Raw genomic sequence first — 56,733 nt, 5'->3', positions numbered from 1 at the left:
ATCGGTCAGGCTTTTGGCCTGCCAGCGATCAATCTCATCACGTGTGACAACGGTGGTGGGTGCCAGCACACCTGAAACAGGTTCAGCAAAACGGTTGGCGGTGACTATTTGCGTATCATCATTCCCCTGAGCAAAACCGTATTGCGCCCAGAGAGAAATCGCCGTTGCGCTCAGAGCGAACAGCGAAGCAGTTTTTTTTGTCATTTTTATCGCATCCATAAGACGAAGCAGGATGCCGCAGGCCGACAATCAATAGCACGCGATGATTGTACGAGTAGCGACGTTACACCGGCAGGTCTTCGGGCTGGGAACCATAAGTGATGATGACTTCCCATCCCACAGGACAGTGTCTGCAATTGCACTCATCACGACATTCCTTACCGCTGCGCGTCAGCTCCAGATTCACACTGGATTCCCTATTAACTCGGGCTTGAGGCCGGCGTCTGCAGTCTACGGAGTGGAGATACGGAAGTCCAGACTGCCAAACATCTTCTCGCTGCGGGACTGGACATCAGCAAGTGAATGCCTACAATCGCCCGCTGGTAAGCTATTAATCAGGATTGCTCATGACACCCGAACATCTCCCCATTGAAGACTATGACGCACAGCTGGCGGAAAAAGTCAGTCGTTTAGAGACGATGATGACACCGTTTGCTGCGCCCGACGTGGAGGTGTTCCGTTCACCGGTCAGCCACTATCGGATGCGCGCCGAATTCCGCCTGTGGCACGACGGCGATGATATCTATCACATCATCTTTGATCAGCAGACACGCGAGCGGATCCGTGTTGATCAGTTCCCGGCGGCCAGCCAGCTGATCAATCAGCTGATGCCAAAGATGATCGCCGCGATCCGTGATAACCGTACCCTGCGTCATAAACTGTTCCAGATCGACTATCTGTCGACCCTGAGCAATCAGATTGTGATTTCGCTGCTCTATCACCGCAAACTGGATGATGAGTGGCAGCAGGCAGCCGTGGCGCTGCGTGACCAGCTTCGCGCGGAAGGGCTGGATGTGCAGCTGATTGGACGCGCCACCAAAACCAAAATCTGTCTGGATCGCGACTACGTTGATGAGTGTCTGCCGGTAGCGGGTCGCGAGATTATCTATCGTCAGGTCGAAAACAGTTTTACCCAGCCTAACGCGGCGATGAATATTCAGATGCTGGAGTGGGCGCTGGATGTGACGCAGGATTCACAGGGCGACCTGCTGGAACTCTACTGCGGTAATGGCAACTTCTCGCTGGCGCTGGCACGCAATTTCCGCCGCGTTCTGGCAACTGAGATCGCCAAGCCCTCTGTTGCGTCAGCACAATACAATATTGCCGTGAACCAGATTGATAACGTGCAGATCATTCGTATGGCGGCGGAAGAGTTTACCCAGGCGATGAATGGCGTGCGTAGCTTTAATCGTCTGGAAGGAATTGACCTGACCAGCTACGAATGCGAGACGATTTTTGTCGATCCGCCGCGCAGCGGACTGGATGAAGAGACGGTGAAAATGGTGCAGGCGTATCCGCGCATCCTTTATATCTCCTGCAATCCGCAGACCCTCAGCGACAATCTGCAGACGCTGGCGGAAACGCACGATGTGACGCGGCTGGCGCTGTTTGATCAGTTCCCCTATACCCACCATATGGAATGCGGTGTCCTGCTGACACGTAAAGCGTAAACAAAAACGGGAACCCTGAGGTTCCCGTTTTTTTTATCACTACTGATTACGCTTGCGCTTAAAACGCGTCGCAATCCAGAACACCAGCGCTACCATCAGAACGGTGGGAACGAAGTTGGAGCCAATATCCGGGTATTCTGCCCGCACCAGCGCGCTATAAACCAGAATCCCCAGCAGGAAAAACGCCGCTGCCAGTCCTGGCATACCGTCCGGCATATTGGTGTTGAGGTAACGCTGATGCAGACACCAGGCCGCCAGACCCAGCGCAATCAGCGGAAAAATCGAAAATGGAACAAAGGCGCTGAACAGCACAGAAAACGAGCCGTTAATTGCTAAGCCGGTAATAAAAGCCAGTACCAGTGTGCTTTTATCGCGAGTACCTGGGTGGGTCATGGACTGATCCTTACTCATTGCTCTTCGGGTTTTTCCAGGGTGGCCGCCAGTCGCTCTTGCTCCCGGCGGTACCAGTAATAAGCGCCTTTGGCGATCATACGCAGCTGTAACACCAGCCGATCCTCAAGCTTACGTCGCTGCTCAGCATCAACATCCAGTGCTTCTGCACCGGCGCTGAAAACAATGGTCACCATCGCTTCAGCCTGCGCTTCGGTAAAACTGCGCGGCATGCGATTTTCGACCTCAAGATAATCGGCCAGTTCAGCGATAAAGTGCTGAATTTCACGCGCCACGGCGGCACGAAAAGCGGCAGAGGTGCCGGAACGTTCACGCAGTAACAGGCGGAAAGCGTTGGGATTGTTGCCGATAAACTCCATAAAGGTCGACACCGACGTTTTAATGATGCTGCCGCCTTTGGCAATACGCTGGCGCGCCTGGCGCATCAGCTGTCGCAACATCAGCCCGCTTTCATCTACCATCGTCAGGCCAAGCTCATCAACATCCTTGAAATGACGATAAAAGGAGGTAGGTGCAATCCCTGCTTCACGGGCAACCTCCCGCAAACTCAGACTGGCAAAACTGCGCTCGGCGCTGAGCTGACTGAACGCTGCTTCAATCAGTGTACGTCGTGTACGTTCTTTTTGTTGCGCTCTGACGCCCATTCTCTCTGCCTTTAGCGGTGTTAAGCAGGCACTATATCAAAATTTTCAGCGTACAGATTGGCAATCTTTGTCACCGCCTGTGAACCTCACTCTTTGTCAAAATGTGATGAAAATCGCTGATAGAATTCAGAAGTGCGCGACGAGATGTTAGAATCTCGTTGTAAAAATGTATAAATAATAGGACGTATCGGTATGCAAAAGTCTTACGATTACGATGCCATTGTGATTGGCTCAGGGCCCGGCGGTGAAGGGGCGGCGATGGGGCTGGTAAAACAGGGAGCGCGCATCGCCGTGATTGAACGCTACCACAACATCGGCGGCGGTTGTACGCACTGGGGCACCATCCCTTCTAAAGCCCTTCGCCACGCCGTCAGTCGCATTATTGAATTCAACCAAAATCCGCTCTACAGCGATCATACCCGACTGCTTCGCTCCTCTTTTGCCGACATTCTCAATCACACTGAAAACGTGATCAGCCAGCAGACAGCCATGCGTCAGGGCTTCTACGAGCGTAACCGTTGTGAACTTTATCAGGGCGATGCGCATTTTGTTGATGCCAACACCATTGAGATTGAGCAACCGGATGGCACGCGTGAGACGCTGACGGCAGAGAAGTTTGTTATCGCCTGTGGTTCACGACCTTACCATCCTGACAATGTCGACTTTACTCATCCACGCGTTTATGACTCCGACTCTATTCTCAATCTGCACCACGAACCGGGCCACGTTATTATTTATGGCGCGGGCGTGATTGGCTGTGAATATGCGTCGATTTTCCGTGGACTGAATGTCAAAGTTGACCTGATTAACACCCGCGATCGCCTGCTGGCGTTTCTTGATCAGGAGATGTCTGACTCTCTCTCTTACCACTTCTGGAACAGCGGCGTGGTGATTCGTCACAACGAAGAGTTTGAGAAGATCGAAGGGGTGGAAGATGGCGTCATCATGCATCTGAAGTCGGGTAAGAAAGTGAAAGCCGACTGTCTGCTTTACGCTAACGGCCGTACCGGCAACACCGATTCGCTGTCGCTGGAAAATGTGGGTCTGGAAGCGGATGGTCGTGGCCTGCTGAAAGTGAACAGCATGTATCAGACGGCTCAGCCGCACATTTATGCCGTCGGAGACGTGATTGGCTATCCAAGCCTGGCCTCAGCCGCCTACGATCAGGGCCGTATTGCCGCTCAGGCGATTATCAAAGGGGAAGCGTCAGCGCACCTGATTGAAGATATCCCAACCGGGATTTACACCATTCCGGAAATCAGCTCCGTGGGTAAAACCGAGCAGCAGCTGACGGCAATGAAGGTGCCTTACGAAGTGGGCCGCGCGCAGTTCAAACATCTGGCGCGAGCGCAGATCGTTGGCATGAACGTTGGCAGCCTGAAGATTCTGTTCCATCGGGAAACCAAAGAGATTCTGGGAATTCACTGCTTTGGTGAACGGGCCGCCGAGATTATTCACATCGGTCAGGCGATCATGGAGCAGAAAAACGGTGGCAACACGATTGAGTACTTCGTGAATACCACCTTTAACTATCCGACCATGGCCGAAGCCTATCGCGTTGCGGCGTTAAACGGCTTAAACCGCCTGTTTTAACGCAGCGTCGAAATAGTGCTGCATGTGGGTTTTAATCGCCTCTGCCAGCTGTTCATAACGGCTGCGCAGAGGTGAACCCGGACGATAGACCAGCGCAATCGTACGCTGTGGCACCGGTTTGTAGCAGGTGAGATAGCAGACGCCGTCGCGGATACGCTCCGGTGGGACTGCCAGCGCCGGTAGCAGCGTAATCCCGCTGCCTGCCGCCACCATATTGCGCAGCGTCTCAAGACTGGTCGCACGGAAATGGGTATCTTCATCGGCACCCGCCTCAAAGCAGAACCCCATCGCCTGGTCACGCAGACAGTGCCCATCTTCCAGCATCAGCAATTTCTCGCCTGCCAGATCGGACATAGGTACCCGGTCGCGATCGCACCAGGGATGATCGGCATAGACTGCCAGCTTCATCGGCTCATCAAACAACGGCACTTCGATAAAGGCCTGGCTCTCTTTGACCAGCGCGATAATCGCGCAGTCCAGCTTGCCGCTATCGAGCTGTGCCAGCAGTTGCTGCGTCTGCGCTTCGTGCAGATACATCTCCAGTTTCGGGAATGTCTGGTGCAGCGTCGGGATAATCTGTGGCAATAAGTAGGGCGCGGTAGTCGGGATGAGGCCGATATGCAGCGGACCTGACATCGCTTCCCCTTGCTGACTGGCCATCTCTTTCAGCACTTTCACTTCACGCAGCACCGTACGCGCCTGATCCACCAGCAGCAAACCTGCCTGGGTGAACAGCACTTTACGGCTGGTGCGCTCCAGCAGCATCACACCCAGCTCATCTTCCAGCTTACGGATCTGCCCGCTTAACGTCGGCTGACTGACATGACACGCATCCGCAGCACGGCGGAAATGACGGTGTTCAGCAAGCGAAACCAGATATTCAAGATCACGAATATTCATTATTACCCTCCAAGCCACGATAGACCGTGGCGATAGATAGAATAGCAATGAACGATTGGCCCTATCAAGGGTGGTTGGGAATAATGCGCACATCAAATGGAACGCGGTATGTCAGGAGAAAAAAATGTTTGCAAGTCAGGAAGGTAAAGCTATTCCGTCAGTGACTTTTCACACACGTCAGGGCGATCGCTGGGTCGATGTCACCACTGAAGCGCTGTTTAAAGACAAAACGGTCATCGTTTTTTCACTGCCGGGCGCATTCACACCGACCTGCTCCTCCAGCCATCTGCCGCGTTACAACGAATTAGCGGGTCTGTTTGCCCAGCAGGATGTGGACAGCATTCTGTGCGTCTCGGTGAATGACACGTTTGTGATGAACGCCTGGAAAGCAGAACAGCGCGCAGACAACATTACCTTTATCCCTGATGGCAACGGCGAGTTTACCCGCGGCATGGAGATGCTGGTTGAGAAAGCCAATCTCGGCTTTGGCCCACGTTCATGGCGCTACTCGATGCTGGTGCGTAACGGCGTGGTAGAGAAAATGTTTGTTGAGCCAAACAAGCCAGGCGACCCATTTGAGGTCTCTGATGCCGACACCATGCTGCGCTATCTGGCGCCCGAGTGTAAAGCTCAGGAGTCGGTCTCAATCTTCACTAAACCTGGCTGCACCTTCTGCACCCAGGCAAAACAGATGCTGATGGATCATGGTATTCAGTACGAAGAGATCGTGCTGGGACAGGATGCAACAACCGTGAGTCTGCGCGCCGTTTCAGGCCGGGCGACGGTACCGCAGATCTTCATGGGAGGTCGTCACATTGGCGGCAGTGAGGATCTGCAGCAATATTTGCTGTCAGCGTAAGAGAATCTGAGCGTCGGCCGGGAGAGCAGGCGCTTTGATGATGTGCCTATAAAAATGAGTAATTCTGAAGCTAGAGGTTGGCGGGCATTTAATGTGCCCGCTTTTTTTTACCTGTTAATTACGCCAGACGCTGCTTTGCGTCACCGATGGCACGCGCAACCTGCTGTGGCGAGACGCCGCCCTGCGCATTACGCTTATCCAGACAGGATTGCAGCGCCAGAATCGGATAGACATCCTCGCCAATCACCGCACTGAACTGCTGCAGCTGTGCCAGCGACAGCGCTTCCAGAGCCACGCCCTGCCCGATGGCGGCAACCACTACTTCCCCGACGATATGGTGTGCTTCACGGAACGGTACGCCTTTGGCGACCAGATAGTCAGCCAGTTCAGTGGAGTTTGCGTAACCCTGTTCAGCCGCTTCCTGGCAGCGCGGACGTTTAACCTGCAGGCCATCCAGCACCAGAACTGACATATGCAGACAGTCGAGCCAGGTGTCGAGCGCGTCAAACAGCCCCTCTTTGTCTTCCTGCATATCTTTGTTGTAGGCCAGCGGCAGACCTTTCAGCGTCATCATCATGCCGGTCAGCGCGCCCTGCACCCGGCCACACTTGCCGCGAATCAGCTCCAGCGCATCCGGATTTTTCTTCTGCGGCATCAGCGATGAGCCGGAGGTCACTTTATCTGACAGTTCGATAAAGCCCGCTTCACCCGTGTTGAAGAAGATCATATCTTCGGCGAAGCGCGACAGATGCACCATGCCGATGGCAGCGTCAGAAAGCAGCTCCAGCACGTGATCGCGGTCTGATACGGTATCCAGACTGTTGCGCGTGGCAGAAGCAAAGCCCAGCCAGCCTGCCAGCTGCTGACGATCGATCTCATACGCGGTACCGGCCAGTGCGCCACAGCCCAGCGGGCTGACATCGAGCCGCTTCAGCGTATCCTGCAGACGGCTCTCGTCACGCGCCAGCATTTCAACGTAGGCCAGGCACCAGTGCGCAAACGTCACCGGCTGCGCACGCTGCAGATGCGTGTAGCCCGGCATCACCGCATCCTGATTGGCTTCGGCGGTGACCACCAGCGCCTGCTGCAGATCACGGGTGGCACTCAGCAGCGCTTCAATCTGCACCTTGCACCACAGCTTAAGATCGGTCGCGACCTGATCGTTACGGCTACGTCCGGTGTGCAGTTTTTTGCCCAGCGCGCCCACCTTGTCGATCAGCTGGCCTTCAACCCAGCTGTGGATATCTTCGGCGTCACTCTGCAGAATCTGCTCAGGATCCTCACGGACTTCATCCAGTAACGTATTCAGGGCCGCTTCCAGCTGCTGCTGCTCATCCTGAGTCAGGACATTTACCGTCACCAGCGCTTTGGACCAGGCAACAGAGCCAATGATGTCCTGCTCTGCCAGGCGGTAATCGAAGCGCAGCGAGTCATTGAACTGTTTAAAACGTTGATCCGCTGCCTGAGTAAACCGTCCACCCCAAAGTGCCATGTGAAAACTCCTCTGAATCGTTAAACAAGGGGCGGCATAAATGCCGCCCCTGAAATGAAACTATGAGGCGAGGCGCACCTCGCCTGAAAATTACTTCTTCTGCTCGTTCAGGGCGCGGATACGCGAAGAGAGTGAGAACAGACGGATAAAGCCGCCCGCATGACGGTGATCGTACACTTCATCTTCACCGAAGGTGGCGAACTCTTCCGAGTAGAGGCTGTTCGCGGAACGCTTCTGGGTGGCTGTCGCCTGGCCTTTGTAGAGCTGCAGCACCACTTCACCGTTAACCTCTTCCGCCAGCGATTCGGCAGCGGCCTGAATCGACTTACGCAGCGGGGCGAACCAGCGACCGTCATAAACCACATAGGACATCTCGTGGCCGAGCTGCTCACGCCATTTGAAGCTATCGCGATCCAGCACCAGCTGCTCAACCGCACGCAGCGCATTGACCATGATGGTGCCGCCAGGGGTTTCGTAGCAGCCGCGCGATTTAATCCCTACCAGACGGTTTTCAACGATATCGATACGGCCGACGCCATGTTTTGCGCCCAGCACGTTAAGTTTTTCCAGGCACTGGAACGGACTCAGTTTTTCGCCGTTAACCGCCACAACCCGACCTTTTTCCACGGTTACGGTCACTTCTTCAGGCTGGTCAGGCGCTTCCAGCGGATCGACAGTCCAGACCCAGCAATCTTTATTCGGTGCATTGGCCGGGCTTTCCAGCACGCCACCTTCGGTAGAGATGTGCCAGGCGTTTTCGTCGCGGCTGTAGATTTTCTCCAGTGACGCGGTGGTCGGAATGTTGCGCTCTTTCAGGTAGTCCAGCAGCGCTTCACGTGAACGCAGGTTCCATTCACGCCACGGTGCCACCACTTTCAGCTGCGGTGCCAGCGCGGTGTAGGTGGTTTCGAAACGCACCTGGTCATTCCCTTTACCGGTAGCGCCGTGACACAGCGCATCCGCACCCACTTTCAGCGCCAGCTCAACCTGTGCTTTAGCGATGATAGGACGCGCCATTGAAGTGCCCAGCAGATAAGTGCCTTCATAGAGGGCGCCAGTCTGCAGCACCGGATAGACATAGTCGCTGATGAACTCTTCACGCAGGTCAACCACGTGGCATTCAGATGCGCCGGACTGCAGGGCTTTCTTCTCTACACCTTCCAGATCGCCGCGCTCCTGACCGATATCTGCGACAAAAGCGACGACTTCACAGCCGCCGTAGTTCTCTTTCAGCCATGGAATGATGGCCGAAGTATCAAGACCACCGGAGTAAGCCAGAACGATTTTTTTGATGTTTTGCGTTTGCATTTCGTAATCCTTGAATCAGAGTCGTTAAGCGAGAATCCGGGTGCCAATCGACACGCCGTTAAACAGGTCAGGCAGCCGCTCAGCGTGACGCCAGCTGGCAATATCCACCGGGCGGCCCAGGGTACGCGCTGCATCAAGCGCAGCGTGCACTTTCACAATCATGCCGTCGGTAATAATGCCCTGGGTAATCAGCTGCTCAGCTTTGTCGGCGGTCATCTCTTCGATGCGCTGACCTTTGCCGTCGAGAATACCACTGACGTCTGACAACAGGACCAGATCAGCGCCCAGCGTCGAGGCCAGTGCGGTCGCCGCCTGGTCAGCGTTGACGTTCATCAGGTCTCCGCTGTCAGTTATACCAATTGAGCTCACCACCGGCATATAGCCGGCCGCCAGCAGGGTGTTCAGCAATGCCGGATCGCCCGGCATTGCGTGGCCAACGTGGCCGAGTTCTTCATCAAACGGTGTGACATTCACGATGCCCGCATCGCCCAGGCAGAGGCCTACCGCGTTGATGCCCGATTTTTTTGCCCAGGCCAGCAGCGTTTTATTCGCGGTTCCCGCCAGCGCACCGGTAATAATGTCGATCTGATCGGCTGGCGTGACACGCAGGCCATTTTTCTTCTTCACCGGCAGCGCCAGCTTTTTCATCAGTTCATCCACCAGGCAACCGCCGCCGTGGACAATAATCAGCGGACGCTGATGGGCGCTGCGGTAGGTCAGCAGCGCTTCAAACAGGCGGGCCAGCGCTTCTTCGCTGTCTAACAACACACCGCCCAGCTTGATAATCAATGGATTGGTCATGGTATATTTGTCCGTTAAATCAGTGACTGCGTTTCAGGGAAGCCGAACCGGATGTTCAGGCACTGTACCGCCTGCGATGCCGCGCCTTTCAGCAGATTATCTTCGGCTGCCACGACAATCAGATGCTCGCCCTGCACTTCAAAACCGATATCGCAGTAAGGCAGACCCACAACGGCTTTCAGCGCCGGTACGCCCTGCTCGTAGAGCCGCACCAGTGGCTTGTTGTCATAGGCGCGATGGAAAACTGCGGCGATATCTTCACGGCTGACACCTGCTTTCAGACGGCAGGTAATCGTCGCCAGGATACCGCGCGGGAAGTTACCCAGATGCGGAGTGAAGATCACCGGCGTACCGAGGTGCGCGACGATTTCCGGGTGATGACGATGATTGAACAGGCCGTAAGGCTGCAGGCTCACTTCGCAGAAGCTGGTGCCGACATTGGCTTTACGTCCGGCACCGCTCACGCCGCTGGTGGCGTTGATTACCGGCCACTGCGCCTCGTTTAACAGTCCGGCATCCACCAGGGGCTTCAGCGCCAGCTGCGCAGCGGTCGGATAGCAACCTGGCACAGCCACCAGCTGCGCCTGCTGGATTTTCTCATGCTGATATTCGGCAAGGCCGTAAACGGCTTTGTCCAGCCAGTCGCCATGCTGATGGGTGAAGCCATAAAAGCGGGTATAAAAATCAGCGTCATTCACGCGGAACGCACCCGACAGGTCGAACACCACACAGCCAGCCTTGAGAAATTCCGGCGCCAGATCGTGGCTGACTTCGTGGGCCGTCGCCAGGAACACCACATCCACCTTGTCTGCCCACTCGGCCGCGCTGCTCAGCGGCTGCAGCGGCAAATCCACCACACCTTTCAGCTGCGGATGGAGATCGGAGAGGCGCTTGCCGGCATCAGGGCTTTGCGCCGAAACCGCCAAAGCGGTTATGTTGATATGTGGATGGCGATTCAGGAAGGTGGCAAGCTCTGTACCAGCATAACCACTGGCACCAACGATCAGCGTATTCAACATCAGGCTGTAACCCTTTTTACAGTCGCACGTTCCGGGTCGCGGCCTTGCCCCGTTACCCGCCCTGTCATCTGCAGTGATTTAAGGTTCCCTTGCAGAGGACGTTAATGTATTTTTATTCACTATTACTGCATGAATATGGATACATCCTAACCCAAGGACCGCCAACAGTGAAGACAAAATTACCGCCTTTTATTGAACTGTACCGCCAGTTAATCGCCACACCGTCGATCAGCGCAACCGATGCCGCACTGGATCAGAGTAATGAAACTTTAATCAATTTGCTGGCCGGCTGGTTCCGCGACCTCGGCTTCAGCGTTGAAGTGCAGCCGGTGCCCGGCACCCGCAATAAATTTAATATGCTGGCGCGTACCGGAAGCGGTGCGGGCGGCCTGCTGCTAGCAGGTCATACCGATACCGTTCCTTTTGACGATGGCCGCTGGACACGCGATCCCTTTACCCTGACCGAGCACGACAATAAGCTCTATGGCCTGGGCACGGCAGACATGAAAGGCTTCTTCGCCTTTATTCTCGATACACTGCGCGATGTGGATGTCAGCACGCTGAGCAAGCCGCTCTATATCCTCGCTACGGCCGATGAAGAGACCACCATGGCTGGCGCCAAATATTTTTCTGAGTCGACGCAGCTGCGTCCTGACTGCGCCATCATCGGTGAACCAACCTCGCTTAAACCGGTGCGTGCGCACAAAGGTCACCTGTCGAATGTGATCCGTATTGAGGGGAAATCGGGCCATTCCAGCGATCCCGCGCGAGGCGTTAACGCCATTGAACTGATGCATGAGTCGATCACCCATCTGATGCAACTGCGCAATACGCTGCAGGAGCGTTATCATCATGACGGCTTTGCCATCCCCTACCCCACCATGAATTTCGGCCATATTCATGGCGGTGACGCCGCTAACCGTATCTGCGCCTGCTGTGAACTGCATATGGATATCCGTCCGCTGCCGGGCCTGTCGCTGAACGACCTCGATGGGCTACTGAACGAGGCGCTGGCACCGGTCAGTGCGCGCTGGCCGGGCCGTGTCACGGTTGCCGAGTTGCATCCGCCGATTCCTGGCTACGAGTGTCCGGCAGATCATGAACTGGTCAGTGTGGTCGAGAAATTGCTGGGTATACCCACTGAGGTGGTGAACTACTGCACCGAAGCGCCTTTTATTCAGCAGCTCTGCCCAACGCTGGTACTGGGCCCGGGGTCGATTGAGCAGGCACATCAGCCAGACGAATTTATTGATACTGCATTTATTAAGCCGACAAGGGCGCTTATCACTCAGGTTGTGCAGCATTTTTGCCACTGATTAACAGCAAATGGGGCATTTCACTGCATTAACAGTAAAATGCCCCTTCATTCTGCGGGATTTAGCAATAAGAATAACTTATCCAGCTTTGTTCCCGATAAATTCTACGAATTTCCGTTATTTAGCCACACCTTTAGCGCACTTTAACGCATTTGACGAACGCAACATTACGTGGCTAGATAAAAGACGATGTTATGCCCACCGGGTGATTATCCAGAGCGTTTCAGAATGTGGACAGGCGGCAACGGAGCCGGTTCCCTGTAGATTAGGGGGAACATGGCGTTGCTGATTTTTCTGCTGCCTGAAAGGTCGGGTGTAGAAGTTTTTCAAGACGATAAGGGTGTCAGGGTCCAATGAACGAACAATATTCCGCAATGCGAAGTAATGTCAGTATGCTCGGCAAACTGCTCGGGGATACGATTAAGGATGCACTGGGAGAGAACATCCTCGACCAGGTGGAAACCATCCGTAAGCTCTCCAAGTCATCCCGTGCAGGAAATGACACTCATCGTAAAGAACTGCTCAATACGCTGCAGAACCTCTCCAACGAGGAGCTTCTGCCGGTTGCACGCGCTTTTAGCCAGTTTCTGAACCTCACCAACGTGGCTGAGCAGTATCAGACCATCTCGCAAAGTGGCGAGGGTGAGAACCATCCCGAACTGCTGAAAAAGACCTTTGATACCCTGAAGCAGCAGAAAGATATCAGCGAAAGTGACATCCTTGCGGCCATTGAGTCGCTGTCGCTGGAACTGGTGCTGACGGCTCACCCGACTGAAATCACCCGCCGTACGCTGATTCACAAGCTGGTCGAAGTTAACAGCTGCCTGAAACAGCTCGATCACAGCGACGTCTCCGACTACGAACGTAACCAGATTATGCGCCGTCTGCGTCAGCTGGTGGCACAGGCGTGGCACACCGATGAGATCCGCAAATATCGTCCGACCCCTATCGACGAAGCCAAATGGGGCTTTGCCGTGGTGGAAAACAGCCTGTGGGAAGGCGTACCCGCTTTCCTGCGTGAGCTGAACGAGCAGGTAGAAGAGGCGTTCGGCATTAAGCTGCCGGTCGATTTCGTGCCGGTTCAGTTCACCTCATGGATGGGTGGCGACCGCGACGGTAACCCTAACGTTACGGCGGCGATTACCCGCCACGTTATGCAGCTGAGTCGCTGGAAAGCCACTGACCTGTTCCTGCGCGATATCGGCGTACTGATCTCTGAGTTGTCGATGTCAGAGTGCACTGAAGAGATCCGGGAACTCAGCGGCGATCCGGAAGCACTTGAACCTTATCGTATGATCCTGAAACGCCTGCGCAGCCAGTTAATGACTACCCAGTCATTCCTGGAACGTCGCCTGAAAGGTGAACGTCTGCCGCGCCCGGCCGATCTGCTGGTCTCCAACGATCAGCTGTGGGATCCGCTGTTTACCATCTATCAGTCACTGCAAAAGTGCGGCATGGGCATTATCGCCAACGGTCAGTTGCTTGATACGCTGCGCCGCGTGAAATGCTTCGGCGTGCCGCTGGTGCGTATCGATCTGCGTCAGGAGAGTACCCGTCACACCGAAGCGATTGCTGAAGTGACCCGCTATCTGGGCCTCGGCGATTATGAAAGCTGGTCCGAAGCGGACAAGCAGGCCTTCCTGATCCGTGAACTGAACTCCAAGCGTCCGCTGCTGCCTCGCAGCTGGGAGCCCAGCGATGAAACGCGTGAAGTGCTGGAGACCTGTCGCGTCGCGGCTGAAGCGCCACAGGGTTCTATCGCCGCCTATGTTATCTCCATGGCGAAAACCCCTTCTGACGTGCTGGCCGTGCATCTGCTGCTGAAAGAAGCAGGCATCGGCTATGCCATGCCGGTTGCACCGCTGTTTGAAACGCTTGATGACCTGAATAATGCCAATGACGTAATGAGCCAGCTGCTGAGCATCGACTGGTATCGCGGCTTAATTCAGGGCAAACAGATGGTGATGATTGGCTATTCTGACTCGGCGAAAGACGCCGGTGTGATGGCCGCCAGCTGGGCGCAATATCAGGCACAGGATGCCCTGATTAAAACCTGTGAGAAGGCCGGGATTTCACTGACGCTGTTCCACGGACGCGGCGGCAGCATTGGCCGTGGCGGCGCACCCGCCCATGCAGCGCTGCTGTCGCAACCACCAGGCAGCCTGCGCGGCGGTCTGCGCGTGACCGAACAGGGCGAGATGATCCGCTTTAAATATGGTTTACCCGCCGTCACCATCGCCAGCCTGTCGCTCTACACCGGCGCAATTCTGGAAGCGAACCTGATGCCGCCGCCGGAGCCAAAACGCGAATGGCGCGACATTATGGATCAGCTCTCCGCCGACTCCTGTGCGATGTATCGCGGTTATGTGCGTGAAAATGCTGACTTCGTGCCCTATTTCCGCTCAGCGACGCCGGAGCAGGAGCTGGGTAAATTACCGCTGGGCTCACGTCCCGCCAAGCGCCGACCTACCGGCGGCGTAGAGTCGCTGCGTGCGATTCCATGGATTTTCGCCTGGACGCAGAACCGTCTGATGCTGCCTGCGTGGCTGGGTGCCGGTGCGGCCCTGCAACAGGCGATGGCCGCCGGTCATCAGGATCAGCTGGAAGCGATGTGCCGCGACTGGCCATTCTTCTCTACCCGTCTGGGTATGCTGGAGATGGTATTCTCAAAAGCGGACCTGTGGCTGGCGGAATATTACGATCAGCGTCTGGTCGAGAAATCACTCTGGCCGCTGGGCAAACAGCTGCGCGATCAGCTTGATGCGGATATCAAAGCGGTACTGACCATTGCCAATGACTCACACCTGATGGCCGATCAGCCGTGGATTGCCGAGTCAATTGCACTGCGTAACGTCTATACCGATCCGCTCAACGTACTCCAGGCCGAACTGCTGCATCGTTCGCGCGCGCGGGAAGCGAATGGCGATGAACCGGATGCCCGCGTTGAGCAGGCGCTGATGGTGACCATTGCTGGTGTCGCGGCAGGCATGCGCAATACCGGTTAATGGTGGTGAGGTGCTGACGATCGCCAGCGCCGCCCTGCAGTAAAAACAAAAAAAGTCGGGACTCTCCCGACTTTTTTTATTGGCTGAAGCAGAGCGGTTAAGCCGCAGCAGCAGCAGGACGCACGCCCAGGGTGTGACAAATGGCGTAACTCATTTCGGCACGGTTCAGCGTGTAGAAATGGAAATCCTTCACCCCTTCGCGTGACAGGATTTTCACCATATCCATCGCGATATTGGCTCCCACCATTTTCCGCGTTTCCGGATCATCATCCAGACCGGCGAACATCGCGCTCATCCAGCCCGGCACGCGCACATTGGTCAGCGTGGCAAAGCGTTGCAGCTGTTTAAAGTTAGAGACCGGCAGAATGCCCGGCACAATTTCCACGTCAATGCCGGTCGCGACACAGCGATCGCGGAAACGCAGATAACTTTCAACGTCGAAGAAAAACTGGGTAATAGCCCGGTTGGCACCTGCATCGATTTTTCGCTTCAGGTTAATCAGATCGGCCTGGGCGCTTTTCGCTTCGGGATGGACTTCCGGATAGGCCGCAACCGAAATATCAAAATCACCCACCTCTTTCAGCAGCGAAACCAGATCGCTGCCGTACATTTCTGGCTTACCGCTGCCAGGAGGCAGATCGCCGCGCAGCGCCACAATGTGACGGATGCCGTTGTTCCAGTAATCCTGAGCGATGGTGCGCAGTTCATTGCGCGTGGCATCGACACAGGTCAGATGGGGAGCGGCTTCCAGACCGGTGCGATCTTTAATGCCTTTGATAATGCTATGGGTGCGATCGCGTTCGCCTGAGTTCGCACCGTAGGTCACAGAAACGAATTTCGGTTTCAGACTGCTCAGGCGATCGATAGAGGTCCACAGGGTCTCTTCCATGTCGCTGGTACGAGGCGGGAAGAACTCAAATGAAACATTAATTTGCCCGTTCAGCTCAGCCAGGCTCTGGTTTAGCGCTTCGCGCTGATTGGCATGAAAGAAACTCATCCTGCACCCTCATCGATTAACAATCGGCCTGCGAACATCTACACGTTTAGACGTCCAGATGTTCAAAATGACGTAATCTGACTGTGCCGTCAACTTAAAAATGGTCAACAGTCGTGATCAATTTTCAATCAACATGAAGGCGATTCAACAGGGGAGCGATAACGCATTGAAAACAGGCGCCGAAGCGCCTGAGGAGGAGGAGTTACAGCAGTTGTGCGAGGCGATTAATATCTGACTGGATAGCGCCTGCGGTGACATCCCGGCCTGCGCCCGGTCCGCGGATCACCAGCGGATTATCGCGGTACCAGCGGCTCTCAATCGCAAAGACGTTGTCGCACGGCAGCAGTGAGGCCAACGGATGCTCCGGGCGCACCGCTTCAACACCCACGCGCGCCTTGCCATTGGCATCAAAACGGGCAACGTAACGCAGCACCAGGTCCATCTCCTGCGCGGCTTCGAGCCGTTGCAGCATCTGCTCATTCAGCTCTTCGCCATTTTCAAAGAAGTGGTCGACAGATCCCTGCTGACAGTTACTGGGCACCAGCGATTCAACCCGCACCTGATCCGGCTCGATGTTGTAGCCTGCCTCACGCGCCAGGATAACCAGCTTGCGCATCACATCCTGACCCGAGAGATCGGCGCGCGGGTCGGGCTCGGTTAAACCCTGCTGCCACGCCTGATCCACCAGCTCGGTAAAGGGCACCGTGCCATCAAACTGCAGGAACAGCCAAGACAGCGTGCCGGAGAAGATCCCGCTGATCGCCAGGATGGTATCGCCGCTGTCGCGCAGATCGCGCACCGTATAGTTGATCGGCAGACCTGCGCCAACGGTGGCGTTATAGAGCCAGTGACGTCCGGTTTTGGTAAAGGCATCGCGGATCTGGCGCCAGGTCTGACTGTCAGACGCTCCCGCGACCTTATTGGCGCTGATAACGTGAAAACCGTGACTGGCGAAGTCGAGATACTGCTGCGCCAGCGGTGTGCTGGCAGTGACATCCAGCACCACCAGGTCATCAAACGGGTGAGCACGCATCCACAGGAACAGCGACTCTTCATCGCGCTCTACCGCTTCATCATCAAAGAAGGCGAGTGCCCGGCTGGCTTCCAGCCCTTCATAGCTCAGCAGGCTGCGACGGCTGTCCGCGACGCCCACCAGCACAAATTCAAAGCCGGTCCGCGCTGACAGCGTTTCCTGATCGCGGGCAAACAGCTCCAGCCAGCGTGAACCGATATTGCCTTTGCCAAACAGCATCAGACCGATGCGCTTTTCTGCCCGGAACAGCGACTGATGCAATCCCTGAATCAGATGCTGAGTCGGGCCGACGCGCAGCACTGCGACCACGCTGATGTGCTCTTCTGACTGCCAGATGAACTCAATTGGCTGATCCTTTAACTGCTGCCAGAAGCGATGGGTATGCAGCGGATTGCGGGTAACGCCTGCGCCAACCAGCGCCACCAGCGCCAGGCCGTCGCGCAGCTGCAGATGGCCCGGTAAACCGGCATCCTGTAGCAGCGTAAAGGCGCTGTTTACCACTTCGGCGGTGTAACAGAGCTGCAGCAATTGACGATCGGGATGAACGCCAAACGCCAGCGGACGCAGCTGCGCGCGCTTCAGCAACAGGTCGATCTCTTTGTGCAGGATGGCGAAGTCATGCTGCTCTGGCAGCTGAATCTCAATCAGGCAAACATCATCATGGCTGGTGACGATACGCGCGCCCGTCCCGGAGGCCAGCACGCGCTCAATGCGGGTTGAGCCCTGCTCCGGCTGATAACTGCAGCGCAGTTGCAGGTCGATATCGCTGCCTGAAACCGGCTGCAGAGTACGGGTATGGAGAACCGGTGCCGCCAGGCGCGCCAGCTCGCTGGCTTCATCCAGCCTTAACAGCGGCAGCAGACAGGCATCAGAGACTTTGCGGGGATCGGCACTGTAGACACCCGCCACATCGCTCCAGATGGTCACCCGCCCGACACCCGCCAGTGCGCCAATCTGCGTGGCAGAATAGTCGGAACCGTTACGGCCAAGCAGGACGGTTTCACCGGCGTCGTTGCGGCTGATAAATCCGGTCACCACGATGCGCTTGTGCGGATGCTGCGCCAGTAGAGTCTGTAGCAGTGGCCAGGACTTCCCTTCATCTACCTGCGGTTGTGCGGCACGTTCAGCGCGCAGAAACTCACGCGCATCCAGCCAGCAGGCCTGAAGGTCACGCTGGCTCAGTACCGCTGACATCAGGCGTGCCGACCAGACTTCACCATGACCGACCACTTCGGCATAGACCGCATCGGTAATCGGCGCATCCAGCAGTGCGGCCAGCTTTTCCAGGTCGCGGATAAACGCGGTGATTAAAGGTTCTGCGACCTCAGCAGGCAGCAGCGCACTGATCAGTTCGCTCTGGTAGCGCCGTAAGGCCTGTTGCACCTGATGCGCAGAAAGCCGATCGCTCTGGCTCAGCTTCAGCCAGCTAATCAGCTGGTTGGTGGTTGAGCCTGCCGCAGAGACCACCATCAGGTCGCCCGGCTGGCTGTAGTCCGCCATAATACCGGCAACGCGCTGATAGCAGCGCGCATCGGCCAGGCTGCTGCCGCCAAACTTATGCAACTGCCTGATGTTCGGCGTTCCCGCGCCTGCTGAAATCGTCATGCTTAACCCTCGGCTGCGACCCGGAATGCATTATCCAGATCGGCAATTAAATCTTCGTGATCTTCAATACCGACAGAAACCCGTAGCAGCGTATCGGAAATGCCCGCTGCCGCGCGTGCTTCTGCCGACATCCCCGCGTGCGTCATGGTGGCGGTATGGGAGATCAGACTCTCTACTCCGCCCAGCGATTCCGCCAGCGTAAATAGCTGCAGTGCTTTCAGGAAGCGACGCAGCAGCGCCTCATCACCGTCGACCTCGAAACTCAGCATCGCGCCAAAGCCGCGCTGCTGACGTACGGCATGTTCGTGTCCGGCGTTTTCCGGCAGCGAAGGATGATACAACTTTTTCACCAGTTTCTGCTGCTTCAGATACTCTACAATCGCGAGTGCGTTGCGTTGTGCGGCTGCAATCCGCGGTGAAAGCGTACGAATCCCGCGCAGCAGCAGATAACTGTCAAACGCTGCACCGGTCACACCAATGTTATTTGCCCACCAGGCCAGGTCGGTAGCGAGTTGCGGATCTTTGGCGATGACCGCGCCCGCCACGACATCGGAGTGGCCATTAAGGTATTTGGTACAGGAGTGGATCACCAGGTCCGCACCCAGCGCCAGAGGATTCTGCAGCGCCGGACTCATAAAGGTATTGTCCACCACGCTGATGGCACCCGCAGCACGCGCAGCGGCGCAAATCGCGCTGATATCTACCACGCGCAGCAGCGGATTGCTGGGGCTTTCAATCAGCACCAGTTTTGGGTTTTCATCCAGAGCGGCCTGCAGCGCTACCGGATCACCCTGATCGACAAATTTCACCCGATAGGCGCCGCGCTTGCTCAGGCTGTCAAACAGCCGATAGCTGCCGCCATAACAGTCATGTGGCGCGACCAGCAGATCGCCAGGCTTCAGAAACACCGTCGTGACCAGGTGAATCGCCGACATCCCGGTATTGGTTAATACCGCGCCCGCTCCCCCTTCCAGTTCTGCCAGCGTACGCTGTACGACATCACGAGTGGGGTTGCCACGACGGGAGTAGTCATGCGCACGAGGCTCATTGAAATCCAGGAAGTTATAGGTGGTAGAGAGGTGGATTGGCGGGACAACGCAGCCATATTGCTCGTCATCATTCAAACCGCTGCGCACTGCGATGGTTGCCGGTTTACGCGTCATGAGCGAATTGTTCCTGAAGAGTGAATAAAATGTAGGCCACAGGATATCACCCTCTAATTAGACGTCAATACATCTGGACATCTAAATGTCTTTGCGTATAGATTGAGCAAAACCGCAATAACCGCTAAAATTATGCGTCATCGCCTGGCGTTCCCCTCTGTCAGACAGAGGCAGTGAGCGAAGAAAACCCGCCATATCAGGGGTCAGGCAGGAAAAAATCAGGCATAATCCGCTGATTTCCTAACATTTAACGTTTATTAATTAAGGTAACCCATGGCTGAATGGAACGGCGAATATATCAGCCCGTACGCTGAGCACGGTAAGAAGAGCGAGCAGGTCAAGAAGATCACAGTATCAATCCCATTGAGCGTGCTGAAGATTTTAACGGATGAGCGTACCCGTCGTCAGGTGAACAACCTGCGTCACGCCACCAACAGCGAGCTGCTTTGCGAAGCCTTTTTACATGCCTTTACGGGCCAACCGCTGCCGGATGACGTCGACCTGCGCAAAGAGCGTAGTGATGAGATTCCGGAAGAAGCAAAAGCAATCATGCGCCAGATGGGTGTCGATCCGGATACCTGGGAGTATTGATCTTTCAGCCATAAAAAAACCCAGCCGAAGCTGGGTTTTTTCTTGCCGCCGAACCCGCAGGTTCAGGTGCCTTTTAATCTTATTTTTTAGCGCCTGGCACGCTGAAACGCTTGTTAAAGCGGTCAACACGGCCACCAGTTGCCACTTCACGCTGCTTACCGGTATAGAACGGGTGGCATTTGCCACAAACGTCCAGGTTCAGTTCGTGAGTCAGTGTTGAACGGGTGTGGATCTCGTTGCCGCAGGTACATTTGATAGTAACTGCTTCGTATTTCGGGTGAATACCTTGTTTCATGGGAAACCTCATTGAAGGCCGTGTCGCTCTCCGTGCCAGGCTTTAACCTGCACAGCACCACACGCGATTGAACATTATAGGGTGTACTCCGGCCAGATATTTCTCACCGAAGGCGGCATATTATACAGGTAAGTTTCGATTGCTGCAAATATCTGCTGAGATACCCGCCATCAGGGTCAGCGTGTACACTAGCTTCCCCGATCATTGAGCCGGAAAGAGAGAGTTATGCCCGTAGTCCAGGTCGCCCTGCCCGTCCCCTTGCCCCGCCTGTTTGATTATCTGCCGCCACAGGGTGCGCAGCCGGTCATTGGTGGTCGCGTGAGTGTGCCCTTTGGCAATCGCAGGATGATCGGGATTGTGGTCGCCTTTCGTGACAGCAGCGATCTGCCGGAAGCACAACTCAAGCGCGTGATTGAGGTGCTGGATAGTGAATCCCTCTATCCAGCGTCGCTGTGGCGCATCCTTAACTGGGCCGCCAGCTATTATCATTCGCCGCAGGGAGAGGTACTGAGTCACGCTATTCCGGTACTGCTGCGTCAGGGCAAAGCGGCGCAGGACAATCCCTTATGGCGCTGGGAAATCACCGAGCAGGGTCGGGCGACTGCGCCGGAAAGTTTAAAGCGGGCACCGAAACAGCAGCAGGCGCTGGCTGCACTGCGGCAGCAACCGCTCTATCGTCATCAGGTCAGTGAACATGACCTCACGGATGCGACGCTGCAGGCGCTGCGCGCCAAAGGGTTATGCGAACTGCATGAGCATCAGCCGCAGATGCACGACTGGCGTACCACTTATGCCGTAAAAGGCGAACGTCTGCGGCTGAATACCGATCAGGCGATGGCCGTGGGTGCGATTCGGGCAGATGATGAACATTATGCAGCCTGGCTGCTGGCGGGCATCACGGGTTCAGGCAAAACCGAGGTTTACCTCAGCGTGCTGGAAAATGTGCTGGCACGCGGTAAACAGGCGCTGGTGCTGGTGCCGGAGATTGGCCTGACCCCGCAAACTATCGCCCGTTTTCGCGAACGTTTTGATGCGCCCATTGATGTGCTGCACTCCGCATTAAATGACAGTGAGCGGCTGGCGGTCTGGTTACGTGCGCGGCGCGGCGAAACGGCGATTGTGATTGGCACCCGATCGGCGCTGTTTACGCCACTGGCCCGTCCTGGCGTAATTATTATCGATGAAGAGCATGACAGCTCCTATAAACAGCAGGAGGGCTGGCGCTATCAGGCGCGCGATCTGGCCGTCTTCCGCGCACATGAAGAGGATATCCCGATTGTTATGGGATCGGCGACCCCTGCTCTGGAGACACTGCACAATGTCCGCAGCGGCAAGTATCGCCAGCTCGACCTGACAAAACGCGCCGGCAATGCCAGACCGGCACTGCAACAGCTTATCGACTTAAAAGGCGTGCAGTTGATCGGCGGTCTGGCACCGGGCCTGATTGGTAAAATGCGCCAGCATCTGCAGGCCGATAATCAGGTGCTGTTGTTTCTTAACCGCCGTGGCTTTTCGCCCGCCCTGCTCTGTCATGATTGCGGCTGGATTGCTGAGTGTACCCGCTGTGACCGCTACTACACGCTGCATCAGCACCATCGCCAGCTACGCTGCCACCATTGCGACAGCCAGCGTCCGCTGCCTAATCAATGCCCGCAGTGTGGTTCAACCCATTTACTACCGGTAGGCGTCGGGACTGAGCAACTGGAGCAGCAGCTCGGCACACTTTTCCCTGGCGTGCCGGTGTCGCGAATCGATCGTGATACCACCAGCCGCAAAGGTGCGCTGGAGCAGCATCTGGCTGACGTTCATCGCGGCGGCGCACGAATCCTGGTTGGCACCCAGATGCTGGCCAAAGGCCACCACTTCCCCGATGTTACGCTGGTGTCGCTGCTGGATGTCGATGGTGCACTGTTCTCAGCCGATTTTCGTGCGGCGGAACGCTTTGCTCAGCTCTACACCCAGGTCGCCGGTCGTGCTGGTCGTGCCGGCAAACAGGGCGAGGTGTTGCTGCAGACTCACCATCCGGAACATCCGCTGCTGCAGACGCTGTTGCACCAGGGCTATTCGGCGTTCGCCCAGCAGGCATTGCTGGAGCGACAGGCAGTCCATCTGCCGCCCTGGAGCCGCCATGCGCTGTTCCGCGCTGAAGATATGGATAACCAGCAGGCGGCGGAATTCCTGCAACAACTCCGTAATTTGCTGGAGGCAAGCCCGCTGAACGATAAGGCGATGTGGTTTATGGGTCCGTTGCCTGCACTGCAGCCAAAACGCAGTGGACGCTGGCGCTGGCAACTGCTGCTGCAGCATCCCTCCCGGCAGCGTCTGCAACAGTTGCTGAGCAGTTCGTTGCCGCTGGTTTCAACACTGCCCGCGGCGCGCAAAGTGAAATGGACGCTGGATATCGACCCTACCGAGAGCTGATTTAAGCTGACACTGCGAGCCAGATCGAAAAATGTCGCATAAGTCACAATTTTTATGCAAATTAAGTAACAACCAGCCGGGCAATCGTTAACAATGTTGCCCGGTTTGCCTTCAGGTCAGGCAGAAACAGAATTGAACGCGCCATAACGCGTCAGGAGCATGTGTTGGAGCAGAATCAACAACCGCCCGCCGCCACGATGAAAGATGTTGCGGAACATGCGGGCGTCTCAACCGCCACCGTATCGCGTGCGCTGATGAATCCGGAGAAGGTTTCTGCGGCCACCCGCCAGAAAGTCGAGCAGGCGGTTGCCGCCGTCGGCTACGCGGCACATGGCCCCACGCGCAACGCCCGTCGTAATGAGACGCGTACCATCCTGGTCATTGTCCCTGACATCTGCGATCCCTTCTTTAGTGAAATCATCCGAGGCGTTGAAGTTACGGCAGCCGAAGAGGGCTATCTGGTGCTGATTGGTGACTGCGCGCATCAGAATCAGCAGGAGAGAACTTTTCTCAACCTGATGGTGACGCGACAGATCGATGGCATGGTGCTGCTCGGCTCAAAGTTGCCTTTTGATGCCAGCATTGATGAGCAACGCAACTTGCCGCCTATGGTAATGGCGAATGAGTTTGCGCCGGAAATGTCACTGCCCACTGTCCACATCGATAACCTGACCGCCGCATTTGAAGCGGTAAATCATTTACTGCAGTTGGGTCACACACATATCGCCTGTATCGCCGGGCCGGAAGAGATGCCGCTCTGCCAGTATCGTTTGCAGGGGTATGTCCAGGCGATGCGTCGCAGCGGGCTGACGGTCGATCCTACCTATATTGTGCGCGGTGACTTCACATTTGAAGCGGGCGTTGCCGCCATGAATCAGCTGATGACCCTGCCGCAACCGCCGCGCGCGCTCTTCTGCCACAGCGATATTATGGCACTTGGGGCGATGAATCAGGCCCGGCGCTGCGGACTGCGGATACCGGAGGACCTCTCTGTGGTCGGATTCGATGACATTGAGCTATCACGTTACTGCGAGCCGCCGCTGACCACGGTCACGCAGCCACGTTACCAGATAGGCCGGGAAGCGATGCTTCTGCTGCTGGATGAGTTAAATGGCAAACGGGTCATCAGCGGATCGCGGCTGCTGGATGCCGGTTTAACCATTCGTGGCAGCACGGCGCGAGCAAAAAAGCGTGAAAAATAAGCGTATTTGTCTGATTTTTTCAGTAGATTCTTAAGGCGAACACTGCTGGTCAAAGTTCCGACCCTTAAGTAACATGGCGGACTCCTTGCCGGGCGCGTAAAAATCATCATTTCGCCCATCTGGCACTATTTTTGAAGGGTATAAGAACGAGAGTGGCACAAAAAGATTACGTAGGCCGCGGGCGTTCAACAGGGACGCGTCGCAAAAAAAGCCCCAGCCGTGGCAAGAAGAGCAAAGGCGGTTCGGGAACATCTAAATTGATGATTGTACTGGCGGTCGCAGTGTTGGTGACCTTTGCCGGTGGTTTATGGTTCCTGGCGCATCACAAAAAAGAGGACGTGCCGGTCATTACGGATCATAAAGCCAACGGCAATGGCCTGCCGCCGAAGCCAGAAGAGCGCTGGAAATATATTAAAGAGCTGGAGAACCGTCAGGTCACTGTGCCGACACCTATCGAACCCTCTTCGGGTGGCGAAGTGAAGTCGCAGACACAGCTGACCGACGAGCAGCGCCAGTTGCTGGAGCAGATGCAGGCGGATATGCGTCAGCAGCCGACGCAGCTCAACGAAGTGCCGTGGAACGAACAGACGCCGGCGCAACGTCAGCAGACACTGCAGCATCAGCAGCAGTTGCAACAACTGCAGCGTCAGCAGCAGCAGGTTCAGCAACAACAGCAGCAGCAACAGGTTCAGCAGCAACGTCAGCAGTTGCAGGCTCAGCAGCAACAGCAACGCCAGCAGCAGTTGCAGCAACAACAACAGCGCCAGCAACAGCAGCAATTACAACAACAGCAACGTCAGCAGCAGCAGCAGCAGCAGCAGCAGCAGCAGCAAAACGTACAGCGCCAGACGCAGCCTGCACCTGTTACGCGTGAACCGGAAGTGCAGCCAAAACCGCAGGAGAACGCGAAGGCGAAACCGGCGGAGAAAGCCTCTTCGCAGCGCTGGATGGTGCAGTGTGGTTCGTTTAAGGGCACTGACCAGGCTGAATCGGTGCGCGCTGGCTTAGCCTTTGAAGGATTTGAAAGCCGTATTACCACCGGTGGCGGCTGGAATCGTGTGGTTATCGGTCCTTATAAAGACCGCGCCTCCGCTGACAGCACCCTGAAGCGCCTGCGCAGTTCCGGACACTCCAGCTGTATTCCGCTCTCCGTCGGGGGTTGAAACCCGTCAAACCCGCCCCATATCTGTTGCATGATACTCCGCGCCCGGTGCGCGGAGTCCTTTTCCGACTGCAACAAGGGGTCTGCCCGTGACAACAATAGTAAGTGTACGACGCAACGGCCAGGTAGTGATTGGCGGTGATGGCCAGGCTACGCTCGGCAATACCGTGATGAAAGGCAACGTTAAAAAAGTGCGTCGTTTATACAACGATAAAGTGATTGCCGGATTTGCTGGCGGCACCGCAGACGCCTTCACCCTGTTTGAACTTTTCGAACGTAAACTGGAAATGCATCAGGGCCATCTGGTGAAAGCTGCGGTGGAACTGGCTAAAGACTGGCGTACTGACCGTATGCTGCGTCGCCTTGAAGCCTTACTGGCCGTCGCAGATGAATCAGCTTCACTGATCATCAGCGGTAACGGTGACGTCATCCAGCCTGAAAACGATCTGATCGCCATCGGCTCCGGTGGGCCTTTCGCCCAGGCAGCGGCACGTGCGCTGCTGGAGAATACCGAGATGGGCGCGCGCGACATCGTCGAAAAGTCGCTGAATATCGCGGGTGATATCTGCATCTACACTAACCACAACGTTAATTTCGAAGAATTAACGTCTAAGTCGTAAGGGTATAAATATGTCTGAGATGACTCCTCGCGAAATCGTCAGCGAACTGAACCGCTTTATCATCGGCCAGGAGAGCGCTAAGCGCGCCGTGGCTATTGCACTGCGTAACCGCTGGCGCCGCATGCAGCTCGACGAAGAGCTGCGCCATGAAGTGACCCCTAAAAATATCCTGATGATCGGTCCGACCGGTGTCGGTAAAACCGAGATCGCGCGTCGTCTGGCTAAGCTGGCCAATGCGCCGTTTATCAAAGTAGAGGCGACCAAATTTACCGAAGTCGGTTATGTCGGTAAGGAAGTTGACTCTATCATTCGTGACCTGACCGATTCGGCCATTAAGATGGTGCGCAGTCAGGCGATTGAAAAGAACAAATATCGTGCCGAAGAGATGGCGGAAGAGCGCATTCTTGATGTGCTGATTCCACCAGCAAAAAACAACTGGGGCCAGTCAGAGCAGAGCGCTGAACCCTCTGCAGCACGCCAGTCGTTCCGCAAGAAGCTGCGCGAAGGCCAGCTGGACGATAAAGAGATTGAGATCGACCTGGCCGCCAGCAGCCCTGGCGTCGAAATCATGGCCCCTCCGGGCATGGAAGAGATGACCAGCCAGCTGCAGTCAATGTTCCAGAATCTCGGCGGCCAGAAGCAGAAAGCCCGCAAGCTGAAGATCAAAGAAGCGATGAAGCTGCTGATCGAAGAAGAAGCGGCCAAACTGGTTAACCCGGAAGAGCTTAAGCAGGACGCGATTGATGCCGTTGAGCAGCACGGTATCGTGTTTATCGATGAGATCGACAAAATCTGTAAGCGCGGCGGCCAGAATGCCGGCGGCCCGGATGTCTCACGCGAAGGCGTTCAGCGCGACCTGCTGCCGCTGGTGGAAGGCTGCACCGTCTCCACCAAGCATGGTATGGTGAAAACAGACCACATTCTGTTTATCGCCTCAGGCGCGTTCCAGGTTGCCAGCCCATCCGATCTGATCCCGGAACTGCAGGGTCGTCTGCCCATCCGTGTTGAGCTGCAGGCGCTGACCGTGAACGATTTCCAGCGCATCCTGACCGAGCCGAATGCCTCGATTACCGTGCAGTACAAAGCGCTGATGAATACCGAGGGCGTGAACATTGAGTTCACCGAAGAGGGTATTCGCCGGATCGCTGAAGCCGCATGGCAGGTCAACGAAACCACCGAAAACATCGGTGCGCGCCGTCTGCATACTGTGCTGGAGCGTCTGATGGAAGATATTTCGTATGACGCCAGCGATCGTCATGGTGAATCCGTTACCATCGATGCTGACTATGTCGGTAAACATCTGGATGAACTGGTGGCTGACGAAGACCTTAGCCGCTTCATTCTCTGATCCACTGATTCAGCGCTTTTCAGAAGCCCAGCCCACCCGGCTGGGCTTTTTTATGCATGTTCTTGATCGAACGATGCTTTTTTCATACTGATGATTTTGCCAACAATCTGCATATAGCGATATACTTACCCTTCCTGTGGCAAACAGACGAAACCCTTATGAAATACGATACATCTGAACTCTGCGATATCTACCATGAAGAAGTGAATGTTGTTGAACCGCTTTTTTCAAACTTTGGTGGGCGCACTTCATTCGGTGGTCAGATTACCACAGTGAAATGCTTTGAAGACAACGGCTTACTCTACGATCTGCTGGAAGAGAATGGCCGGGGTCGGGTACTGGTGATTGATGGCGGCGGCTCAGTGCGCCGTGCACTGGTGGATGCGCAGCTGGCACGTCTGGCGGCAACCAACGAGTGGGAAGGTCTGGTGATTTACGGTTCGGTACGCCAGGTTGATGAGCTGGAAGAGCTGGAGATTGGCATTCAGGCGATTGCCGCGATTCCGGCAGGCGCTGCGGGTGAAGGGATTGGCGAAAGCGATGTGCGCGTCAATTTCGGCGGCGTCACCTTCTTCTCCGGCGACCATCTCTATGCCGACAACACCGGTATCATTCTGTCAGAGGATGCGCTGGACCTCGAATAGGCCAGACATGAAAACGGGTGCCTGAGCACCCGTTTTTCACATCAGCTGAGGCTTCAAACCTCTTCCATTTTTCCCAGCAATGCACGCAGACGTTCCTGCCACACGTGTTGCTCTTCTTTCAGGTGCTGATTTTCACGCATCAGCGCATCGTGGTTGCCCGCGACTTGTTGCGCATCGTTACGCAGTGAGTTGTTCTGCTCTTTCAGCTCTTCGATTTCCATCTGCAACAGGGTGATGGTATCAATCGCCTGCTGTACTTTCGCTTCCAGTTTCTCAAACACTTCAAATGACATCTTTCTGACCTCTCCTAAATTCCTGCAAGGCGTTGATGATGCCAGCTTAAGCCAGCAACGTTGTCCCGATTGTATGTAGCCTCACCCCGCAAGTCCAGCAACGCGGCCGCTGCGGGCGTAGTCTGTAACACTTTTCAGCCAATCCCTGAATTTACGCTGCGCTTACTGCGACGGCTTTCTGGTACGGGTGCGTTATCCCCGTCATCAGGCGCGAATATTGGCTAAGGAAAGCCAGAATACGCGAAAACGCGCATTTTTATGACACAGTACACAAAAAACGATTTCGCTATTTCTCGTTTATGTTCGTTAACGATAAATTCACACCAGCCCTACATTAAAGCTGGGTGCCTCATGGAATGAGAACAAAAACTGATAAAATTTAACCTCGCTTCAGGAACCACTATTATGAGTCAGACAACTAACACGCTCAAAGGTCAGTGTATTGCCGAATTTCTGGGGACAGGCTTGATTATTTTCTTTGGCGCAGGCTGTGTGGCTGCATTGAAACTCGCCGGTGCCGCCTTCGGTCAGTGGGAAATCTGCATCATCTGGGGTCTTGGCGTTTCCATGGCCGCCTACCTTACCGCAGGCATTTCGGGCGCGCACCTGAACCCGGCAATCACCGTTGCACTCTGCCTGTTTGCTAATTTTGAAGGACGTAAAGTTCTGCCTTATATCGTATCGCAGATTGCCGGTGCCTTCTGTGCCGCGGCGCTGGTATACGGTCTCTACTACAGCCTGTTTTTTGATTATGAGCAGAGCCACCAGATGGTGCGCGGCACGGTTGAAAGTCTCGACCTGGCAGGCATCTTCTCAACCTACCCTAATCCACATATCGGTGTCGGCCAGGCCTTCCTGGTTGAGATGGTCATCACTGCAGTATTAATGGCGGTCATTATGGGTCTGACGGATGACGGCAACGGCATTCCACGTGGCCCACTGGCTCCACTGCTGATTGGCCTGCTGGTTGCGGTTATCGGTGGCTCAATGGGTCCTCTGACCGGCTTCGCCCTTAACCCGGCTCGTGATTTCGGACCGAAGATCTTCGCATGGCTGGCAGGCTGGGGTAACGTTGCCTTTACCGGTGGTCGTGACATCCCTTACTTCCTCGTGCCGATTTTTGGCCCGCTGGTCGGTGCCTGCCTGGGTGCAGTAGGTTATCGCACACTGATTGGTCGCTACCTGCCAGGTACCGCCCAGGAACCTGCAAGCGTTCCAGCAGACAAACCGGTTGCACGCGCTCAGCAGCGTAAAGCGTAAGTTTCACCTTTTATCATCAGGACAGAATTTATGACTACCACAGATAAAAAATATATTGTCGCGCTCGATCAGGGCACAACCAGCTCCCGCGCCGTCATTCTCGACCACGACTCTAATATCGTCGCGGTATCGCAGCGCGAATTCACCCAGATCTACCCGAAAGCGGGCTGGGTTGAACATGATCCAATGGATATCTGGGCTTCACAAAGCTCAACGCTGGTTGAAGTGCTGGCCCATGCCGACATCCGCTCTGATGAGATTGCGGCAATCGGTATCACCAACCAGCGCGAAACCGCTATCGTCTGGGAAAAAGAGACCGGTAAGCCGATCTACAACGCCATCGTCTGGCAGGATCCCCGCACCGCCGACTACTGTCACAAACTGAAGAAAGAGGGTCTGGAAGAGTATATCCAGCACACCACCGGTCTGGTGATTAACCCTTACTTCTCCGGAACCAAAGTGAAGTGGATCCTGGATCACGTTGAAGGCTCACGTGAGCGTGCAAAACGTGGCGAGCTGCTGTTTGGTACCGTCGATACCTGGCTGGTCTGGAAAATGACCCAGGGCCGCGTGCATATCACCGACTATACCAACGCCTCCCGTACCATGATGTTTAACATCCATAAGCTGGAGTGGGATCAGCGTATGCTGGATATCCTGGATATCCCGCGTGAAATGCTGCCAGAAGTGAAGTCCTCTTCTGAAGTCTATGGTCAGACCAACATCGGTGGTAAAGGCGGTACACGTATTCCAATCGCCGGTATTGCCGGTGACCAGCAGGCTGCGCTGTATGGCCAGCTCTGTGTTCAGCCTGGCATGGCGAAAAACACCTACGGCACCGGCTGCTTTATGCTGATGAACACCGGTACTGAAGCGGTAACTTCAACGCACGGCCTGCTGACCACTATCGCCTGTGGCCCGCGCGGTGAAGTGAACTATGCACTGGAAGGGGCTGTGTTTATCGGTGGCGCCTCTATTCAGTGGCTGCGCGATGAGATGAAGCTGATCAGTGAAGCTGCTGACTCTGAATACTTTGCGATGAAAGTGAAAGACACCAACGGCGTTTACATGGTGCCTGCTTTCACCGGCCTGGGCGCTCCTTACTGGGACCCGTATGCCCGTGGTGCTATCTTCGGCCTGACCCGTGGTGCTAATGCTAACCACATCATCCGTGCGACGCTGGAGTCTATCGCTTATCAGACGCGCGACGTGCTGGAAGCGATGCAGAACGATGCCAACACCCGCCTGCAGGCGCTGCGTGTGGATGGTGGTGCGGTTTCCAACAACTTCCTGATGCAGTTCCAGTCGGACATCCTCGGCACCCGTGTTGAGCGTCCGGAAGTGCGTGAAGTCACCGCGCTGGGTTCTGCTTATCTGGCAGGTCTGGCTGTTGGCTTCTGGCAGGATCTGGATGAAGTCCGCTCTAAAGCAGTTATTGAGCGTGAATTCCGTCCAAGCCTGGAAACCACCGAGCGTAATTTCCGTTATGCTGGCTGGAAAAAAGCTGTAGCCCGCGCCCAGGCGTGGGAAGAACAAGAGTAATATCAATGCCCGCGACCGTTGCTGTCGCGGGCCTTTTCCCCGCTCCACTGCCCCGCTGTGTTACACTGCCCGCCTGTTTTTTGTCAGGTAGATGCCATGAAACGAGAACTTGCCATTGAATTTTCCCGCGTAACCGAAGCTGCCGCCCTGGCAGGCTATCACTGGTTAGGACGCGGCGACAAAAATGCGGCTGACGGCGCGGCTGTCCATGCCATGCGTCATGTCCTGAACTCCATTGAAATCGACGGTCAGATTGTGATCGGTGAAGGCGAAATCGACGAAGCTCCGATGCTCTATATCGGTGAAAAAGTCGGTACCGGCCGCGGCGATGCGGTCGACATTGCGGTCGATCCGATTGAAGGCACCCGCATGACGGCGCTTGGCCAGGCTAATGCGCTGGCGGTGATGGCCGTAGGCGATAAGGGCAGCTTTCTGCACGCACCCGACATGTACATGGAAAAACTGATTGTTGGCCCCGCTGCGCGTGGAGAGATCGATCTTGACCTGCCGCTGGAAACCAACCTGCGTAACATCGCCATCGCGATGAATAAGCCGCTATCACAGCTAACCGTATCGATTCTGGCAAAGCCGCGTCATGACGCAGTGATCAGTCAGTTGCAGCAACTGGGCGTGCGGGTGTTTACCTTCCCGGATGGCGATGTCGCCGCCTCCATTCTGACCTGCATGCCGGACAGCGAAGTGGATGTGATGTATGGCATCGGCGGCGCACCGGAAGGCGTGGTCTCTGCGGCGGTGATCCGCGCGCTGGATGGGGATATGCAGGGCCGGTTACTGGCGCGTCACCACGTGAAAGGCGACAGCGCTGAAAACCGTCTGCTGGGTGAGCAGGAGCTGCAGCGCTGCGCAGAGATGGGGATTGAAGCGGGCAAAAAGCTGATGCTGAATGAGATGGCACGCAATGACAACGTGGTGTTTGCCGCCACCGGCATTACCAGTGGCGAACTACTGAAAGGCATTACGCGTCAGGGCAATATCGCCACCAGCGAGACCCTGCTGATTCGCGGTAAATCACGCACCATCCGCCGTATTCAGTCGATTCACTATCTCGACCGTAAAGATCCGGCGCTCCATCCCTTTATCCTGTAACCGGCTGGTTGCCGCGCTCCGGCTGACGTGAGAGCGGCAACCAGCAGAGCAGCATCACCAGCGCCGTGAAGAACATCAGCATGCCAAGGCTGAACTGATCGCGCTGCGGCATCATGGCTGACAGCCACGCCACCAGGCCCGATCCCAGATTCTGCATCCCGCCAATCAGCGCGCCCGCGCTACCCGCCAGCCAGGCATAAGGCTCCATCGCGCCTGAAGTCGCCAGCGGGAACAGCATGCCAGCCCCAAAGAAGAACAGCGCAGCCGGGACCAGCAGCGTCCAGATATTCATCACGCCGAACCATGCCGGGATCCACATCAGGATGCCCGCCAGCAGGCAGCTATTTACGCCCCACCACATCAGACTGTGCCATGAACCCTGCTCGCGACCGGCAAACCAGGCACCAAAAAACGCTGCCGGAATCGGCAGGATGAACAGGATGCTGACGGTCAGGCTGTGCAGGCCGAGCACGCCGCCCAGCAGAACGCCACAGCTCGACTCAAATACCGCAATCCCGGCCAGCGCGCCAATCAGCAGCACAATGTAGCGAACGAAATTCGCGTCGCTGAGCAGGCGGGCGTAGCGTTTAAAGAAAGGTGTCATTTCCGCACTCTGCGGTCGGGTCTCCGGCAGCCAGCGTGCCATTGAAACGGTTACCGCCAGACAAAGCAGCAGCAGAAAGGCAAAGCAGGCGTGCCAGCCAAAGAGCTGCGTCAGCAGTGCACCAATCACCGGCGCCAGCAGCGGGCTGACCAGAATGCCCATATTAAGCAGGCTGTTAGCGCGGCGCAGTGCGTGCCCCTCGTAGAGATCGCGCGGCATGGTGCGGGCCATCACGCCAGCTACGCCGGTGCCCAGTCCCTGAACAGCGCTGCCGAACACCAGCATATCGAGCGACGTCGCCATCAGTGCTGTGATTGCGCCGATCATAAAGATCATCATGCCCGCCAGGATCACCGGACGACGACCGATGCTGTCTGACAGCGGGCCATAGATCAGCTGGGATCCGCCATAGGTCATCAGATAGGCCGCCATCACACGCTGCAGCGCGCCATCCCGCACATTCAGAACATCCGCCATCACCGACATCGCCGGGACGTAGATAGTCTGTGCCATCTGCCCTACTGCCACCAGCACAATGAGCATCACCAGCAGCGGGCGATTTTCGAGTTTAGTCATCATGATTATGCAAAATTTCTTTCTGTGAAAGGAGGTTAAAACAGCGGTTCACCCGCCAGTCATCTTGTTATGGCGGGCAAAATATCAGGATTAGATGACAAAGCGAGAGGTAAGCGAAAAGGTCCCGGCTTGCGCCTGTCAAGTTTATGGGCCAGCCTGTAAAGACAAAGTAACAGTTTGTCGATTAGAGCTTTTGCCCCGGCGCAGGCTGGCAATCTCACCGGGCAGCCGCGAAAATAGTGACCTGCCTGAATAATCAACAACCAGGGAGTGATTATGGCTGAGTGGGTCAATGCTGAAGTAAAGGAAGTGAAAAACTGGACGGATGCGCTGTTCAGTCTCCGGGTAAAAGCGCCCATCGATCCCTTTATCGCCGGGCAATTTGCCAAGCTGGCACTGGAAATCGACGGTGAGCGGGTACAGCGCGCTTACTCTTACGTCAATGCGCCGAAAGATGATCTGCTGGAGTTCTACCTGGTCACCGTGCCAGAGGGCAAACTGAGTCCACATCTGCAGACACTTCGGCCTGGCGATCAGGTGATGGTCACCAAAGAAGCGGCAGGATTCTTTGTGCTGGATGAAGTCCCTGAATGCAAAACCTTATGGATGCTGGCAACCGGCACCGCTATTGGCCCCTACCTGTCGATGCTACAGCAGGGCGAAGGGCTGGATCGCTTTGAAAACATCGTGCTGGTCCATGCTGCCCGCTATGCGGCCGACCTGAGCTTTTTGCCGCTGATGCAGCAGCTGCAACAACATTATCAAGGCAAGCTGCACATCCAGACGGTGGTGAGTCGCGAAGAGATCGCCGGTTCGCTGACTGGCCGGGTCCCGGCGTTGATCGAAAACGGTGAGCTGGAGCGCGCCACCGGGTTAAGCCTGGATGCCGACAGCAGCCATGTGATGCTGTGCGGCAACCCGCAGATGGTGCGTGATACCCAGCAATTACTGAAAGAGACGCGCGAGATGCGCAAGCACCTGAAGCGTAAGCCGGGCCATATCACCAGCGAACATTACTGGTGAGCCGTTTGCCGGTATCTCACCGGTTGAGTCGCGGTACCAAACCGGTTAGCGCCGGGGGTACCGCGAAAGAGACCGAGATCGAGCAGCAGGCCAGCCAGTAACACAAACGGAATGGCGCGACCCAACAGCCAGGGCAGTATGCCGTCCAGCATGCTCCAGTTCCCTGCCACCAGCAGCCAGGCAACAATCACCAGAAATCCCCAGTAGCCGCGGCGATTACGATCGTGCAACCGTTTAACGATAACCGCGCTGGCGGGCCACAGCAGGCAGACCACGCCAAAGGCCGCCATCTGAGTATCAAGCCAGTCGTTAGCCGCTAACGCGAATAACAGGGTTGTTGTCAGCAACCAGACCGCCTGCCAGATCCAGAAATCACGTCGTCCCAGCCGGCCGCGCCAGGAAAAACACCATTGTTGTAACGTCATGCATTATCATCCAGAGAGAAGAGAACCGCTGCGGTTTTGACCTCGCGGATAAAAACCGTTTTAATTTGCGCCTGAGTTTACGGGTTAGGATCGACAAAATGAAGAATTTGCCTGGCGCACTGCTGTTATCGTTTGCGCTGACGGTTCCGGTCTTTGCCGCCGATCCGCCACCGCAGGATCGGGCCGATGCGTTGCCCACCGCCCCCTATCTGCTGGCGAGCGCCCCCACCTTTGATATGACTATCGGCCAGTTCCGCGAAAAGTATAATCAGGCCAACGGGGCGCTGATGCTGCCGGAATATCGCGCCATTGATAATCGGGGCGACAAAAGCACCCTGACGCGCGCCGCCAGCAAAATCAACGAGACCCTCTATGCGTCTACCGCGCTGGAGCCCGGTACCGGCAAAATTAAGACGCTGCAGATTACCTGGCTACCGTTGCCAGGCCCGGATCAGAACGCCTCACAGCAAAAAGCGCTGGCCTACATGACCGCCATGTTGCGCTTCTTTGTACCGGGACTGAGCGCCGATGAGGGACGTAAAAAGCTGGAGGGTTTGCTGAAGCAAGGTAAGGATTTACCCTACTTTGCGCAGGTCGAGGGCGCGTTGCGTTTTGTGGTGGCTGACAACGGCGACAAGGGGCTGACCTTCGCCATTGAGCCGGTCAAACTGGCGCTCGCCAGCCCCTGATGATGAGGCCGAAAATGACGAAAAGCAAAGCCATCGCTACATTTGATCTCTATACTGTCTGGCAGACAACGCTGCCAGCTGGCAGCGATTTTTCATGTATCGCTTTATGCGGAGGATAGAATGCGACATCCACTGGTTATGGGTAACTGGAAGTTGAATGGCAGCAAGCAGATCACAGCTGAACTGATCGCCGGTCTGCGCAAGGAACTGTCTGGCGTTGAGGGTTGTGGCGTCGCCATTGCACCGCCAGCTCTCTATCTCGAGCAGGCAAAACACGCCATCTCCGGTAGCCACATCGCACTGGGTGCGCAGAACGTAGACGTTAACCTGTCTGGTGCGTTTACCGGTGAAGTTTCCGCAGAAATGCTGAAAGATATCGGCGCGAAATATATCATTATCGGTCACTCAGAGCGCCGCACTTACCACAAAGAGAGCGACGAATTCATCGCGAAGAAATACGCGGTGCTGAAGTCAGTGGGCCTGGTACCGGTGCTGTGCATTGGTGAAACCGAAGCGGAAAACGAAGCGGGTAAAACCGAAGAAGTCTGCGCTCGTCAGCTGGATGCCGTTCTGGAAACTCAGGGCGCCGAAGCGTTTAAAGATGCGGTCATCGCGTATGAGCCAGTCTGGGCCATCGGTACCGGCAAATCTGCCACCCCTGCTCAGGCTCAGGCCGTTCACAAATTCATTCGTGACCATATCGCGAAGAAAGATGCGGCTATCGCAGAACAGGTCATCATCCAGTACGGCGGCTCAGTTAACGATAAAAATGCGGCTGAGCTCTTCACCCAGCCTGACATCGATGGCGCGCTGGTTGGCGGTGCCTCACTGAAAGCGGACGCTTTCGCTGTGATCGTTAAAGCTGCTGCGGCTGCAAAAAGCGCCTAAGCAGTAAACGTACCGATTAAAGGCGGCTTAAGCCGCCTTTTTTATGGGCGCTATCAGCTGACAGGCGTGATCCTGTACCTCCTCCGCCGAACCGCTGTTCAGCAGCAGCCAGTTTCGCTCTAGCGCCATCAGCACCAGTCGTCCATCACTTAATTCAGCCAGTGCCAGCCCATATTTCCCCATCTCGCTGCGCGCCTGTGGCCGCTCATCGGCCAGTCGGATAAACGCACTCTGCCGGGTCAGCTCGTCCGGGGTCAATGCACGCAGCCAGTAGCGATGCTTACGCAGCGTGATGCTCTGCCACCGCCCGCTAAGCTGCGGCGTCAGCTGATCAAGCTGCTGACGCACATCGGGTCGCAGGCAGGAGATATGAATATGGAGCTGATTCTGCGTGCGGCCATACTGTGAATTGATAGCCAGTGACAGGACCCGATCATCAATAGGTGAGCCGCGTCGCTGCGCAAGCAGAGTCCGCTCATCCCAGGCAAGGGCAAAGTAGTTGGGCGTAGCGGATTGCAGTAACCGCGGGCTTTCGATGCCGGTGATCCTGTCGAGCGGGATCAGCAGATACTGCAACGGCCCGTGCATATCTTTCAGCATGGCATAGCGATGCCGCTGATCGACGCGCTGACAGGGCGCAGGTTCTCCACCACTCTGCTGGTGAGGCAGACATTTCTCGCTGACGATCTGCCACAACGCATCACTGTTCTTTTTGAAATGCAGTGCGGCAGCGAGCATCCCCGCAATGACCAGTACCAGCAGAACCGCAACCAGGCGGGTTGCACGACGATGTGTCGGCATAACAACGCTTCCTGAATGGCTTAGCAGCCTGCATCCTCGCCTGGCGAGAAAAAAATGTCACGGGGAATTCTGGCAGATAACCCAGCGGCTGGGCGGAGAAGGAGAAAAGGCGTGGTTGTGGAGGATAAGCGGTCAGCGCAGGGATGCGCTGACCGCAGCGCATTACGGTTTCATGACCTGGTCATAGCTGCCGCCATCGGCGAAGTGGGCTTTCTGAGCCTGTGTCCAGCCACCAAACTTGTCCTGAATGGTAAACAGCTTCACTGGCGCAAAGGTGCTGGCGAATTTCTTCGCGACTTCAGCATCACGCGGACGGTAGTAGTTCTGTGCAGCGATAGTCTGGCCTTCTGGCGAGTAGAGGTATTTCAGATAAGCGTCGGCGACTTTACGCGTCCCCTTTTCATCTACCACTTTATCGACCACCGACACGGTCGGTTCCGCCAGAATCGATTCGCTCGGAGTGACAATCTCGAACTTGTCTTTGCCCAGCTTGTTAACCGCCAGATAGGCTTCGTTTTCCCAGGCGATCAGCACATCACCAATCCCGCGCTCAACGAAGGTGTTGGTTGCGCCGCGTGCGCCGGAATCCTGCACTTCAACGTTTTTAAACAGCGCTCTGACGTAAGCCAGCGCTTTAGCCTGATCGCCGTTGTTATGATCCAGCGCCCAGCCCCAGGCCGCCAGATAGTTCCAGCGTGCGCCGCCGGACGTTTTCGGGTTAGGGGTGATAACAGATACGCCTGGCTTCGTCAGGTCGCTCCAGTCATGGATGCCTTTAGGGTTATCTTTACGAACCAGGAAGACAATGGTCGAGGTGTAGGGCGCAGAGTTGTCCGGCAGACGCTGAATCCAGTTTTTATCAATACGACCGCGTTCTGCAATGGCATCAACATCCGATTGCAACGCCAGTGTGACTACATCCGCCCGAATGCCGTTAATCACGGAGGTTGCCTGCTTACCGGAACCGCCATGCGACTGACGGACCACGACATTATCGCCGGTTTCCTGTTTGTAGTGCGCACTGAACGCTTTGTTGTACTGTTCGTACAGCTCACGCGTTGGATCGTAGGAAACGTTTAACAGCTGAATGTCTTTCGCCAGAACGCTGGTTGAGGCCAGCAACAGGGTAACGCCGATACTCCACTTGTTCATTACGCACTCTCCCAATGTCGTTATGGGCTAAGCGTGACATAAACCAATACAGAGCTAAAAGAATTAAAAATAAGCTGTTATAACCATGGGGAATATAGAGGCGGGGTGCCGGGGCGCGCCAGGTCGCACACCCCGAAGAGGAATTAATAGAGTTTTTTCGCGGTGTCGAGCCAGTCGCGTTTGAACGGACGCTTCATATTTTCAATGGCGTCGACGATGTCGTGATGCACCATCTTCTCGTTCTGAATACCGACGCAACGGCCGCCGTAACCCTGCATCAGCAGTTCAATGGAGTAGGCACCCATGCGTGAGGCCAGAATACGGTCATACGCACAAGGTGCACCGCCACGCTGAATGTGGCCCAGAACGGTAGAACGGGTTTCACGCTTGGTTTCTGTTTCGATGAAACGCGCCAGATCGTCGATATCGCAGATGTGCTCGGTAATCGCCACGATAGCGTGCTTTTTACCTTTGGCGATGCCCGCTTTGATTTCCGCTACCAGCTCTTCACGAGTATACGGGAACTCAGGCAGTACGATGAACTCACAGCCACCCGCAATGGCGGCCGCCAGTGTCAGATCGCCACAGTAGCGACCCATCACTTCCACAATCGAAATACGCTGATGCGATGAAGAGGTATCACGCAGGCGGTCAATCGCTTCAACCACGGTTTCCAGCGCAGTGAAATAACCGATAGTGTAATCCGTTCCGGCAACGTCGTTATCGATGGTGCCTGGCAGACCAATGCACGGGAAGCCCATTTCAGTCAGGCGCTTAGCTCCCATGTAGGAACCGTCACCACCAATAACAACCAGCGCATCAATGCCGCGCTTTTTCATGTTCTCAATGGCAACCTGACGCACATCTTCATTACGGAATTCAGGGAAGCGTGCTGAGCCCAGGAAAGTGCCGCCGCGGTTAATCATGTCGGAAACGCTGTAGCGATCAAGATTGATCATGCGATCTTCGTACAATCCCAGGTAACCGTCATAGATCCCAAAAACTTCCAGTCCTTCACTCAGCGCGGAACGCACCACGCCACGAATAGCTGCGTTCATGCCTGGGGCGTCACCGCCGCTGGTTAATACACCAATTTTTTTGATCATGACAACCTCTGGATTGTTCAAAACTAAGGGTTAATCCTGCCTGTCGATCGCTGCTGAAGCTCATTTTACGACTCGCGCGACACGTGATGGCAGATAGTATATCAAAGGCTTGCTGCTGAATTGATTCAGGTCAGACAACTTTTCACTATTTTTTGCAGCAATGTTAGCGTTACGTCATCCCTGCCGTATCGATTTGATTCATTTAAGTTAAAAACCTAAAGAATCCTCTCTCTCGAACGGTACCACAGAACAGGGATCCTGATGGATAATTACGTCTGACCCGGGAAATTCTTTGCGTAACGCCTTCTCAACCTGATCGGCTACCCGATGCGCCTGCACCAGTGGCAGCTGATCTTCCAGTTCCAGATGCAGCTGAATAAATTTGGTCGGCCCGGACTGACGGGTTCGCAGATCGTGAACGCCCTGCACCTGCGGCCAGTTTGTCGCAAGCGTCAGGATTTGCTGCCGTTCCTCTTCCGGTAACGCGCGATCCAGCAATGACTGAACCGCCTCGTAGCCCATACGCAGTGCGCTGTAGAGAATAAAAATACCAATGCCCAGCGCAAACAAGGCATCCGCCCGGGCAAAGCCATAGCTGCTCAGCACCAGCGCAATCAAAATAGCGCCATTCATGATGACGTCGGACTGATAGTGCAGCATGTCAGCCCGGATCGCCTGGCTGCGGGTTTTACGAACCACCCAGCGCTGAAAGGCCACCAGCACCAGCGTTGAGCTCAGCGCCACCACGGTCACTACAATACCGACGCCGGGCGCCCGCAACTCATTGGGCGTCGCCAGATGCTGCAGGCCGGTCAGAAACAGAAACAGCGCCGACCCGGAAATAAACATACTTTGCGCCAGCGCTGCCAGCGACTCCGCTTTGCCGTGCCCGAAAGTATGATCTTCGTCAGCAGGCTGCAGTGCATAACGCACCACCAGCAGATTGGTCAGCGAGGCGGCGATATCCACCAGTGAATCCACCAGAGAAGCCAGTAAACTCACCGAACCGGTGTACCACCAGGCAAAAATTTTCACGAGCAACAGCACAGACGCAAGAATGGTCGCGCCGAGCGCAGCACGCTTTACCAGTCGGCCATAAGAGGGTTGCATGCCAGGTTCCCTGTGCGGCATCAGTGAAGATGCGCACCAAAATGAATGAATGGCTCAAGTTTAACATCGGGAGGCGGGCACTGCTTAGCGGGTCGATCAACGGATCAGGCTTTTTTGGGAAGGCGCGACAGGTACAAAAAAACAAGCCCCGGCCTCTGTGGGAGGACGGGGCAAAGTGTCATACACATCAGTACCAGGCCACATTCAGGCCCTGGTCCGGGCTGAGAAAGGGCCGACGACTACTTTTTGCCGCCTTTTTTCCCGGCTTCTGATGCTTTTTCACGATCGTTTTTGAAATTTCCGCCGCCGCTACTCTGGCCGCCTTTCTTACCGGCTTCAGACGCTTTTTGCGGATTATCTGCGAAATTACCTGAACCACCACGATGCTCTGCCATAACTTACTCCGTTAATAGATTCATTCAGGACTACATAATGTGGTTGCTGCTCCCTGAGACTTCGCAAAGACACTTAACTTCCCTGCAGTGACAGGATTAAGTGTAGAGGGTGCGCCTGAACCGGCAAGCGTAACGCGGGGGATTTATCTCATTGAAAAATATAATTAAAGCTTTCTATACCTGCCTGTAATTCATTCACTTTCAGTGAGTTATAATATTTAACAGGCGGTCAAACCCTTACCGGTACGCTTAAATTTAAGTCATGACCTGAATAGTAAGGAATCGGTGAGACTTACCCATAAAAGCTCAACAAGCGCTAATCAAACAAAGGTTTTATTGCGGAGTGATGATTCCAGTCAAAATAAAAAAAGTGAAAAAAAGATAAAAAAAACCCCCACCATCATGGCGGGGGAAGACAGGGATGTGTCTATGGCAAGGAAAACAGGGATACTATGTTACTGGTTACTGCTGGTACTACTCACTGCCTGCAGCGATGACGCTGACTGCAAATTCGAAAACTGTCGCAGCTCATTAAGTCGCCGCTGGTAATTCTGCTGTAACGCCGACTGCTGGGCTGGCGTTAGCAGCTGGAACATTTGATTCTGTACACGCGCCATCTCGACCTGCTGTTCAACCTGAACTCTGGCGATCACTTCCGCCTTCTCGCGGATGGCCGCTTCGTTAAACTGGTCTGCAGTCACTAACTCATGTAGTGCTGCGATATCGTCAATATGGACGACCGGGCGCTCATGTCGGGCCTGTTGCATCAGGTCTCGCATCTGCTGACGTTGCTCTTCAGTCAGCTCGATGCCATCGAACATGTGGCTTTGCGGATTTTGCGTCATACTGCCTGTCGGCAATCCGCCATGATGCATCTCGTCAATCGTCGTCGCATCTTTAGCACCTGCGCTGGCGACACTCAGAGCCATCGCTGAGGCAAGGACGACGGCGGTTAATTTGCGCATCGTGTACTCCAGTTCGTTCCGTTTTGCGATTCAACGAGAGCCAGTGTACGGCGACAGCTGCAAACATCCGTCAGGGGGTGTAAAACTACGTAAAGCGATGGATAGGTGCGCCAGGAACACGGTATTTTGCCTGCGGAGGGCTACAAAAATGAATAAAATCCTGTTGGTAGATGACGATCGCGAATTAACTTCGCTTTTAAAAGAACTGTTAGAAATGGAAGGGTTTGAAGTGGTGGTAGCCAGCGATGGTGAACAAGCGCTGAACCTGCTCGATAACTCAATTGATTTGCTTTTACTGGATGTCATGATGCCGAAGAAAAACGGTATCGACACCCTGAAAGAACTGCGTCAGCAACATCAAACCCCCGTCATCATGCTAACGGCGCGCGGCAGCGAGCTGGATCGCGTACTGGGCCTCGAACTGGGCGCAGATGACTATCTGCCTAAGCCGTTTAACGATCGTGAACTGGTGGCGCGTATCCGCGCTATTCTGCGGCGCTCAAACTGGAGTGAACAGCAGCAGCAACACGACAATAGCTCGCCCACGCTGGAAGTGGACTGCCTGCGTCTCAATCCTGGCCGTCAGGAGGCCAGTTTTGATGATGTGACGCTGGATTTGACCGGCACGGAGTTCACCCTGCTCTATCTGCTGGCGCAGCATCTGGGCCAGGTGGTGTCGCGTGAGCATCTGAGTCAGGAAGTGCTGGGCAAACGTCTGACGCCTTTTGACCGCGCTATTGATATGCATATCTCCAATCTGCGTCGCAAGCTGCCTGAACGCCGTGACGGCCATCCGTGGTTCAAAACCTTACGTGGCCGCGGCTATCTGATGGTTTCGGCATCATGATTGGAAGTCTGACCACCCGTATCTTCGCCATCTTCTGGTTGACGCTGGCGCTGGTGTTGATGCTGGTGCTAATGGTGCCCAAGCTCGATTCACGACAGATGACCTCGCTGCTGGAAAGTGAACAGCGGCAGGGAATCATGATTGAGCAACACGTCGAAGCAGAGCTGTCACAGGATCCCCCTAACGATCTGATGTGGTGGCGTCGTCTGTTTCGGGCAGTGGAAAAGTGGGCACCGCCGGGTCAGCGGCTGCTGTTAGTCACCAGTGAAGGTCGGGTGATCGGCGCGCAACATAACGAAATGCAGGTTATCCGCAATTTTATCGGCCAGTCAGACAATGCCGATCATCCGCAGAAGAAGAAATATGGTCGTGTTGAGCTGGTAGGGCCTTTCGCCGTTCGGGATGGCGAAGATAACTACCAGCTTTACATGATTCGTCCCGCCAACAGTTCCCAGCTCGATTTCGTGAATCTGCTATTTGACCGTCCCCTGTTACTGCTTATCGTCACTATGCTCATCAGCTCACCGCTGCTGCTCTGGCTGGCCTGGAGCCTGGCTCGTCCGGCACGTAAGCTGAAATATGCTGCCGACGAAGTCGCAAGCGGAAACCTGCGTCAGCATCCGGAACTGGAATCGGGCCCACAAGAGTTTCTGGCGGCGGGTTCCAGCTTTAACCAGATGGTCAGTGCGCTGGAGCGGATGATGACCGGTCAGCAACGTCTGTTATCAGATATCAGCCATGAGCTTCGTACCCCGCTCACCCGTCTGCAACTGGCTACCGCGCTGCTGCGTCGACGCCAGGGTGAAGGCAAAGAGCTGGGCCGCATTGAAATGGAAGCACAGCGTCTTGATGGCATGATTAACGATCTGCTGGTGCTGTCGCGCACCCAGCATAAAAATGCGCTGGTCAGCGAAGCGATGAAGGCGAATCAGTTGTGGAATGGGGTGCTGGAAGATGCCCGTTTCGAAGCGGAGCAGATGGGCAAGAAGATGGATATCCCCTATCCGCCTGGCCCGTGGCCGCTTTATGGTAACCCCCATGCGCTGGAGAGTGCGCTGGAAAATATCGTACGCAATGCGCTGCGCTATTCCCACACCCATATCAGCGTCAGCTTCTCCGTCGATATTTCCGGCATCACGGTACACGTTGATGACGATGGTCCAGGCGTGAGTCCGGAAGATCGTGAACAAATTTTCCGGCCTTTCTACCGTACCGATGAAGCACGCGATCGCGAATCAGGCGGCACCGGTCTTGGCCTGGCGATTGTTGAAACGGCAGTGCAGCAACATCGCGGCTGGGTTAAAGCGGATGACAGCCCATTGGGCGGCCTGCGTCTGACCCTCTGGTTGCCGCTCTACTCCTCCGCTCGTCAATAATTTGTTATGCTTCGGCCCCTGTCATCGGGGGCCTTATGCTTAACATTGTCTTGTTTGAACCAGAAATTCCGCCGAATACCGGCAATATCATCCGCCTGTGTGCCAATACTGGCTTTCAGCTTCATCTGATTCAGCCGCTTGGTTTTGCCTGGGATGACAAGCGTTTACGCCGCGCCGGGCTGGATTACCACGAATTTACTGCCATTAAATTCCACGCCGACTATCAGGCGTTTATCGCCTCAGAGTCGCCTGAGCGTCTGTTTGCGCTGACGACCAAAGGTACGCCCGCACACAGTGCCGTAGCGTATCAGGCTGGCGATTATCTGCTGTTTGGCCCGGAGAGCCGTGGACTTCCGGCTGAGATCTTAGCGGCGTTACCGGCTCAGCAGAAAATCCGTATCCCGATGAAAGCGGAAAGCCGCAGTATGAATTTGTCGAACGCCGTCTCGGTGGTGGTCTATGAAGCGTGGCGCCAGCTTGATTATGCGGGCGCGCTGATTAAAGACTAGATGCCGTCACCAAACTGAAAACCCGCCAGGCTGCCATTAAAGTGCTGATCCATATCCATCGACGGCTTTTCACTGCCTGGCTTACCAACGATTCGCGCGGGTACGCCTGCTGCAGTGGTGTGCGGCGGCACGGGCTGTAACACCACCGAACCGGCACCGATTTTGGCTCCCTTGCCAACTTCAATATTGCCCAGGACTTTCGCACCGGCACCAATCATCACCCCTTCACGGATTTTCGGGTGACGATCGCCGCTGGTTTTGCCGGTTCCGCCCAGCGTAACCGATTGCAGGATCGAGACATCATTCTCAACCACGGCGGTTTCACCAATCACAATGCCTGTGGCATGGTCGAGCATGATGCCGTGGCCGATGTTGGCGGCGGGATGAATATCGACGGCAAAGGAGACAGAGATTTCATTCTGCAGATAAACCGCCAGCGCGCGCCGGCCTTCATTCCACAGCCAGTGGCCAATGCGGTAGGCCTGTAAGGCGTGAAAACCTTTGAGGTAGAGCAGCGGCGTGGAGTATTTATCGACTGCCGGGTCACGCTGGCGCACCGCCTGAATATCGTACGCCGCTGACATAATCATCGACGGATCTTCACGGTAGGCTTCTTCAACGATTTCACGAATGGCGATGGCGGGCATAATCGGGTTAGCCAGCTTGTTGGCCAGCATATAACTCAGTGCACTACCGAGATTTTCATGCTTGAGCAATGTCGCGTGGAAGAAGCTGGCCAGCATCGGCTCACAATCAGCCAGGGCGCGCGCTTCTGCTTTGATATTATTCCAGACCAGTTCTAACTCATCAGACGACATTGCTGTTTTCTCCCGATAAAAAAAGCGCCTGAATGGGCGCTGCAGGTGATGATGCTACGCGTCCTGCGTTAGCCAGTGCTGTTTTCGTCCTTCCTTGTTCGTCCCAGCAGACTCAATGCTGCATCTCTCGCCGGCTTTTCGCAATACAGCACCTGATAAATCTGCTCGGTGATCGGCATTTCCACACCAAAACGGGCTGCCAATGCTTTGACTTCTTTGGTGTTTCTGTAACCTTCTACAACTTGTCCGATAATGCGTTGCGCGCTATCTACATCCTCGCCCTGGCCCAGCATCATGCCAAAACGACGGTTACGCGACTGATTATCGGTACAGGTCAGCACCAGATCGCCCAGACCCGCCATCCCCATAAAGGTGGTGGGATCGGCACCCAGCGCGGCGCCCAGCCGGCTCATTTCAGCCAGACCACGGGTGATCAGTGCGGTACGTGCATTCGCGCCAAAACCAATCCCGTCAGAGATCCCGGCACCGATAGCAATCACGTTTTTTACCGCGCCGCCCAGCTGTACGCCGATGAAGTCAGGGTTGTTATAAACGCGGAAGCTCTTACCGCAGTGCAGCTTCTGCTGCAGATCCTCAGCAAACTGCGCATCCGTTGCGGCCAGCGCGATAGCCGTCGGTAATCCGGCTGCCAGCTCTTTCGCAAAGGTCGGTCCGGAGATTACAGCCAGCGGAATGTCATCGCCGACAATTTCCCGCGCCACATCCTGCAGCAGACGGCCGGTCTCTTTTTCCAGCCCTTTGGTCGCCCAGACAATACGCGAGTCTGACCGCAGATGAGGCTTGATCTGCTGCAGCACCTCGCCAAACACATGACTCGGCACCACGATCAATAAATCGCGGCTGGCAGCAATAGCTTTGGTCAGATCAGGTTCAAGAGAAAGATGGTCGGGGAACGGGACATCAGGCAGGAAAGCGGTGTTGCAACGGTCAGTCTGAAGCTGCGCCAGATGCGCCGGGTTATGTCCCCACAACAGCACCGGATGGCCGTTGCGGGCCAGCGTAATCGCCAAAGCGGTGCCGTATGAACCGGCACCGATGACGCTAATCGAAGCGTGAGTTGTCATCAGGCATCCTGATGTGGTTCAGCACCTTCTTCACCTTGCTGCTGCTGCAGGTAGTTCATGAACAGCGCATCAAAGTTAACCGGTGCCAGGTTCAGCTGCGGGAAGGTACCACGTGATACCAGGCTGGTAATGCATTCGCGTGCGTACGGGAACAGGATGTTCGGGCAGTATGCGCCCAGGCAGTGTGCCATCTGCGTTCCTTCAATACCGCTGATGGTGAAAATACCGGCCTGCTGAACTTCACACAGGAAAGCGGTCTCTTCGCCCACGGTGGCGGTTACAGTCACACGAAGTACCACTTCGTAAACTTCGTCAGCCAGCTGAGAAGATGCAGTGTCCAGATCCAGTTTAACGTCCGGTTCCCACTCTTTCTGGAAAACCTGCGGTGCATTTGGCGCTTCAAAAGAGATGTCTTTGGTGAATACGCGCTGAATCTGGAATTGCATTTCGTTGGTGTTATGTTCTGACATGTGACCAAATCCTATGTATGAGATTGTCCGGCGTAAAATTACGCCTGCAGTAAGGGATCTAAACCTTCGCGATTATCGAGTGCGAATAAGTCGTCGCAGCCACCAATGTGCTGCGCATCAATAAAAATCTGAGGCACGGTGGTGCGGCCGCTACGCTTGATCATCTCTTCGCGTTTCGCCATGTCTCCATCAATGGGGATCTCCTGAAACGATACGCCTTTTTGCGTTAACAGCGCCTTCGCCCGATGGCAGTAAGGACAGGTCGCCTTGGTATACACTTCAACATTTGCCATGATCAGCACCTCTGTAAGATTATTTGCCGCGAACTAACGGCAGATTTTCGCCGCTCCAGCCACTGATACCATCTTTCAGCACTGAAACCCGCTCAAAGCCGGCCGCGCTGAGATGCGCAGCAGAATCACCCGCGCTTTGTCCGGTTGCACACACCACAATTATGGGCTGCGCTTTATGCTTTGCCAGTTCGTCGATGTTGCCTTTTTTAATCTCAGCGGCTGCGACATTCAGCGCACCTGAAATATGGCCTCTGCGGAAATCGTCGCGCGAACGCACGTCTACAACTACCGCGTCCTCTTTATTAATCAGGCGGGTTGCTTCACCGCGACTGATCGTTTTTACCTTAGAGAACATTCCTTTAACGGTAGTCACAATCACCAGAACGAGTAAAACGACCCATGCCAGACTCAGGATGGGGTGATTGCTTGCAAACTGCATAATTTCTTGCATGAGGGGTAACGACTCCAGACCGGGCTAATAAGCTAAAACAAGGGTTCTGAGTATACCTGCGCCACTTCGCATGTACAGATGCTATGCGGCCAGAGTATCGATTTGTGCTTCATTTTCCAAAAAAAGTGGCTGAATAGCAAAAATGGCGTAAGGCTTAATCCATGTCATTGTGAAAGTGGACATAACTGGAAAAGCAAATGCCAGTGGGGAGCACTGGTAAGCGGCGGTTCATCGTGGAATAATCATTGGCCTATGAAGGGAAAAACAACCGTTTCGCACACAAGGACCCGTCCCAACGGCGATAACCTGCCGTTGTTCACACACTTGTCCAGCCTCTCCCTTAGCCTGCTTTGTGCGGGGGCACTGTTATTGCCTGCCGCCGCCGTTAGTGCAGAAGACAGCAAATCTCAGCTGCAATCTATTCAGCAAAACATCGCTGAAAAAGAGAAAAGCGTTAAAGCGCAAAAGTTGCAGCGCAGCAAATTACTGGATCAGTTGCAGAGCCAGGAAAAAATCATCGCTCAGGCGAGCCGTCAGTTGCGTGACACCCGCAATAGCCTCAACGCCCTGAATGACGAAATCAAACAGCTTGCCACCTCCATCGCCCGCCTTGAAAAACAGCAAACCCAACAGGAAAACCTGCTTTCAGAGCAGCTTGATGCGGCGTTTCGTCAGGGTAAGCACAACGGTGTACAGCTGTTGATGGGCGGTGAAGAGAGCAAGCGCAGCGAGCGTATTCTGGCCTATTTCGGCTATCTGAATGCGGCGCGCCAGAAAAGTATCGAATCGCTGCAACAGACGCGTCAGGATTTGGCTCAGCAACGCGCCACGCTGGAGCAGAAGCAACAGCAGCAGAAAGGCTTATTAGCGCAGCAGCAGGGCCAGCAGCAGAAGCTGCAACAGGCGAGCGAAGCGCGGAAAAAAACCCTGACGACACTGGAAAGCGCGCTGGAAAAAGATCAGGCCGATCTGGTCGAGATGCGTCAGAACGAAAGCCGTCTGCAGGATAAGATCGCCCGTGCGGAACGCGAGGCGCGCGAGCGCGCCGCCCGTGAAGCGCGTGAGGCGGAAAAAGTGCGTCAGCGTCAGGCGCAGGCGAAAGCCAAAGGCTCCAGCTATCAGCCGACCCAGAGCGAACGCGAACTGGTGGCGCGCACCGGTGGACTCGGTCGCGCGGGCGGGCAGGCCTTGTGGCCGGTACGCGGACGCATTGAACATCGCTTTGGTGAACAGCTGCAGGGTGAACTGCGCTGGAAAGGACTGGTGATTGATGCGCGCGAAGGTACCGAGGTGAAAGCTATCGCCGATGGCCGCGTGCTGATGGCCGACTGGTTACAGGGCTACGGCCTGGTGGTCGTGCTGGAACATGGTAAAGGCGATATGAGCCTGTATGGCTATAACCAAAGTGCGCTGGTGAGCGTGGGTACGCAGGTGAAGGCAGGACAGCCTATCGCACTGGTGGGCACCAGTGGTGGCCGCGGTACTCCGTCGCTCTATTTTGAAATCCGACGTCAGGGACAGGCCGTCAATCCACTCCCGTGGTTAGGAAAATAGGTTTTGCTGCAACTTCGAAAAATCCCCGTTCTGTTGAGCGCCCTGCTGTTCAGCTACGCTGCGCAGGCGGGCAAACTGGCCATTGTCATCGATGACGTAGGCTATCGCCCTGCCGAAGAGAACAAGGTCCTGCAGATGCCGCAGGCCATTTCAGTGGCGGTTTTGCCCAACGCGCCACATGCCCGTGAAATGGCCACCAAAGCGCACCAGAGTGGTCACGAAGTGTTGATCCATCTGCCCATGGCGCCGCTGAGCAAGCAGCCGCTGGAAAAAGATACCTTAACGCCGGAGATGAGCAGCGAAGAAGTTACCCGCATCATGCGCAATGCGGTTAACAACGTGCCTTATGCCGTAGGTCTGAACAACCATATGGGCAGCAGGATGACCTCCAGCCTGCCCGGCATGCAGAAAGTGATGCAGGCGCTGAACCACTACAATCTCTACTTTCTGGATAGCATGACCATCGCTAACAGTCAGGCTGTTCCTGCCGCACAGGGCACCCAGGTCAGGGTATTAAAACGCCGGGTATTTCTGGATGACAGCCAGGATATTAATGCCATCCGCCAGCAGTTCAGTCGGGCGGTGAAACTGGCGCAGCGCGACGGTTACGCCATTGCCATTGGTCATCCCCACCCTAACACCGTGCGGGTGCTGCAGCAGATGTTACCCACATTGCCAGCCGACGTTACGCTGGTTCGTCCCAGTCAGCTGCTGAACGAATCACTGCACAGCGGCTCACGGCCGCCTGTGGCGCCGGCAAAACCGGTGACACCGCGCTTCCAGCCTGCAGACCTGTGTAAACCGAAACAGCCGCTGGCGCCGGTTCCTGCCACCCGAGCCTTAACGGTAATAGCTGAAAGTGTGAATAACAGCCCGCTGTTTAACACGCTAAAAAATCTGTTCTGAATTTGCTATGAATGCTAAGTGTTCAGCTTAGCGTTCATTTATACGCAGAAATTACTATAATCCTGGGTCGGGCGATAACGTGCTGTGCGGGAACAGTGATAGGGATGACGATTATTAAACAAAAAATCCTGCTGCTGGATAACGGCAGAGAGTGGGGCGGCGGCACCAACAGTATGCTGGAGCTGTTGAAGCGTATCGATCGTCAAAAGTTTGATATCACCTGCTGCTTCTATCACAACTACAGCCGTGGCAACGACGAAACCATTGAGGCCACGCTGAATGCGCTGGCTATCCCGGTCTTTTTTATTCCGCAAATCAGGCAGCCACGCTGGGCAAAGTTTGTTAAAGAAGTCGCGCGGGCACTGCTGTTTTTTAATAAAAAGCTCAAGAAGCGCGCCATCGATCAGATTGATACTCACTGGCGCATTATGCCCAATGCCAGCAAAATCAATTCACTGCTGCAGCTGGGAAAGTTTGACACGCTCTATATGAATAACCAGCCCAGCACCAATGTGGAAGGTTATCTGGCGGCGCGCAGCCTGGATGTTGCGGTAGTGCAACACTGCCGTATCGATCCGGTACTGGAACCGCGGCTGGTCAGCATGGTCAATCAGGATTGCCAGGCGATCATTGCCGTGTCACAGGGCGTGAATAACACCCTGCGCAGCCACGGTGTTGATGCGGAACGCTGTTTTACCGTCAATAATGCTATCGACATCCACCAGCCTCTGCCCGACCGCCTTGAAGTACGCCAGCGCTTTAAACTCTCCCCTTCGACCTTTGTGTTCGGCACGATTGGCTCGCTGATATTGCGTAAATCTAATCACCATATTCTGCAGGCGCTGGGCCGTTTTAAACGTGCTAATCCCGATGCCGACTGGAAGATGGTGGTTGTTGGAGCGGGTCCGGAACTTCAGCATCTGCTGCAACTCGCTACCGCAGAGAACATCCAGCAGCATGTGGTCTTTACGGGCTTTCAGAACAACGCGCTGGATTACCTCACCGCCTTTGATGCGTTTATCCTTGCCTCACGCAGTGAGGGATTACCAAGGGTTGTGCTGGAGGCGATGCTGGTGAATACCGCCGTAGTGGGATCCCGCGTGGTCGGCACTGCCGAATTGATCAGTCATGACGAAACCGGGCTGCTGTTTGATTATGGCAACGTGGTGCAACTGACCCAGCATCTGACCGCGCTGTGGCAGGATGCGGATTTACGTCAACGCCTGATCAATGCGGCAGCGAAACGCGTACGTGAACAGTACGCTATTGAAACTTATATCAGCGGCGTCGAGAATATTTTGCAAAGCGTCGTGAAAAAGAAACCTCATGCTTAATTTTTTAAATCCCCGTTATCGCCATATCAGGGCGAGTCATAACCTGCCTTATTCGCAGAAAGAGGTTCAGGGCACTGTACCGGTCACTTCTGTCGTGATCCCCTGCACCGGCGCGGACTATATCGAAGAAGCCCTGCTCAGTGCCGATTTTGCAGCGCGCTTTGCGACAGAGGCTGAAGAGATCGTGATTGTCAGCGATCAGCCGGCTCACGCCTTTGGCAGCCTGCCAGTAAAAACCCGCGTGGCGACGCTGGATGTCCCGCATCGGGAAGAGAGTTATCGCTACAAGCAGATCTATCGCAGTCGTTTGATTAAATTGCAGGCGCCCTTACAGGCTAAAGGCGACGGCATTCTGATGATCGATTCCGACCTCAATCTGCTTAAGATGCCCGAGATTATGATGAAGCCCGGCCATCTCTATTCCAGTTTTCGTCAGGGGAAAATGATTGCCAAGCTGGCTGATGCGCCGGAAGAGGCGATTCCCGCCTACTACGCGCACAGTATCCGGCCCTGGCTGGTGGATCACGTGAATGGGGCTTACCTGGCTGCCACCCGTGAAGTCTGGCAGCGCATTTCGCCGCTGTGGCTGACGCTGTTTAATGATACCTGGAATTTAATGAACGACAGCCAGCCGCCTACTGACCAGCTGCCGCTGGCGGTATTGCTGGACATGCTGGATATTAAAACCGTCAATCTGGGCGAATGGGCTAACTGGCCGGTCTCAAAGAAAATTGGCGGTCAGTCGGCGGTGATCCCGCCTGAAGTGGTAGGCGCACATGGCGGCTTTCCGCTGTCGGAATGGCAAAAATACCTCGCCAATCCGCAACAGCCGCTGAACTTCAAAGGCCAGGACTACACGCGCAAAGTGCGCTACCTGACCGATGAAGAGAAAAAACAAAGTTAATCATGCGGCCGCCCTGGCGGCCGTTGTTTTAATCCCAGCTCAGTATCACCTTTCCCGAGCGTCCAGAACGCATCTCATCAAAGCCCTGCTGGAAATCGTCGATTCCATAGCGATGGGTAATAACCGGCGTTAAATCAAGCCCGGACTGGATCAGCGCCGCCATTTTATACCAGGTTTCAAACATCTCCCGGCCATAAATGCCCTTTATAAAAAGCCCTTTGAAGATCACCTGGTTCCAGTCGATCGCCATTTCACCCGGCGGGATGCCCAGCAGTGCAATCCGCCCTCCGTGGTTCATTACCTCCAGCAATGAACGGAAGGCAGGCGGTGCACCAGACATCTCCAGTCCGACATCAAATCCCTCCGTCATGCCCAGCGAGTGCATCACGTCTCGCAGATCCTCATTCGCCACATTGACCGCGCGCGTGACGCCCATTTTGCGCGCCAGTGACAGACGATACTCATTGATGTCCGTGATCACCACGTTACGTGCGCCGACATGGCGACAGACCGCGGCGGCCATGATGCCGATAGGACCCGCGCCGGAGATCAGCACATCCTCACCCACCAGATCGAACGACAGCGCGGTATGCACGGCGTTGCCGAATGGATCAAAGATTGCCGCCAGCTCATCGGAAATGTTGTCCGGAATTTTGAACGCATTGAAGGCCGGGATAACCAGATACTCCGCAAAGCAGCCCTGGCGGTTAACGCCTACACCCATTGTGTTACGGCATAAATGCGTTCGCCCGGCACGGCAATTGCGGCAATGTCCGCAGGTAATGTGCCCCTCGCCCGAGACCCGATCGCCAATCGTAAAGCCTTTCACTTCCTGTCCTATCGCAACCACTTCCCCCACATATTCATGACCGACAATCATCGGTACCGGAATGGTTTTGCGCGACCAGTCATCCCAGTTGTAGATATGGACATCGGTACCGCAGATAGCGGTTTTGCGAATCTTAATCAGCAAATCGTTGTGGCCCGGCTCCGGAACCGGCGCATCGGTCACCATCCAGATGCCCGTTTCCTTCTTGAGTTTGGCGAGTGCTTTCATGACGGACTCCTCAGGCGATAACGCCCAGTTGTTTGCCGATACGGGTAAAGGCCGCCACCGCACGTTCCAGCTGTTGCTGGGTATGCGCCGCAGAGATTTGGGTGCGAATGCGTGCCTGACCTTTTGGCACCACCGGATAGAAGAAGCCGGTAACGTAGATGCCTTCCTGTTGCAGCAGGCGGGCGAACTCCTGGGCGACGCTGGCTTCACCCAGCATCACCGGGATAATGGCGTGATCGGCTCCCGCCAGCGTAAAGCCCGCCGCCGTCATCTGCTCCCGGAAGTAACGGGCGTTGTCCCACAGACGCTGACGCAGCCCGTCGCCTTCACTGAGCAGATCCAGCACCCGCAGCGAGGCGGCAACAATGGCCGGGGCCAGCGAGTTAGAGAACAGATAGGGACGGGAACGCTGGCGCAGCCACTCCACCACTTCTGCTTTTGCGGCGGTGTAGCCACCGGAGGCGCCACCCAGCGCTTTACCCAGCGTGCCGGTAATGATGTCGACCCGGCCCATGACGTCGCAATATTCATGGGTTCCGCGTCCGGCGTTCCCGACAAAGCCCACCGCATGGGAATCATCCACCATCACCAGCGCAGAGAACTCGTCGGCCAGATCGCAGATAGCGGGCAGATTCGCAATCACCCCATCCATTGAGAAGACCCCATCGGTGGCGATCAAAATATGACGCGCGCCTTTATCGCGCGCTTCCTGCAAGCAGGCGCGCAGCTGCGCCATATCGTTATTGGCATAGCGGTAACGCTGCGCTTTGCACAGCCGGACGCCATCGATAATGGAAGCGTGGTTCAGTGCATCAGAGATGACGGCATCCTGCGCATCGAGCAGGGTTTCAAACAGGCCGCCATTGGCATCGAAACAGGAGGAGTAAAGAATGGCATCCTCCATGCCGAGAAAGTCTGCCAGCCGCTTTTCCAGCTGCTTATGACTATCCTGCGTGCCGCAAATAAAGCGCACCGACGCCATACCAAAACCATGCGAATCCATCCCCTCTTTCGCCGCCTGAATCAGCGCCGGATGGTTCGCTAAACCTAAGTAGTTATTGGCACAGAAGTTAATCACCGCCGGAGCGCCGCCAACCGCGATCTCCGTCTGCTGGGCAGAGGTGATGATCCGCTCCTGTTTAAACAGTCCTTCCTGACGTGCATCATCAAGTTGCTGACGAAGTTGTTGATAAAATTGCGCAGGCATCATTGCTCTCCTCAGATGGCAAAAATCTGGCATATCTTACTGAACAGGCCGCTTCTTCACGATAAATCGCCCAACAGAATGTCATTTTTGCAGCATAGTTCACGCCGCAAGGATGTACGCACAAAGCGTTACAGAGTCATCTGGCTGTCTGCACCCTGATGAAATGTTATGATGTGAGGTATTCGTGTGTGAAACCTCCTGTTTCACCCCACAACGTTGAAGGTAACAACATGATTATCGTAACTGGCGGCGCAGGAATGATTGGCAGCAACATCGTCAAAGCGCTGAACGATCGCGGTCACACCGACATTCTGGTGGTGGATAATCTGAAGGATGGCACCAAGTTTGCCAATTTAGTCGACCTGGATATCGTCGATTACATGGACAAAGAAGAGTTCCTGATGAGCGTGATGGCGGGCGATGATTTAGGCCCGATCGAAGCGGTGTTCCATCAGGGCGCCTGCTCCTCCACCACCGAGTGGGATGGCAAGTACATGATGGAGAACAACTATCAGTACTCCAAAGAGCTGCTGCACTTCTGTCTTGAGCGCGAGATCCCGTTCCTCTACGCCTCTTCCGCAGCGACCTACGGCGGACGCAACGAGAATTTCATTGAAGAGCGTCAGTATGAGCAGCCGCTTAATGTTTATGGCTACTCTAAGATGCTGTTCGACCATTACGTCCGTCAGATGCTGCCGGAAGCGAACTCGCCGGTATGCGGCTTCCGCTATTTCAACGTCTATGGACCGCGTGAAGGCCACAAGGGCAGCATGGCAAGCGTGGCCTTCCATCTGAACACGCAGATCAGCAACGATGAAAATCCAAAACTGTTTGAAGGCAGCGACGGCTTTAAACGTGATTTCATCCACGTTGATGATGTTGCGGAAGTGAACCTGTGGTGCTGGGAAAATGGCGTCTCCGGGATTTACAACTGTGGCACAGGCCGCGCCGAGTCCTTCCAGGAAGTGGCTGACGCAGTACTGAAGTTCCACCAGAAAGGTCAGATCGAGTACATCCCGTTCCCGGAAAAACTCAAAGGACGGTACCAGGCCTATACTCAGGCCGATCTCACTAAGCTGCGTGCCGCCGGCTACGACAAGCCATTTAAAACGGTGGCGCAGGGCGTCGCTGACTATATGGTCTGGCTGAACCGTAACGCATAAAGGAAGCTGCTCCGGCGATGAAAATTCTGGTAATCGGCCCGTCGTGGGTCGGCGATATGATGATGTCGCAAAGTCTCTATCGCACCCTCAAGGCCGAACATCCCGATGCGGTGATTGACGTGATGGCACCTGCATGGTGCCGTCCGTTGTTGTCACGCATGCCGGAGGTGAATCAGGCGCTGGCGATGCCACTTGGGCATGGCGCGCTGGAAATCGGTGAGCGTCGCCGGTTGGGCAAAGTGCTGCGCGCCAGTCACTACGACCGCGCTTATGTGCTGCCTAACTCCTTCAAGTCGGCGCTGGTCCCCTTCTTTGCCGGAATAAAACGCCGCGTCGGCTGGCGCGGTGAAATGCGCTATGGCCTGCTGAATGATTTGCGCGTGCTGGATAAAGCCGCATTTCCACTGATGGTTGAGCGCTACGTTGCGCTGGGCTACGACACACCTGTTGCGTCGGCGGCGCAGCTGCCTCAGCCGCTGTTGTGGCCAAAACTGCAGGTTGAAGAGCAGGAAAAAATTGAAACGGCCGCACAGTTTCAGCTCGCCGCGACCCGTCCGGTCATCGGTTTTTGTCCGGGCGCTGAATTTGGTCCGGCCAAACGCTGGCCGCACTATCACTACGCCACGCTGGCCCGCCAGTTGATTGCTGAAGGCTTTCAGATCGTGCTGTTTGGCTCCGCCAAAGATCGCCCGACCGGCGAAGAGATTATCGCGGCGCTGCCCGA

Annotated in this window: 55 protein-coding genes and 1 riboswitch (2 of these 56 only partly in view); of the genes, 27 read left to right on the top strand and 28 right to left on the bottom strand. The window is 55.4% G+C overall.

Annotated elements, in window-relative coordinates; translation table 11 throughout:
* On the bottom strand, positions 1–204 hold the 5' end (the start) of the coding sequence (gene btuB / locus ACK13D_RS19515) for a TonB-dependent vitamin B12 receptor BtuB (protein WP_122889929.1). The gene continues 1,674 nt to the left of window position 1, outside the view; 204 of the gene's 1,878 nt are visible here — the first part of the coding sequence; its start codon is at positions 202–204; its stop codon lies off the left edge, out of view.
* A gap of 69 nt (positions 205–273) precedes the next feature.
* Positions 274–456: riboswitch (cobalamin riboswitch) on the bottom strand.
* 110 nt (positions 457–566) lie between these two features.
* Between btuB and trmA the strand changes: the two genes are divergently transcribed.
* Complete coding sequence (gene trmA, locus ACK13D_RS19510) at positions 567–1,670, top strand: tRNA (uridine(54)-C5)-methyltransferase TrmA (protein ID WP_010672059.1); 1,104 nt, start codon at positions 567–569, stop codon at positions 1,668–1,670.
* Between the two features lie 39 nt (positions 1,671–1,709).
* Here the strand turns inward: trmA and ACK13D_RS19505 are convergent, their stop codons facing one another.
* Both ACK13D_RS19505 and fabR read right to left on the bottom strand, forming a co-directional pair.
* Positions 1,710–2,063, bottom strand: coding sequence for a YijD family membrane protein (locus ACK13D_RS19505; protein ID WP_010258126.1), 354 nt, complete (start codon positions 2,061–2,063; stop codon positions 1,710–1,712).
* A gap of 14 nt (positions 2,064–2,077) precedes the next feature.
* On the bottom strand, positions 2,078–2,725 hold the full coding sequence (gene fabR / locus ACK13D_RS19500; protein WP_010258128.1) for an HTH-type transcriptional repressor FabR: 648 nt from the start codon (positions 2,723–2,725) through the stop codon (positions 2,078–2,080).
* Positions 2,726–2,917: 192 nt separating this feature from the next.
* On the opposite strand from fabR, the gene sthA reads away from it, so the two are divergent.
* Positions 2,918–4,318 (top strand): Si-specific NAD(P)(+) transhydrogenase, encoded by a 1,401-nt coding sequence (gene sthA, locus ACK13D_RS19495; protein ID WP_010258130.1) that lies wholly within the window; start codon positions 2,918–2,920, stop codon positions 4,316–4,318.
* Here the strand turns inward: sthA and oxyR are convergent.
* Positions 4,301–5,218, bottom strand: a complete 918-nt coding sequence (gene oxyR, locus ACK13D_RS19490; RefSeq protein WP_010258132.1) for a DNA-binding transcriptional regulator OxyR — start codon at positions 5,216–5,218, stop codon at positions 4,301–4,303. The two genes, sthA and oxyR, sit on opposite strands and share 18 nt — an antisense overlap.
* Before the next feature lie 124 nt (positions 5,219–5,342).
* Between oxyR and ACK13D_RS19485 the strand changes: the two genes are divergently transcribed.
* Positions 5,343–6,077 (top strand): glutathione peroxidase, encoded by a 735-nt coding sequence (locus ACK13D_RS19485; protein WP_346449831.1) that lies wholly within the window; start codon positions 5,343–5,345, stop codon positions 6,075–6,077.
* Between the two features lie 118 nt (positions 6,078–6,195).
* Here ACK13D_RS19485 and argH read toward each other — a convergent pair whose 3' ends face one another.
* From argH to argC, 4 genes are all read right to left on the bottom strand, one after another.
* Positions 6,196–7,569, bottom strand: coding sequence for an argininosuccinate lyase (argH, locus tag ACK13D_RS19480; RefSeq protein WP_045139514.1), 1,374 nt, complete (start codon positions 7,567–7,569; stop codon positions 6,196–6,198).
* Between the two features lie 90 nt (positions 7,570–7,659).
* Positions 7,660–8,877, bottom strand: a complete 1,218-nt coding sequence (locus ACK13D_RS19475) for an argininosuccinate synthase (protein WP_022624925.1) — start codon at positions 8,875–8,877, stop codon at positions 7,660–7,662.
* Positions 8,878–8,901: 24 nt separating this feature from the next.
* Positions 8,902–9,678 carry an acetylglutamate kinase gene (argB, locus tag ACK13D_RS19470; protein WP_010258140.1) on the bottom strand — a complete coding sequence of 259 codons (777 nt, stop codon included), beginning with the start codon at positions 9,676–9,678 and terminating at the stop codon, positions 8,902–8,904.
* Positions 9,679–9,692: 14 nt separating this feature from the next.
* Entirely contained in the window at positions 9,693–10,697 is a 1,005-nt protein-coding gene (gene argC / locus ACK13D_RS19465; protein ID WP_010672063.1) for an N-acetyl-gamma-glutamyl-phosphate reductase, read from the bottom strand.
* Positions 10,698–10,864: 167 nt separating this feature from the next.
* Here argC and argE point away from each other — a divergent pair, with 167 nt between their 5' ends.
* Together argE and ppc are read left to right on the top strand one after the other, a co-directional pair.
* Positions 10,865–12,013 carry an acetylornithine deacetylase gene (gene argE, locus ACK13D_RS19460; RefSeq protein WP_010258144.1) on the top strand — a complete coding sequence of 383 codons (1,149 nt, stop codon included), beginning with the start codon at positions 10,865–10,867 and terminating at the stop codon, positions 12,011–12,013.
* A 353-nt stretch (positions 12,014–12,366) separates the two neighbouring features.
* Entirely contained in the window at positions 12,367–15,018 is a 2,652-nt protein-coding gene (gene ppc / locus ACK13D_RS19455; RefSeq protein WP_022624923.1) for a phosphoenolpyruvate carboxylase, read from the top strand.
* A gap of 97 nt (positions 15,019–15,115) precedes the next feature.
* Here the strand turns inward: ppc and metF are convergent, their stop codons facing one another.
* The 3 genes from metF to metB form a co-directional block, all read right to left on the bottom strand.
* Positions 15,116–16,015, bottom strand: coding sequence for a methylenetetrahydrofolate reductase (gene metF, locus ACK13D_RS19450; protein ID WP_033759192.1), 900 nt, complete (start codon positions 16,013–16,015; stop codon positions 15,116–15,118).
* A gap of 202 nt (positions 16,016–16,217) precedes the next feature.
* Positions 16,218–18,653 carry a bifunctional aspartate kinase/homoserine dehydrogenase II gene (locus ACK13D_RS19445; RefSeq protein ID WP_418796995.1) on the bottom strand — a complete coding sequence of 812 codons (2,436 nt, stop codon included), beginning with the start codon at positions 18,651–18,653 and terminating at the stop codon, positions 16,218–16,220.
* A 2-nt stretch (positions 18,654–18,655) separates the two neighbouring features.
* Positions 18,656–19,816, bottom strand: a complete 1,161-nt coding sequence (metB, locus tag ACK13D_RS19440) for a cystathionine gamma-synthase (RefSeq protein ID WP_022624922.1) — start codon at positions 19,814–19,816, stop codon at positions 18,656–18,658.
* Between the two features lie 273 nt (positions 19,817–20,089).
* Between metB and metJ the strand changes: the two genes are divergently transcribed.
* Positions 20,090–20,407, top strand: coding sequence for a met regulon transcriptional regulator MetJ (gene metJ / locus ACK13D_RS19435; protein ID WP_009088019.1), 318 nt, complete (start codon positions 20,090–20,092; stop codon positions 20,405–20,407).
* Between the two features lie 79 nt (positions 20,408–20,486).
* On the opposite strand, the gene rpmE is transcribed toward metJ, so the two are convergent.
* On the bottom strand, positions 20,487–20,702 hold the full coding sequence (rpmE, locus tag ACK13D_RS19430) for a 50S ribosomal protein L31 (RefSeq protein WP_003851227.1): 216 nt from the start codon (positions 20,700–20,702) through the stop codon (positions 20,487–20,489).
* A gap of 225 nt (positions 20,703–20,927) precedes the next feature.
* Here rpmE and priA point away from each other — a divergent pair, with 225 nt between their 5' ends.
* The 6 genes from priA to rraA all read left to right on the top strand — a co-directional run bounded on the left by priA (position 20,928) and on the right by rraA (position 28,099).
* Positions 20,928–23,123, top strand: coding sequence for a primosomal protein N' (priA, locus tag ACK13D_RS19425; RefSeq protein WP_010672068.1), 2,196 nt, complete (start codon positions 20,928–20,930; stop codon positions 23,121–23,123).
* 164 nt (positions 23,124–23,287) lie between these two features.
* A complete protein-coding gene (gene cytR / locus ACK13D_RS19420; RefSeq protein ID WP_010672069.1) occupies positions 23,288–24,325 on the top strand; it encodes a DNA-binding transcriptional regulator CytR in 1,038 nt (345 codons plus the stop codon).
* 152 nt (positions 24,326–24,477) lie between these two features.
* The gene (gene ftsN / locus ACK13D_RS19415) at positions 24,478–25,488 is read left to right on the top strand and encodes a cell division protein FtsN (RefSeq protein ID WP_418796994.1); all 1,011 of its coding nucleotides are present in this window, start codon (positions 24,478–24,480) and stop codon (positions 25,486–25,488) included.
* 88 nt (positions 25,489–25,576) lie between these two features.
* The gene (hslV, locus tag ACK13D_RS19410; RefSeq protein WP_010258174.1) at positions 25,577–26,107 is read left to right on the top strand and encodes an ATP-dependent protease subunit HslV; all 531 of its coding nucleotides are present in this window, start codon (positions 25,577–25,579) and stop codon (positions 26,105–26,107) included.
* Positions 26,108–26,117: 10 nt separating this feature from the next.
* On the top strand, positions 26,118–27,455 hold the full coding sequence (hslU, locus tag ACK13D_RS19405; protein WP_010258177.1) for an HslU--HslV peptidase ATPase subunit: 1,338 nt from the start codon (positions 26,118–26,120) through the stop codon (positions 27,453–27,455).
* Positions 27,456–27,613: 158 nt separating this feature from the next.
* Complete coding sequence (rraA, locus tag ACK13D_RS19400) at positions 27,614–28,099, top strand: ribonuclease E activity regulator RraA (protein ID WP_009088032.1); 486 nt, start codon at positions 27,614–27,616, stop codon at positions 28,097–28,099.
* 53 nt (positions 28,100–28,152) lie between these two features.
* Here the strand turns inward: rraA and zapB are convergent, their stop codons facing one another.
* Positions 28,153–28,392 (bottom strand): cell division protein ZapB, encoded by a 240-nt coding sequence (gene zapB / locus ACK13D_RS19395; RefSeq protein ID WP_003851242.1) that lies wholly within the window; start codon positions 28,390–28,392, stop codon positions 28,153–28,155.
* Between the two features lie 405 nt (positions 28,393–28,797).
* Here zapB and ACK13D_RS19390 point away from each other — a divergent pair, with 405 nt between their 5' ends.
* From ACK13D_RS19390 to glpX, 3 genes are all read left to right on the top strand, one after another.
* Complete coding sequence (locus tag ACK13D_RS19390; RefSeq protein WP_010258182.1) at positions 28,798–29,652, top strand: MIP/aquaporin family protein; 855 nt, start codon at positions 28,798–28,800, stop codon at positions 29,650–29,652.
* A 30-nt stretch (positions 29,653–29,682) separates the two neighbouring features.
* Positions 29,683–31,194 carry a glycerol kinase GlpK gene (gene glpK, locus ACK13D_RS19385; protein ID WP_010258184.1) on the top strand — a complete coding sequence of 504 codons (1,512 nt, stop codon included), beginning with the start codon at positions 29,683–29,685 and terminating at the stop codon, positions 31,192–31,194.
* A gap of 96 nt (positions 31,195–31,290) precedes the next feature.
* Positions 31,291–32,301, top strand: coding sequence for a class II fructose-bisphosphatase (gene glpX, locus ACK13D_RS19380; protein WP_010258186.1), 1,011 nt, complete (start codon positions 31,291–31,293; stop codon positions 32,299–32,301).
* Here the strand turns inward: glpX and emrD are convergent.
* On the bottom strand, positions 32,291–33,484 hold the full coding sequence (emrD, locus tag ACK13D_RS19375) for a multidrug efflux MFS transporter EmrD (protein ID WP_418796993.1): 1,194 nt from the start codon (positions 33,482–33,484) through the stop codon (positions 32,291–32,293). The two genes, glpX and emrD, sit on opposite strands and share 11 nt — an antisense overlap.
* Positions 33,485–33,757: 273 nt before the next feature.
* On the opposite strand from emrD, the gene fpr reads away from it, so the two are divergent.
* Positions 33,758–34,504 carry a ferredoxin--NADP(+) reductase gene (gene fpr, locus ACK13D_RS19370; protein WP_033786469.1) on the top strand — a complete coding sequence of 249 codons (747 nt, stop codon included), beginning with the start codon at positions 33,758–33,760 and terminating at the stop codon, positions 34,502–34,504.
* On the opposite strand, the gene ACK13D_RS19365 is transcribed toward fpr, so the two are convergent.
* The gene (locus ACK13D_RS19365; RefSeq protein WP_010258192.1) at positions 34,495–34,929 is read right to left on the bottom strand and encodes a DUF805 domain-containing protein; all 435 of its coding nucleotides are present in this window, start codon (positions 34,927–34,929) and stop codon (positions 34,495–34,497) included. The two genes, fpr and ACK13D_RS19365, sit on opposite strands and share 10 nt — an antisense overlap.
* Positions 34,930–35,027: 98 nt before the next feature.
* On the opposite strand from ACK13D_RS19365, the gene ACK13D_RS19360 reads away from it, so the two are divergent.
* Positions 35,028–35,618, top strand: coding sequence for a DUF1454 family protein (locus ACK13D_RS19360; RefSeq protein WP_045139511.1), 591 nt, complete (start codon positions 35,028–35,030; stop codon positions 35,616–35,618).
* A 120-nt stretch (positions 35,619–35,738) separates the two neighbouring features.
* Positions 35,739–36,506: a triose-phosphate isomerase gene (gene tpiA / locus ACK13D_RS19355; protein ID WP_010258199.1), complete on the top strand. Its 768-nt coding sequence runs from the start codon at positions 35,739–35,741 to the stop codon at positions 36,504–36,506.
* Between the two features lie 27 nt (positions 36,507–36,533).
* On the opposite strand, the gene ACK13D_RS19350 is transcribed toward tpiA, so the two are convergent.
* The 6 genes from ACK13D_RS19350 to cpxP all read right to left on the bottom strand — a co-directional run bounded on the left by ACK13D_RS19350 (position 36,534) and on the right by cpxP (position 42,035).
* Positions 36,534–37,307 (bottom strand): CDP-diacylglycerol diphosphatase, encoded by a 774-nt coding sequence (locus tag ACK13D_RS19350; RefSeq protein ID WP_187511602.1) that lies wholly within the window; start codon positions 37,305–37,307, stop codon positions 36,534–36,536.
* A 162-nt stretch (positions 37,308–37,469) separates the two neighbouring features.
* Positions 37,470–38,459, bottom strand: a complete 990-nt coding sequence (locus ACK13D_RS19345) for a sulfate ABC transporter substrate-binding protein (RefSeq protein WP_010258203.1) — start codon at positions 38,457–38,459, stop codon at positions 37,470–37,472.
* A gap of 143 nt (positions 38,460–38,602) precedes the next feature.
* On the bottom strand, positions 38,603–39,565 hold the full coding sequence (gene pfkA / locus ACK13D_RS19340; RefSeq protein WP_003851263.1) for a 6-phosphofructokinase: 963 nt from the start codon (positions 39,563–39,565) through the stop codon (positions 38,603–38,605).
* Between the two features lie 207 nt (positions 39,566–39,772).
* The gene (gene fieF, locus ACK13D_RS19335) at positions 39,773–40,675 is read right to left on the bottom strand and encodes a CDF family cation-efflux transporter FieF (RefSeq protein WP_010672078.1); all 903 of its coding nucleotides are present in this window, start codon (positions 40,673–40,675) and stop codon (positions 39,773–39,775) included.
* Between the two features lie 239 nt (positions 40,676–40,914).
* A complete protein-coding gene (locus tag ACK13D_RS19330) occupies positions 40,915–41,070 on the bottom strand; it encodes a con-10 family general stress protein (protein ID WP_010258211.1) in 156 nt (51 codons plus the stop codon).
* 455 nt (positions 41,071–41,525) lie between these two features.
* A complete protein-coding gene (gene cpxP / locus ACK13D_RS19325; protein WP_010258214.1) occupies positions 41,526–42,035 on the bottom strand; it encodes a cell-envelope stress modulator CpxP in 510 nt (169 codons plus the stop codon).
* A gap of 148 nt (positions 42,036–42,183) precedes the next feature.
* Here cpxP and cpxR point away from each other — a divergent pair, with 148 nt between their 5' ends.
* From cpxR to trmL, 3 genes are read left to right on the top strand one after another with little or no spacing between them, the layout of a single operon-like run.
* Positions 42,184–42,882 carry an envelope stress response regulator transcription factor CpxR gene (cpxR, locus tag ACK13D_RS19320; RefSeq protein WP_009088062.1) on the top strand — a complete coding sequence of 233 codons (699 nt, stop codon included), beginning with the start codon at positions 42,184–42,186 and terminating at the stop codon, positions 42,880–42,882.
* Positions 42,879–44,258, top strand: a complete 1,380-nt coding sequence (gene cpxA, locus ACK13D_RS19315; protein WP_010258221.1) for an envelope stress sensor histidine kinase CpxA — start codon at positions 42,879–42,881, stop codon at positions 44,256–44,258. Before cpxR ends, cpxA begins: the two co-directional genes overlap by 4 nt.
* 35 nt (positions 44,259–44,293) lie before the next feature.
* A complete protein-coding gene (gene trmL / locus ACK13D_RS19310; RefSeq protein WP_010258223.1) occupies positions 44,294–44,767 on the top strand; it encodes a tRNA (uridine(34)/cytosine(34)/5-carboxymethylaminomethyluridine(34)-2'-O)-methyltransferase TrmL in 474 nt (157 codons plus the stop codon).
* Here trmL and cysE read toward each other — a convergent pair.
* From cysE to ACK13D_RS19285, 5 genes are all read right to left on the bottom strand, one after another.
* Positions 44,764–45,585 (bottom strand): serine O-acetyltransferase, encoded by an 822-nt coding sequence (gene cysE, locus ACK13D_RS19305; protein WP_010258225.1) that lies wholly within the window; start codon positions 45,583–45,585, stop codon positions 44,764–44,766. The genes trmL and cysE overlap by 4 nt on opposite strands.
* Before the next feature lie 68 nt (positions 45,586–45,653).
* Positions 45,654–46,670 (bottom strand): NAD(P)H-dependent glycerol-3-phosphate dehydrogenase, encoded by a 1,017-nt coding sequence (gene gpsA / locus ACK13D_RS19300; protein ID WP_187515571.1) that lies wholly within the window; start codon positions 46,668–46,670, stop codon positions 45,654–45,656.
* Positions 46,670–47,140 carry a protein-export chaperone SecB gene (gene secB / locus ACK13D_RS19295; RefSeq protein WP_010258229.1) on the bottom strand — a complete coding sequence of 157 codons (471 nt, stop codon included), beginning with the start codon at positions 47,138–47,140 and terminating at the stop codon, positions 46,670–46,672. The genes gpsA and secB overlap by 1 nt, the downstream gene beginning before the upstream one ends.
* A gap of 38 nt (positions 47,141–47,178) precedes the next feature.
* The gene (gene grxC / locus ACK13D_RS19290; protein WP_010258231.1) at positions 47,179–47,433 is read right to left on the bottom strand and encodes a glutaredoxin 3; all 255 of its coding nucleotides are present in this window, start codon (positions 47,431–47,433) and stop codon (positions 47,179–47,181) included.
* Between the two features lie 19 nt (positions 47,434–47,452).
* A complete protein-coding gene (locus tag ACK13D_RS19285) occupies positions 47,453–47,884 on the bottom strand; it encodes a rhodanese-like domain-containing protein (RefSeq protein WP_010258234.1) in 432 nt (143 codons plus the stop codon).
* 252 nt (positions 47,885–48,136) lie between these two features.
* Here ACK13D_RS19285 and envC point away from each other — a divergent pair, with 252 nt between their 5' ends.
* From envC to ACK13D_RS19265, 4 genes are all read left to right on the top strand, one after another.
* Positions 48,137–49,438, top strand: coding sequence for a murein hydrolase activator EnvC (gene envC / locus ACK13D_RS19280; RefSeq protein ID WP_418796992.1), 1,302 nt, complete (start codon positions 48,137–48,139; stop codon positions 49,436–49,438).
* A gap of 3 nt (positions 49,439–49,441) precedes the next feature.
* Positions 49,442–50,344 carry a divergent polysaccharide deacetylase family protein gene (locus ACK13D_RS19275; protein WP_052271778.1) on the top strand — a complete coding sequence of 301 codons (903 nt, stop codon included), beginning with the start codon at positions 49,442–49,444 and terminating at the stop codon, positions 50,342–50,344.
* Between the two features lie 104 nt (positions 50,345–50,448).
* The gene (locus ACK13D_RS19270; RefSeq protein WP_010258244.1) at positions 50,449–51,678 is read left to right on the top strand and encodes a glycosyltransferase; all 1,230 of its coding nucleotides are present in this window, start codon (positions 50,449–50,451) and stop codon (positions 51,676–51,678) included.
* Positions 51,671–52,582, top strand: a complete 912-nt coding sequence (locus ACK13D_RS19265; RefSeq protein ID WP_172608058.1) for a hypothetical protein — start codon at positions 51,671–51,673, stop codon at positions 52,580–52,582. Before ACK13D_RS19270 ends, ACK13D_RS19265 begins: the two co-directional genes overlap by 8 nt.
* 28 nt (positions 52,583–52,610) lie before the next feature.
* On the opposite strand, the gene tdh is transcribed toward ACK13D_RS19265, so the two are convergent.
* Positions 52,611–53,639, bottom strand: coding sequence for an L-threonine 3-dehydrogenase (gene tdh / locus ACK13D_RS19260; protein WP_010258251.1), 1,029 nt, complete (start codon positions 53,637–53,639; stop codon positions 52,611–52,613).
* A gap of 10 nt (positions 53,640–53,649) precedes the next feature.
* Positions 53,650–54,846, bottom strand: a complete 1,197-nt coding sequence (locus tag ACK13D_RS19255; RefSeq protein WP_031292635.1) for a glycine C-acetyltransferase — start codon at positions 54,844–54,846, stop codon at positions 53,650–53,652.
* 230 nt (positions 54,847–55,076) lie between these two features.
* Here ACK13D_RS19255 and rfaD point away from each other — a divergent pair, with 230 nt between their 5' ends.
* The gene (rfaD, locus tag ACK13D_RS19250; RefSeq protein WP_010258257.1) at positions 55,077–56,009 is read left to right on the top strand and encodes an ADP-glyceromanno-heptose 6-epimerase; all 933 of its coding nucleotides are present in this window, start codon (positions 55,077–55,079) and stop codon (positions 56,007–56,009) included.
* Between the two features lie 17 nt (positions 56,010–56,026).
* Positions 56,027–56,733, top strand: partial view of an ADP-heptose--LPS heptosyltransferase RfaF gene (rfaF, locus tag ACK13D_RS19245; RefSeq protein WP_010258260.1) — the 5' portion only. Its footprint extends 349 nt past the window's final position; the window shows 707 of its 1,056 coding nt (coding positions 1–707); the start codon lies at positions 56,027–56,029; the stop codon falls past the right edge of the window.

Source organism: Pantoea sp. K16 (assembly GCF_048452805.1).
Classification (GTDB): domain Bacteria; phylum Pseudomonadota; class Gammaproteobacteria; order Enterobacterales; family Enterobacteriaceae; genus Pantoea; species Pantoea agglomerans.
Note: the sequence above shows the minus strand (reverse complement) of the source record. Positions and strands in the feature narration are given on the sequence as shown.

Excerpts from the sequence above, each read along its gene's own strand:
- trmA (WP_010672059.1), top strand. The coding sequence starts at position 567 with ATGACACCCGAACATCTCCCCATTGAAGACTATGACGCACAGCTGGCG.
- ACK13D_RS19505 (WP_010258126.1), bottom strand. The coding sequence starts at position 2,063 with ATGACCCACCCAGGTACTCGCGATAAAAGCACACTGGTACTGGCTTTT.
- fabR (WP_010258128.1), bottom strand. The coding sequence starts at position 2,725 with ATGGGCGTCAGAGCGCAACAAAAAGAACGTACACGACGTACACTGATT.
- sthA (WP_010258130.1), top strand. The coding sequence starts at position 2,918 with ATGCAAAAGTCTTACGATTACGATGCCATTGTGATTGGCTCAGGGCCC.
- oxyR (WP_010258132.1), bottom strand. The coding sequence starts at position 5,218 with ATGAATATTCGTGATCTTGAATATCTGGTTTCGCTTGCTGAACACCGT.
- ACK13D_RS19485 (WP_346449831.1), top strand. The coding sequence starts at position 5,343 with ATGTTTGCAAGTCAGGAAGGTAAAGCTATTCCGTCAGTGACTTTTCAC.
- argH (WP_045139514.1), bottom strand. The coding sequence starts at position 7,569 with ATGGCACTTTGGGGTGGACGGTTTACTCAGGCAGCGGATCAACGTTTT.
- ACK13D_RS19475 (WP_022624925.1), bottom strand. The coding sequence starts at position 8,877 with ATGCAAACGCAAAACATCAAAAAAATCGTTCTGGCTTACTCCGGTGGT.
- argB (WP_010258140.1), bottom strand. The coding sequence starts at position 9,678 with ATGACCAATCCATTGATTATCAAGCTGGGCGGTGTGTTGTTAGACAGC.
- argC (WP_010672063.1), bottom strand. The coding sequence starts at position 10,697 with ATGTTGAATACGCTGATCGTTGGTGCCAGTGGTTATGCTGGTACAGAG.
- ppc (WP_022624923.1), top strand. The coding sequence starts at position 12,367 with ATGAACGAACAATATTCCGCAATGCGAAGTAATGTCAGTATGCTCGGC.
- metF (WP_033759192.1), bottom strand. The coding sequence starts at position 16,015 with ATGAGTTTCTTTCATGCCAATCAGCGCGAAGCGCTAAACCAGAGCCTG.
- ACK13D_RS19445 (WP_418796995.1), bottom strand. The coding sequence starts at position 18,653 with ATGACGATTTCAGCAGGCGCGGGAACGCCGAACATCAGGCAGTTGCAT.
- metB (WP_022624922.1), bottom strand. The coding sequence starts at position 19,816 with ATGACGCGTAAACCGGCAACCATCGCAGTGCGCAGCGGTTTGAATGAT.
- metJ (WP_009088019.1), top strand. The coding sequence starts at position 20,090 with ATGGCTGAATGGAACGGCGAATATATCAGCCCGTACGCTGAGCACGGT.
- rpmE (WP_003851227.1), bottom strand. The coding sequence starts at position 20,702 with ATGAAACAAGGTATTCACCCGAAATACGAAGCAGTTACTATCAAATGT.
- priA (WP_010672068.1), top strand. The coding sequence starts at position 20,928 with ATGCCCGTAGTCCAGGTCGCCCTGCCCGTCCCCTTGCCCCGCCTGTTT.
- hslU (WP_010258177.1), top strand. The coding sequence starts at position 26,118 with ATGTCTGAGATGACTCCTCGCGAAATCGTCAGCGAACTGAACCGCTTT.
- rraA (WP_009088032.1), top strand. The coding sequence starts at position 27,614 with ATGAAATACGATACATCTGAACTCTGCGATATCTACCATGAAGAAGTG.
- zapB (WP_003851242.1), bottom strand. The coding sequence starts at position 28,392 with ATGTCATTTGAAGTGTTTGAGAAACTGGAAGCGAAAGTACAGCAGGCG.
- ACK13D_RS19390 (WP_010258182.1), top strand. The coding sequence starts at position 28,798 with ATGAGTCAGACAACTAACACGCTCAAAGGTCAGTGTATTGCCGAATTT.
- glpK (WP_010258184.1), top strand. The coding sequence starts at position 29,683 with ATGACTACCACAGATAAAAAATATATTGTCGCGCTCGATCAGGGCACA.
- glpX (WP_010258186.1), top strand. The coding sequence starts at position 31,291 with ATGAAACGAGAACTTGCCATTGAATTTTCCCGCGTAACCGAAGCTGCC.
- emrD (WP_418796993.1), bottom strand. The coding sequence starts at position 33,484 with ATGATGACTAAACTCGAAAATCGCCCGCTGCTGGTGATGCTCATTGTG.
- fpr (WP_033786469.1), top strand. The coding sequence starts at position 33,758 with ATGGCTGAGTGGGTCAATGCTGAAGTAAAGGAAGTGAAAAACTGGACG.
- ACK13D_RS19365 (WP_010258192.1), bottom strand. The coding sequence starts at position 34,929 with ATGACGTTACAACAATGGTGTTTTTCCTGGCGCGGCCGGCTGGGACGA.
- ACK13D_RS19360 (WP_045139511.1), top strand. The coding sequence starts at position 35,028 with ATGAAGAATTTGCCTGGCGCACTGCTGTTATCGTTTGCGCTGACGGTT.
- tpiA (WP_010258199.1), top strand. The coding sequence starts at position 35,739 with ATGCGACATCCACTGGTTATGGGTAACTGGAAGTTGAATGGCAGCAAG.
- ACK13D_RS19350 (WP_187511602.1), bottom strand. The coding sequence starts at position 37,307 with ATGCCGACACATCGTCGTGCAACCCGCCTGGTTGCGGTTCTGCTGGTA.
- ACK13D_RS19345 (WP_010258203.1), bottom strand. The coding sequence starts at position 38,459 with ATGAACAAGTGGAGTATCGGCGTTACCCTGTTGCTGGCCTCAACCAGC.
- pfkA (WP_003851263.1), bottom strand. The coding sequence starts at position 39,565 with ATGATCAAAAAAATTGGTGTATTAACCAGCGGCGGTGACGCCCCAGGC.
- fieF (WP_010672078.1), bottom strand. The coding sequence starts at position 40,675 with ATGCAACCCTCTTATGGCCGACTGGTAAAGCGTGCTGCGCTCGGCGCG.
- ACK13D_RS19330 (WP_010258211.1), bottom strand. The coding sequence starts at position 41,070 with ATGGCAGAGCATCGTGGTGGTTCAGGTAATTTCGCAGATAATCCGCAA.
- cpxP (WP_010258214.1), bottom strand. The coding sequence starts at position 42,035 with ATGCGCAAATTAACCGCCGTCGTCCTTGCCTCAGCGATGGCTCTGAGT.
- cpxR (WP_009088062.1), top strand. The coding sequence starts at position 42,184 with ATGAATAAAATCCTGTTGGTAGATGACGATCGCGAATTAACTTCGCTT.
- cpxA (WP_010258221.1), top strand. The coding sequence starts at position 42,879 with ATGATTGGAAGTCTGACCACCCGTATCTTCGCCATCTTCTGGTTGACG.
- trmL (WP_010258223.1), top strand. The coding sequence starts at position 44,294 with ATGCTTAACATTGTCTTGTTTGAACCAGAAATTCCGCCGAATACCGGC.
- cysE (WP_010258225.1), bottom strand. The coding sequence starts at position 45,585 with ATGTCGTCTGATGAGTTAGAACTGGTCTGGAATAATATCAAAGCAGAA.
- gpsA (WP_187515571.1), bottom strand. The coding sequence starts at position 46,670 with ATGACAACTCACGCTTCGATTAGCGTCATCGGTGCCGGTTCATACGGC.
- secB (WP_010258229.1), bottom strand. The coding sequence starts at position 47,140 with ATGTCAGAACATAACACCAACGAAATGCAATTCCAGATTCAGCGCGTA.
- grxC (WP_010258231.1), bottom strand. The coding sequence starts at position 47,433 with ATGGCAAATGTTGAAGTGTATACCAAGGCGACCTGTCCTTACTGCCAT.
- ACK13D_RS19285 (WP_010258234.1), bottom strand. The coding sequence starts at position 47,884 with ATGCAAGAAATTATGCAGTTTGCAAGCAATCACCCCATCCTGAGTCTG.
- envC (WP_418796992.1), top strand. The coding sequence starts at position 48,137 with ATGAAGGGAAAAACAACCGTTTCGCACACAAGGACCCGTCCCAACGGC.
- ACK13D_RS19270 (WP_010258244.1), top strand. The coding sequence starts at position 50,449 with ATGACGATTATTAAACAAAAAATCCTGCTGCTGGATAACGGCAGAGAG.
- ACK13D_RS19265 (WP_172608058.1), top strand. The coding sequence starts at position 51,671 with ATGCTTAATTTTTTAAATCCCCGTTATCGCCATATCAGGGCGAGTCAT.
- tdh (WP_010258251.1), bottom strand. The coding sequence starts at position 53,639 with ATGAAAGCACTCGCCAAACTCAAGAAGGAAACGGGCATCTGGATGGTG.
- ACK13D_RS19255 (WP_031292635.1), bottom strand. The coding sequence starts at position 54,846 with ATGCCTGCGCAATTTTATCAACAACTTCGTCAGCAACTTGATGATGCA.
- rfaD (WP_010258257.1), top strand. The coding sequence starts at position 55,077 with ATGATTATCGTAACTGGCGGCGCAGGAATGATTGGCAGCAACATCGTC.